Here is a 57,671-nt window from a genome sequence, read left to right on the forward strand (position 1 = left end):
TTAGAAAAAGGAGCGAAAGTGGTTCTTGCTGATATTGATGAGGCTGCAGGAAAAGCATTTATAGAAGAGTTAGAAAATGCAGATCAAGCGATTTTTGTTAAAACAGATGTAAGAAAAGAAGCAGATATTCTCGCTTTATTAAAAAAAACCGTAGATATATATGGCCAAATTGATATTCTTATAAATAATGCCGGCAAGGGGCTTTTTAAGTCTGTATATGATGTTACCATTGAAGAATGGGATGATGTTTTAAATACGAATTTGCGCAGTGCTTTTCTCTGCTCCCGGGAAGCGGCGAAATATATGAGAGAAACAAAGGGCGGGGCAATTGTCAATATTTCATCTACACGCGCCTATATGTCTGAAGCAAATACGGAAAGCTACAGCGCAAGCAAAGGAGGTATTATGGCCATTACTCATGCACTTGCCAATAGTTTAGCAGGAGACCATATTACCGTAAACAGCATTTCCCCTGGCTGGATTGAAACAAAACATTATGAGGAATTAAGAGAAATAGACCATGAGCAGCATTTATCCAAACGGGTTGGAAAACCAGAAGATATTGCCAGAGCCTGCTTGTTTTTAACAAACAAAGAAAATGATTTTATCACAGGCACAAACCTTACCGTTGATGGAGGCATGACGGTAAAGATGATTTATGAAGAATAATAAAATAACAAAAGGCGCTGATTATGTTAAAACCAGCGCCTTTTGTTATTTACCTTGAGATATATGCAAAATTTCAAAAATGCGACCAATCTCTTGATGATTTTGTGGAACTTCTTCGAAAAAATAAAGCTTACTATATTGCCATTTATCTGGATTATAGATGCATGTTTCACCAAGAAGGGCATAGTTAGTTTCTAGTGGCTCTTGCTGTTTGCTGAATGTTTGTAACGTATGCTTTTCCGTAATGGTACCTGTTACTTCCAGCAGATAATTGCTTTTAAAAAAATCCTTAGTAAAGTCAATGTAAAGCGGTATCCCTATATGAATTTGCTGCCATCCAAATGATTTTAAGATATTATCGTAATAGCCATCAAAAAGAAAAGCATTCATGCCGATATGAGAATTCCATATATAGAAGGGGGCATAGGAATTATAGAGATTATTATGTTTATTTTTTTCTGTCATTAAATAGGCTTTACATATCAGATCTTGAAATCCGTCTGTTTGAACGCCATTCTCAGCAACTCTTTTTCTAATAATCTCCATGTTATAATCACTTGGCAACATTACCTTATATTGCATGCCTATCATTTAAATCCCTCATTTCTACTTGATAGATATAACATACTCTCCATTTAGATTTTTGTATAATAACTATGATGAATAGTTATTATCATTTAAAATGATACCAAGAGGTGAAAAAATGGAAATAAATGATTTAAAGATATTCCTGAAAATAGCAGAATTAAAATCTATCTCAAAGGCCGCAGAAGCATTAGGATATGTGCAGCCAAATATTACAGGTCGACTGAAAATACTAGAGGAGGAATTAAATACGCCTCTTTTTAGACGCACCAACAAAGGAGTAATTTTGCTTCCAGCTGGGGAATTATTAGTAGAGTATGCAACTAAAATAATGATAACGATAGAAGAAGCCAAATTAAAGATAAAAGATCAAAGTCCAATACTAAGAGTTGGAGCCACTCAAACAATAAGTAACATTTATCTTTCACCATTGCTAATTACAGCTAATTCAAACTTTTCTTTATATATGCGGACTTCTGAAGAAATGCATTCCTTATTAAAAATGAATCAAACAGATATTGTTCTCATCAATAAAAAATGGCACGATACGAGTATAGAAAATATATATTCCTTTTATGAAAAAATAGGATGGCTTGGATCAAAAGACATCCATTTTGATACTTGCAAAATCATACTAATCAATCAAAATAAAACATGTCCATATAGATCAGCAACATTAGAATTCCTTGAAACATATAAAATAAATAAACAAATTTTTGAAATAGAGTCATTAGATGTTATCCTCGCAATGGTCGAATCAGGAAAAGGTATGGCTGTTCTCCCCGTAGAATTTTGCACAAATCATATCATTGAATATAAACAGTTTGAGTCTTTTTTCAATAAGGTCGAAATAAATATATATGCAGCAAAAAACAATCCATCTGCCCGTATAAAAGCATTTTTAAAGGTTTTTATAGAACATATGGATAACAGGGTGCTGCAATAATATATAATTTTTATCCTTGATAAAAGAAAGTCTATGAAAACATTCACGAAAAACTCCTGTCTTTTCCAAAAGAGTCAGGAGTTTTTCGTGACAAAAGAATTATTTTTTATTAAAAGAAGCTAAATTATATTTTCTTAAAAGCTTTCCGAAAAGTTGCTGTTCCTCCTCTGGCCATTCTTTTAACACTTCTTTTATTGCTGAAAATCTGAGTTTTTGGTGATCGGCAAATTCTTTCCTGCCTAAATCCGTAATCTGCAGGGAATACGCTCTTTTGTCCACTAAGTCAGGAATTCTTATTACATAACCTTTTTGCTCTAGTGCAGCGGTTTGTCTGCTTATAGTAGAAATATCTAAACGCGATTCCTCGGCAAGCGTTTTTACACCGGCAGGTCCTTGTGAAAGAATGCGGTGGAGCAAGAGATAAGCGGAACGATCAAGATGGCCTATTTTCCTGTTTGCAGAAGTAACACGCCGAATGAGTACCGACAATTCAATATCAATCATTTCTACAGATAGATCATTCATATCTTTTTCCTCACTTTTTATGTTCATATATTTATTTATCTTACCATAAGGCTGTAATGCATCAAAACAAGAGACCTCCCACAATGTTCACTGTATTGACAGAATGAAAAATAGTTGTATAATACAATCATATAGTTTCATCATACAACTTTATTTAAATACACATAAAGGTGGTGATAATATGCAAGCATACGAAATGATGATTTCAGAAGTTTATAAAGTAAAAGAAGATGATACAGTTCGAACTGTTATTGAAAAGTTTATTGAACATCAAATCAGCGGACTGCCTGTCGTTAATGACAAAAATGAAATAATAGGTTTTATCAGTGATGGAGATATACTGCGTTACATCGGCAAACATGAAGATTGGATTGTTGACTCTTTCTACTATGCGTTTTCCATAAAAGGCGATAATGAAGGATTTGAGAAAAGACAGGAGCGATTGTTAAACTTAAATGTTTTAGCCATTGCGCAAAAAAAGGTGATTTCTGTTTCTGCTCAGGAAGAAGTGGAAAATATCGCAGCCCTATTAGGGAAAAAACGCATTAAAAAGCTACCAGTTGAACAAAATGGGGTGCTAGTCGGTGTCATTAGCCGGGGAGATGTCATTAGATATACCTTTAAAGAACTGCTTTAACATTATAAAAATATAACCAAAGGAGAATGATATATGTCATCATCTACACAAACGACAGATTCTATATCCTCGCAAAATAATCTTTTAACGAAAGAAAAAAGCAGCTTTTTCAGTCAGCCAAAAGCAGTATGGGCTGTTTTTTTTGCCTGTATTATTGCCTTTATGGGACTCGGTCTTGTTGATCCCATTTTAGTAGCTATTTCTAAGCAGCTTAATGCCACCCCAAGCCAAGTAACCCTTCTTTTCACTAGTTACAATGGAGTAATGGCAGTGGCAATGCTGATTACTGGCATGATTTCTTCAAGACTGGGCATCAAATGGACACTTTTGACTGGTATTGTGATTATCGCTATTTTCGCAGGTCTTGGTGGACTTTCGAATAATATTTGGGCCCTTGTTGGATTTCGTGGAGGCTGGGGGCTAGGCAATGCATTGTTTGTCGCAACAGCCTTGGCAGCTATTGTTTCTCTTTCTACAAGCGGTACCGCAAAAGCAATTATTCTCTATGAAGCAGCCATTGGTCTTGGCATTTCAGTAGGTCCATTGCTTGGAGGCTGGCTTGGAGGAATGTCATGGAGAGGACCATTTTTTGGTGTGTCTTGTTTAATGGTCATTGCATTTATTGGACTAATTACCTTAATGCCAAACACAAAAAACAAACAAAAAGGCGTACAAGTGAAAATTTCCATTAAGGATCCATTTCTGGCTTTAAAGCACCGTTCCTTATTAATTTTTGGGGTAGGAGCAGCTCTATACAATTTTGGATTTTTTACACTGCTCGCTTATGCTCCGTTTGTGATGGGGCTTGATGAACATGGAATCGGTTTTGTATTCCTTGGATGGGGAGTATTGCTTGCCGTCACCTCTGTTTTCACTGCACCAATTCTGCAAAGATGGATGGGAACCATTAAAGCAATGTGCCTTATGTTAACTTTATTTGCGCTTGTATTACTTGCAATGGGAATTTGGACTTCCACACAATGGGTCGTCATTGCTGCCGTTATTATTGCTGGAGCTTTATTGGGGAATAATAATACACTCATTACGACAGCTGTCATGAATTCTGCACCAGTCGAAAGAGCAACAGCTTCTGCTGCCTACAGCTTCCTTCGTTTCATCGGCGGTGCATTAGCGCCATATTTTGCAGGGAAACTGGCAGAATGGTTTAATCAAAGTGTTCCATTTTATGTAGGAGCTGCATTTGTGCTATTATCCGTTATCTTTATTGCATGCAACCACAAGCATGTAAAACATGTGGATGAAGCTTATGCGAGTCATTGATTCATAACGAATAATCTGATAAAAATGAAGTGCACCCTGATTATTAGACATAGTCTAATAATCAGGGTGCTTTTTTTATTAAAAAGGAGAGAAGACAAAATTTTAAGTTTTATGAAAATCTTTATGATGATTAGTATGAAAGTCAAAAACTATTACTTTAAAAAGAAGCTCTCAGGTTTCCTCCAAAATGGTCGACAAATAAAAGAGCATTTCAAAAGAAAAACCATACAACCCCCACCTATTGCAAAAATTGTAATCAACGGCATACTTTTAATTTTACTAGTATTTACTTTCTTGTATAATAGTCTCAATATTGAATAAAAGGAGAGGTGCCATATATGGCTAGAAACATTGAAAAAGATAAACAAATGAGGTGGGAACGAAAGCAGCATATCTTGGAATGTGCATTACATGCCATTGCAAAAAAAGGAGTAGGTTCCGTTGAGATTAAAGATATCGCTCGAGAATCTAAAATCAGTGTAGGAAGTGTTTATACTTACTTTAAATCAAAAGATGATGTATTAAAAGAAGTAGTAAGAAAAGGACAGGAGGAATACCGTATTTTCACAAAAAACATTGCTGAAAATTCTGATATGAATTCTTTGGACAAATTACGAGAGATATGCACAATTTGGCTAGATTTAAAAAGCAACTGGGCATATACCATTTTGCTTCAAAGCGTACGCAGCAATGAAACCGTGCATGGTGAACTAAGAGATACAGTAACAAAGCGCTTTACACGTAACCTAGAACCAATTTCGGCTATTATACGTGAAGGGCAGGCTAATGGAACTATAAAAGATGGTGCTCCATTGGAACTTGCTTTTTATTTTGTAAGTCTCATCCAAGGATTAACACTCCAGCGGGTACCTGGTTATGAAATTCCTGTTAATATTGATGTAGAAGGAATTATTCAACTTTTCGCACAAAAAACTTACTGATTTTCAAAAAAAGTTTGACAATTATAAAAATCGGATGTTAGAATAATGAAAACAAAGTGAATCTAAATTCAACCTGTAAGAATTACATAAATTTTAAGAGAAATTGACCAGACTGCTGGAGATTTGATGATTGATTAATGCAAAGTATGTATTTATGTACTTTATTCAATTCGTTAAGTCTCTTATTTTTTTGTCTAATTCCAACTAAACAGGTAGAGTAAATAAGTTTAATAAGAAAGGTGAAAATTGATGTCTACAGAAACTCTGATCATTGAACAGTTAAATAAAACATTTTCGACACCGAAAGGTAATATAATCGCCTTACATGATGTTCAGTTAAAGGTTAAAAAAGGGGAGTTTTATACAATCATCGGCCCAAGCGGATGTGGAAAAAGCACATTAATAAAAATCATTGCTGGACTCGATACTGAATACGAAGGTCATGTTCTTTTAAACGATAAGCCAATTGATGGACCAAGTATTGAAAAAGGAATTATTTTTCAAGAACCTAGGTTATTTCCTTGGCTGACGGTTGAGAACAATATTGCTGGTGACTTATCTCTAAAACAGCCGGATATACGTAAAAAAGTGGATGAATTAATTGAACTCGTTCGTCTGCAAGGGTTTGAGAAGGCTTATCCCCGGGAGCTTTCCGGCGGCATGGCACAGCGTGTTTCTATAGCACGAGCACTTCTTAGAAATCCAGATGTGTTGCTGCTTGATGAACCATTCGGCGCATTAGATGCATTTACAAGGTCTCATATGCAAGAAGTGTTGCTTGATATTTGGCAAAAAAACAAGACAACCATGTTATTTGTAACACATGACATCGATGAGGCTGTTTTCCTTGGTCAGAAGGTCGTGATCATGCAGCCGAGACCAGGTCATATACAGTCTGTATTGCCAATTGAACTCTCTTTTCCTAGAAAAAGAACTTCAATTGGATTCCAAGAGGTACGCAGAACAGTCTTAAATGAGTTTGAAAAAGTAGAAGAAACAGTTTTTAATTCAGGAGCTGGAATTTAATAGCTAAACGAATGCTAATTAAGTATTGGAGAATAAAAGAGATTAAACTAGATATTTTATATAAACAAATGGGGGAATTTTTATGAAAAATTTTTGGTATTCAATTTTCACTATTTTAATAGCGGGAATATTATTAACGGGATGTGCTAGCTCTGAAACAAACGGTGAGTCAAATGATAATAAAGACGAAGTTGTTGTTACAATTGGAATTCAAGGCAGTGGAGGTGTATTTGGCAAGGCACGTGAAGAAAAGTGGTTTGAAGAAGAATTTGCTAAAAAAGGCGCAAAGGTTGAATGGAAAGAGTTTCAAAGCGGTCCGCCAATGACAGAAGCAATGGCCTCTAATAAATTGGATTTTGCATTGCTTGGCAACATGCCTATTATTGCAGCACAAGCAGCAAACATTCCATTTACTGTCATTTCTCAAACAATTGATGGAAAGAACAATGTAGGTATTATTCTTCCTAAGGATAGCAAGATTACTAGTATTAAAGAGTTGAAAGGAAAAAAAATCGCTGTTGTAAAAGGAAGCAATGCTTTCAACTTTCTGTATCGTGGGCTTGATGAAGCTGGAATTGATGTAGCTGATACAGAAATTATTCAATTGCAGCCAGATGAAGCTCAAGCAGCATTTGAGTCTGGCGGTGTAGATGCCTGGGCAACCTGGGATCCATATATTTCACTTAATGTACTTACAGATAAAGCAAAGGTGCTAGTAGACGGAGAACAGCTTGGCATTCTATCTCCATCCTTCCAAATTGTAAGAACAGAATTCGCCAAAAAACATCCAGATCTCGTTACATTGTATTTAGAAGTATTCAACAAAGCTCTAGACTGGGAACAGCAAAATAAAGACGAAGCAATTGAACGTTATGCGAAAGAACGCAACACACCAACTAATGTCATTGAAGGAACATTAGATCGAGGATTAATCATCAATATACCGGTCAGCGATGAAATTATGGAAGAACAGCAAAAAACAGCAGACTTTCAATATTCGCTTAAAACCATTCGCCAAAAAATTGATGTGAAAGAGGTATTTGACAATCAATATATTGAAGAAGCTTTAAAATAATTTCATATAAACAGTTGAATATGATGTTCTTGGGATCTATATACCTTACAGAAGCACTTTAGGAAGGTATATAGATTCCTGCGAGTTTATTTACTATATTATAAAAAAACAATGAAGAATAAAAAGGAGGGGTATAATGCGCGAAACAGAAGTAGTTGGCAAAAAGTTTATCGGTCAAGCTGATCAAAGGAAAAAACAGCGAACAAAAGGAAATGTACAATCTATTAAACTTAACAATGCTTTATTGGGTTTGACACTTCCTATTGTGCTTCTTGTATCGTGGGAAATAGCTGGAGTAATGGGGTTGTTGAATCCTCTATTGCTACCGACTCCAAGCGATATTTTACAAGAATTTGCCGCACTGACTTATTCAGGTGAATTAGCAAGACATTTAGGAATATCTGCTTGGCGAGCCTTTTTAGGATTTTTATTAGGAGGAAGTCTAGGACTTGCTGCAGGAATTTGGGTTGGGGTTTCATATAAAACAGAGCGTTTGCTCGACCCTTCTTTACAAATGCTAAGAACTCTTCCTCATTTGGCTATTGCACCATTATTTATTTTATGGTTCGGTTTTGGCGAGTCTTCTAAAATATTACTAATTGCAAAAGGTTCGTTTTTCCCATTATACGTGAATACTTTTTTAGGAATTCGTTCTGTTGATAGTAAATTATTTGATGTTGCCCGCGTACTAGAATTTAGCCGTTGGAAAATTATTACGAAGCTTATTGTGCCATCTGCATTGCCAAATATTTTCCTTGGCATCAGGCTGTCAATTGGCGTTGCATGGTTAGGTCTTGTGGTAGCTGAAATGATGGGGTCTACTTCTGGAATTGGTTACCTGATTAATGACGCCCGCGCGTTTTCAATAATAACAGTCGTATTTGTAGGAATTATCGTGTTTGCTCTTCTCGGCAAGCTTTCTGATTCAGCTGTGTTATTTTTAGAAAGAAAATGCTTAAAATGGCAGGACACTTTTAAAGGAGGCCAATAAGAATGAAGACTCCTTCTTTACGTCAGCCTGGAGACAGAACTGCTAGTTCTAAAGACTGGCTTGATTACATTCCAAAGTATTTACATGCATGGATTCTTCCATTTGTTCTGGTAGTAGCTTGGCAGATTGTCGCAGGACTTGGATTAGTGTCCCCAAAGATACTGCCTGCCCCCTCTGTCATTGTGATGCAATTTGTAATGATTGTTGCCAACGGGGAATTGTGGACCCATTTAGAAATTAGTCTTTTTCGTGTAGGAGTCGGTTTTCTTCTCGGGGGGCTAACTGGATTAATGGTGGGCTTACTAACAGGACTTAGTAAATTAGTGGAGAAAACGCTGGATCCTTCGCTCCAGATGTTGCGGACAGTGCCATTACTTTCACTGATCCCATTGTTTATTCTCTGGTTTGGGGTGGGGGAATTTTCCAAAGTATTAATGATCGCATTAGGTGCTTTTTTCCCCATGTATGTTAATACCTTTCTTGGCGTACGCAGTGTGGATGGGAAGTTGTATGAGGTATCACGCATTTTACAATTTTCAGGGTGGAAAAGAGCCACTAGACTGATTATTCCAGCAGCGCTGCCCAATATTTTACTCGGTGTTAGACTTGCTCTTGGTGTTGCATGGTTAGTACTGGTTGTTAGCGAGATGATGGGAACAAGTGCAGGTATTGGATATATGATTCAAGATGCAAGAGCTTATTCTGAAACAGATATTGTATTTATTGGTCTCATTCTATTTGCTGTTATGGGCAAACTTTCTGATTCCATTGTTCGAATTTTAGAGTCAAAGTGGCTTCGATGGAGAGATACATTCAAAGGTTAAGTTTTAATCATATAGTAAGGGAGATTGTTTGACATGGGAAAAAGAAATGGACAACTTCGATTAGGAGCATTTATTTATTATAGCGGCCATCATGCTGCAGGCTGGCGCCATCCACAATCAGGTGTCGAAGACTTATTTAGATTTGATATGTATAAAAAACTAGCACAGACAGCCGAACGCGGCAAGTTTGATATGATGTTTTTTGCTGATTTGCTTTATGCCGTTAATGTTGAGAAAGCTGCATCTGGTATGCTTGATCCACAAACTTTATTAGCTGCTCTTTCTGCTGTTACTGAGAAACTGGGTCTAACTGCTACAGTATCTACAACGTATAACGAACCATATAATGTTGCACGTAAATTTGCTACGCTTGACCATATAAGTGGTGGAAGATCAGCATGGAATATTGTCACATCACAGCTCGATATTGAGGCACATAACTATGGCAAGCCAAAGCATCCTGATCATAGTCTTCGTTATGAAATGGCGAATGAATTTGTAGATTTAACTAAACAACTGTGGAACAGCTGGGAAGATGATGCTCTTGTTTTGGATCGTAAAAAAGGGCAATTTGCCGATGAATCAAAAGTAAAAGAAATTGATTTCCAAGGGCATTATTATGCATCGAAAGGGCGATTGAATGTACCACGTCCTCCTCAAGGTTATCCGGTTCTTGTCGTTGCAGGCTCTTCTGAACCAGGCATTGATTCTGCCGGCCGTTATGGAGAGGTTGTTTTTACGGCACAACAATCCATTGAGTCTGCAAAAGTGTTCTATCAGCGTATCCATGCAAAACTTGAGGAATATGGGCGTTCCCATGATAGTTTAAAAATTATGCCAGGGATTTCTCCAATTATAGGTGCAACAGAGGAGGAAGCTTGGAAGAAGCATCAAACCTTGCAAGATCTAATTTCTCCTGAAGATGCAGTGCAAGCAGTATCACAATTTATCAATTATGATTTATCTAAATATCCCTATGATCAACCTTTACCAGACAATCTTTACCATTTGGCAGATCAGTCAAATGGGATGAAGAGCCGGGTACAACTCCTTTTGGATACTGCCTATAAAGAAAATTTATCCATTCTTGAACTTGGGAGAAAGATGTTGGGAGCCCGTGGTCATATACAGTTTGTTGGAACTCCAGATCAATTAGCTGATTTAATGGAACAATGGTTTGATGAATATGCTTGCGATGGCTTCAACATTATGCCTCCAGTTATTCCAGGAGACCTTGATGATTTTGTTGATGATGTCATACCGGTATTACAAAAACGTGGGTTATTTCGTAAAGAATACACAGGTAATACACTTAGGGAGCATCTGGGTCTTGAACGCCCAAATGTAAGCTATATTCAAAAGGATAAGTTGAGTTCACATTGATAAATGTGTAAAGCAATTGTTATTCTTTCATTATTAGATCCTTAAATCTTGAGGTAATCACTGAATTTTTTTGAAATAGGCAATAATTAAAGAAACTATAAAGTCACTCATCTAGTATCGAGAGTGGCTTTTATTATGTGACTCACTTCTAATTGAACATCTGATTAACTAATAACACTAAAAGTTTATATATAAGTAAATTTGCAAGTTATTTTACGTATATTAACAGAGTGATTAAGAAATAAAGGCAATCTCTATTTTCTTATTGAAGTAAAAACCTAGATAAGTTTAATCCAGTCTTTCTTTCCCTTATGTTACACTTAAACTTCAAGAGGTGGTTTTAGTTATGCAGCACTTACAATTTGAAGTGTCTTGGGACAAAGCGTTAGCGAATCAGGACCGACAAAATATTGAAAGAATCTTTAATGAAACAAAACATCTAAACAGTTCCAACATTATTTGCTCTCCCATACGAGAAGCAATCAACCACAATGAGGCACTACTAGTGTCTGTATTGGTCCATAATTTTACGGACCATCTGCTTACTTTTAATAATACAAGGCTAATTTACAGCATTCAAGGAGAGATCATTGCAGACAAGGCATTCACGCTACCTACGATTGCTATCCCATCCCAAGTGAGTATGCCTTGGACGTTTATTTTTCCAAAGGACAGTTATACATCACAAACTTCTTTTGAAAATGGGCGATTAGAAATACTTTAAAGTTTTTTTGTTCATCAAAAGAAACTATCCTCAGCTATAAAATCTACTTCCAGAAAAAAAATTGTATAAAAAACAAGTTTCATCTGTTAACCATAATTCTGAATTTCAGGGGTTCAGGGAAGTCGATCCATGAAGCAATAGAGAAAGATAGTAAAAAATCAGCCGTTATGAAGGCTGATTTTTTTATCGTTTGGCAAGTTCATATAAATAGAGGAGCTATCTTGGCCGGACATAGGAAAGTAAAATTTCTTTTAATGCTTTTTGTTGAACATGTGGTGAGATATCTTCTTCTGTATATGTAATAGGCGATTTTAATGCAATATTATTCCCAAATGTTCCATACGCATTGATGATTGTAATAATCGTTTCCTTGATTGGTATATCTGTTCGAAAGGATCCGTCCATTTTGCCGTCTTCCATTAGTGGTATGAGTATATTAGCAATTTTTTTTTGCATCTCTATATAGAATTCGATATCAGCAAGCGGCTCTTTGGTAAACGATGCGTAGCTTTCAAAAGCTTCACGAAATTTTGTTGCGTTCATTTTTTGTGCGGTTTGATTTTTCAATAAGTAATTTAACACGTCCTCTAAGCGTTCGTAAGCCGATTTTTTGGATTGTACGATTTGTTCTAATTGGGGTAAGGTTCGTTCTAAATTTTGAACGGCAACTGCCACAATCAGTTTATCTTTTTTAGGAAAGTATCGAAAAAGTGTAGCAATCCCAATCCCTACTGCATCGGCGATATCTTGCATTTGGACGATATCTAGTCCATTTTCGAGAAATAACTGTTCTGCGGTAGAAACAATGTTTTTATAAACTTGATTCAATTATTGAAATCTTCCTATTGCACAATCCGCGAACACATACAGTAAAGCGGCAATCATTACGGTTATAGCTAACGTAATATTTTGCAGCAGGAGAACTAAGGATAATCCAAATAAACCATGCAATGCCATATAGAGTAACCGATTGCTTCAAATATTTTTTTGTAGATATTCTTGCCTAAAGAAACAAGGTTATTATCTAGCAGCACAACACTCCCTATTACATACTCAGTTCATTTGCATTTTTTTCTTGCCATATTATCCAGACAGTGAAAAAGGAACAATTACAATAGTCGTAAAAAATGCCGCCAATAATTATTTTCCTATAAGATCCTCTAGATACACTTTGTGTACCTCTAAGTTTTATTGACCACTTCCGATTATTATACAAGAACCAATACGAAGGAAAAAGAATAAACTGTTTTATCTTATTTATGCATCTATGCTAAAAGAAGATTCCTTGACAATGATAATCATTTTCAATTAAAATAGTAATACACTCTATAAATTAAAATGAGAAAGGGGCTTACTTACGATTATGCTTTTTTGCTCATGCTGTGGTTTTAAGGAAGAACTGGGCCAGGAAATGTTCGCTGCCACTCAAACAGATAGTTGCCAGCTTTGTCCTTGCTGCGGATTAGATGAAATGGAATATGAATGAATAAATAAAAAAAATCAGCATATACTATACATTTAAAGACGGTGAAAACGAAGGGTTCAATATAAGATTTAAAAAAGGAAGTGGTGGAGATGGAAAATTTTTAGTGAATGATCAACATCAACATAAAGAAGAACTAATTGCTCAATTATTGCACATGGATTGCTTTAAGTCATCGGATGACAGGCAATTGTATGAGCTGACAATAGATGAATTAGAGAGGGAATATCAATCGGTGCTGGAATGGCAGATAGAAGAAATAAAATAAGGGAAGAGAGCAAGATTTTTAACATACCGCAATCCATAGGTTGCTGGCCAATTTTATCCAAATCAATCAATATTTCGCTATTTAATCGTAATCATTACGAAAAAGACGAAAGTTTTTCTTCGTCTTTTCCGTTATTTATTATTCTATCTGGGAAGGAATTTTTTCAGGCCATCTTTTTTGTTCACTTCGTAATTTCCCCAATACAACTGACGCAGTATAAATAATGATTGCCGCTATAATTGCATTGACAGGAGGGATGCCTGGTATAAAATTAGCTGCCCCGATTCCAACAATCCAAGCAATAATTGCACTAATATTAATGGTTTTTATGTGGCTGTTTTGATAGCCTATATTTTTTCTAAGCAAAAAGTAATCTGCTAGAATGATTGCTCCAATCGATGGAATAGTCGATCCAAGGATGGTGAGCCAACTAATAAACCTAGAATAATAATCGCAGGGATGATTAAACCTTGGGCAAGCATCACTTCCGAAATATCTGCAAAACCTAATGCCAATGTTCCAACCATGCCAAATGTAAACATTAAAGAGTTTCCTATAAAGTACGCAATAAATGTTGTCAAAAAGCCATCTTTTTTTGCTTTTTGAAAATCTTGTGAAATCTGCAGTCAAGGTTGCCCCGGCAATAAAGGAGCCGATGCAAATTGAAAGAGCTAAAGTGTACGACATATGTTCGGAAGGTTCTAATTGCATTAGTGCTGCAAATCCCCCCACATCATTTGTAGCGTTAAAGATAGAAAGACTTCCTAAAATCGCAATGGCAGGTACTGCAATAATACTTAAAATAGTTAATGCTTTCATTCCCCAGTATGCAGTGGATGTCATTAAGATTCCAGAAATGATAATAAGCAAGGGCAAATAAATGCCAGTAGCTTTGTTTACCATCAAAGCAAACGTTGCAACACCGACCCCAAACTAGCCTACTTGAATGGCGCTTAATAAAAAAGATGTTAAGTAAGAGCCTTTTTGCCAAAAGAATAGCTTGTCAGCATAGGCGTGGTCAATCCTGTTTTTGCTCCAATTAAGCCTAATAATGCTGCGTATAGTCTCAAAATAAGATTGCCGAGTAATACAATCATCATAAACTCTTTTATACCAAGACCTTTTCCTAATGTTCCGCCTACTACCATGCTAGAAGAGAAAAACGTAAATCCTAGCATTACAAAAAAACATGGATAGAAAACCTCTGCGATGGTCTTTTGGAATAGGATGCAGTGCAAAATCTTTGTCCTTTGTTTCCAATCGTCCCCCCCCTTAAAGCTATCAATGGAACGTTATTATTTATTTGCCACTTCTTGAAAGGGAGCAATCACTGGTTCTTCCTCTTTTATCATCGAAACATTGGCCGTTTCTGCTGATTTTATTAAGGCAAATAAGGCAATAACTGCCGCAGCCATTAAGTAAAAAGCGGGAGCAAATCCATTTCCAGTTGAAGCAATTAAGAAAGTTGCTACATAGGAAGCTGTTCCACCAAAAATGGCATTGCCTGTATTAAAGGAAAGTGCAAATCCACTGTATCTGACTTCAGTTGGAAACATTTCCGATAAAAAGGTGGCAAGAACCCCGTCATTGCAGGCTAAAATTGCTCCAAGGAGTATCATGGCCAAAATAGTGAAAGCACCTCCCATGGACATTAGTGCAAAAATTGGATACGTAAACACGATAAATAAAATGCAAGCAGCGATTAAAACAGGTTTTCTGCCCATTTTATCTGTTAACATCCCCACTAAAGGAAGCATGATCACATAGGAAAATAAGGTAAAGATGGTCGTTAATGTGCTGTGCAATGGTGCAAATTTTAAAACGGTGCTTAAATAGGTTGGCATATAACTTAAAATGATGTAAAATCCAACTGCATTTAAGCAAATCACACCAAAAGCAATAAAAATATTTTTTCTGTTTTTGCGAATTCCTTCCATTACCCCTAATTGCGGTACAAGCGATTGTTCTGTTTTGGATTCTAGCTCTTTAAATAATGGTGAGTCTTCCATTTTTAATCGAATCGATAGCCCGATTAACCCTAATGGCAAAGACAAAAGAAAAGGGATTCTCCAGCCCCAACTATGTAAAGCAGAATCTGTCAGCATAGATTCAAGCAGAGAAGTAACAATAGCTCCTAAAAGCATGCCTGCTGCGGTGCTTGCGGGAACCATGCTAACAAGCAGACCACGTTTTTTCTTTGGAGCATGTTCTGCAATCATAAGAGAAGCACCTGCGTATTCCCCAGATGCAGAAAATCCTTGCACCATTCGGCATGACAAAAGTAAAATTGGCGCTAAAATGCCAATACGTTCATAACTCGGGATCAATCCGATTAAAAAAGTCGAAAAGGACATTAAACACATTGTTAAAACTAATATTTTTTTCCGGCCTAATCGATCTCCATAATGGCCCCATACTAAGCCGCCAATTGGGCGCACAAGAAAAGATAAGGCAAAAATGGCGAAGGTGCTGAGTAAAGCTGCTGTTTTATCGCCTGGTGCAAAAAAGACACTTGCGATAATAGTTGCCAAATATCCGTATGATGCATAATCAAACCATTCAATCATATTGCCAAATGCACTGCCGCCGAGAATTTGTTTCATTCCTTTTTTCGTTTTTGCTTCCAATGCTATTGCTGTCATTGAGCCATCTCCTTTATTTTAATTTTCGGAAAATTCTTTCGAAAAAATAGATGCATGCATTTGCGTTTCTGCTGGTTTTGTTTCTACCATTATTTTTCCTTCTCGAACAGAATAAAGAACAGATGGCTGGCATCGAACGGCATCATATTCATTATCTGTATCCAGCACAATAAAATTGGCTTTACTGCCTTCTTTTATTTCATACTGCTGGAGATTTAATGTTTTGGCTCCATTGATCGTAATTAAATCATAGGCAGAGATAATATCCTCATAGCCCGTCATATGACATGCATGCAGCCCAACTTCCACTACTCGCTGCAAATTGCCATCTCCAAGGGGATACCATGGGTCCATGATAGAATCTAAGCCAAAACATACATTAATACCTGCATCCAAAAGTTCTTTGACACGTGTAATTCCTCTGCGTTTTGGGAATGTATCAAATCTTCCTTGCAAATGTAAGTTGGCTTTCGGAAGAGAAACAAAGTGAATGTTTGCTTGTTTTAATAGTTTAAAAAGCTTGTAGGTATATGCATTATTATAGGATCCCATTGCAGTAGTGTGGCTTGCTGTCACAAGTTCACCCATTCCTAGCTTATAGCTTTCTGCTGCAACAACTTCTAAAAATCTTGACTGCTCATCATCGATTTCATCACAATGAATATCGACCATTTTTCCATATCTATAAGCAAGTTCTATCGCTTTTTTGACTGAAGAAACGCTATCTTCTCTTGTAAATTCATAGTGGGGAATTGCCCCAACTACATCTGCGCCCATTTTTAGTGCCTCTTCCAATAATTCATCCCCTTTTGGATACGCATAAATGCCTTCTTGTGGAAAAGCTACAATCTGCAAATCCATCCACGGTTTGATTTCTTCTTTAATCTCAAGCATGGCTTCCAAGCCCATGAAGCTCGGGTCTGTGATATCCACATGTGTTCGGACATGCTGAACGCCATGTTTCATCTGCATTTGTAGTGCCTGTAATGCACGATTTTTGATTTCTTCTTTTGTTTCCTGAACAGCCACTTTTCTTTCTGACCAGCATTGAATACCTTCAAATAGTGTACCAGATTGATTCCATCTTGGTGTGCCTGCTGTCAGTACATAATCTAAATGAATATGGGGTTCAACAAAGGGAGGGAGCACTACTTTCCCCTGTACATCGATCACATTTTCAGCTATTTCATTAGATACTGATGATGAGGAGGTAATAGAAAATATTTTCTCTTCTTTTATAACAATATCCCACAATCCTTTTTTTCCATAAAGCTTGCTATTTTTAATAATCATATTAAACACATCTCCTTAGTTGGTTATTTGTTAGCAGTTGTTGTTGGTTCTGGGAATAAAATAGTAGTATCTAAATTCGGGATATAGGAAAATTCAATATTATGGCTTTTCCATGTATTTGCAAGTTCATCTCCTGTTGTAAACCAAACATCTGGTTTTGTTTTGATATAGGAAATCAGTTTATCCAACAAGGCAATTCGTGAAGAGCGGCCAATTAATTGAGGATGCATGGTTAAATTAAAGCAGCGTCCTTCTTCATATAATCCATCAAATTCGGCTTTCCATAATCGAAATACTTTATCTGGTTCTTCAATTAAAAAGGGCATCGACCAGTCACCAGAAAAGGCAAATTGTTCCCAATCGTCTAGCAGCCATGTCCCTGGAATTTCAAGCAGTGTATCTCCATTTCCAGCATCAATCACATAGGGAACATCATCTGCCTGAAGACTAGAATCGTAAAGAAATCCATATTTTTTTAAAAGGGCAGGAGTTCTTGTATGCATTTCCCATAATGGAGCCCGAAAGCCAATTGGTTTTTTGCCGGTATATTTTTGTAATACGTCCAAACCTTTTACCAATTCTTTTTCTTCTTCTTCTTCCGTCAGCAAATCTGATCGTTTATGCAAATAGCCATGATGGCCAATAGCATGATTCTCTGCCATAATCCGTTCTAATACCGTTGAATCGAGTTCTGCTGTTGCGCCTGGCACAAAAAACGTTGCCGGAACTTCATGTTTTTTTAAAATTTGTAAAATCCTATTTAATCCAATTCTTCTTCCATATGTGCCCATGGATAAAGTGGAGGGACGATTAATATTATGGGGATCTGCTACATGCGCTGTTTCCGCATCTACATCAAAGGTAAGCAATACCGCCATTTTTTTATTATTTGGCCAGTTGATACAATGGTTATTCATTTTGCATTTCTCCTTTTAAAGTAAAAATTATCTTTCTTATAGGAGTAATAATAAGGCAAAAAAATAAATAACGCTACAAAGTTGTCAGAAAATCTAACCTATTATTTTATAAAAAATAAAAATTTTTTTTAATTTTTATAAAATAAAACTATTGTTTTTAATTTTTGTAAAACAAAAAAAAGAAGAGTCATCGCTTCTGAAGTAAATATGATATAATTTTTAATAGTCTAATTTAGGAAACGGCAAATGAGAGGAGTAAGGTATGAACGATATACAGAAAGAGTTTCATCCCATTTTAGAAAGATATATTCCCATTGCAGATATGATTGTCGCAACTTTCGGTAAATTCTGTGAAGTTACCATACATGATTTGCGGAATTATCAATCATCGCTAATTTACTTAAATGGGAATGTAACAGGGAGAAAACCAGGGGCGCCTATTACAGATGTCATGCTGAAAGAGCTTTATCAATATGGAGATAATATAAAAGACATGCCTGGATTTACGACAAGAGCGAAAGACGGAAAAATTTTAAAAGCTTCCATTTCTTTTATACGAAATGAAGAAGGAAAAGTCATCGGCTGTATTGGCATTAATTTTGATATTACCTCTATTTTAACAGCGACTCAAATTTTAAATGATTTATCCATGACTCCAGATATCGAAAGCATGGAAACAACACCAGAAGTGTACGCAAAAGATATCGGCGAAGTTTTCCAGCATTTCATCAGAACTACTCTTGATGAAATAGGAATCCCTATTGATAAAATGAAAAGAGAAGACAAAGTATCTTTTGTCAAACAGCTCGATAAACAAGGAGTTTTTTTAATAAACGGAGCTATTGAGCAAATAAGCGAGACATTAAAAGTAACAAAACAAACGATTTATAATTATTTGGATGAAATTAGATAGATGTTAAAAAGCATAAAAAGCTTCCTCAAATTCGGGAAGTTTTTTATGCTTTTTTGTTTATTAGCAATACATCAAATGGTACACTACAAATCTTTTCGCATGATCACATATATTCTGCCACCTTTTGCAAAAGTGCCATCAGATGCTTCTAAGTCAAATTTTTGATAGAACGCCACTTTATTTCCTCTGGCATTGCAGCAAATCTTTTTTACGCCTTGTTTTTTTGCATAATCCATTACATATGTCAGCAGCATGCTTCCATATCCTTTGCCTTGTTCTTCTTGAAGGGTGGCGAATTTGCGGAATTGAGCGGTATCTTCTTTAATAAAAAGGGAAAGAACAGCTGATAATTGCTTGTTTTTAAATAAACCAAAATGAATCCCTGCATCATCGTCTTTTAATTGTATATCTGCAGATCTTTTTCCGGCCACATCACTACATGCCTTACCTGCCAAACTTGTTCTTTGTTTATCTTTTTTATCTCTATTTTCTCTACCATTATTTCTCCTCCATGCCTGTCATTGCATGTCTTTATTATATACATGGAGAAATGCTTTTTAAAAATATAAGATGCCTTTATCAAAAGCTAGAATTCTATTTTTATTCATTTAGTTAGAAATCTAAAAATAAAAAGAAGGAAAAGGAAAAGCATATTCCGGCAGTTTAACTTATCTATCACTATTTAATATGCTTTTGATCCTAACCTCAAGATCGTCAGAAATCTAGATGGGCAGAAACTTGTCCATAAAAGTCTGATTATTAGTAAAAGATACAAAACGGATGTTTGACATCATAGTTGTTTATCCTAAAAATCCAAAAACGTTTATGGAAGTGTACCCTGATTCTTTTTTCAAACCATCCTGTTGAACGAATATTTAAAGTTATGGAATGGCTAATTGTTAAGATAGGTGATAAAAATCAAAGAAACTACAAAAACTACACGGGAAGATCTTTTAATCATAGAAAATAAATATGTAAGAACGAAAACAACAGCTTTTTAATAAGTGTAACCTATTTACATTATTGCTGGGAGGATATTATGGGTGATAGATTAATCAAGATTGTAAGCTCCGTCGTCTTTGCTATTTTTCTTATGAGGGGAGAGGGAGTTGCCGCACATGAAAATAATAAAACTTTGAAATTAGTGAACGAAGCATCCATTGATAACATAATAAAAGCTATGACCTTGGATGAAAAAGCACGTTTAGTTATTGGATCAGACTATCCTGGTCCAAATGGTACAGCAGGAGCAACACATCCTATTCCTCGTTTAGGCATACCATCCATTATTTTTTCAGATGGTCCTGCTGGTGTCAGAATAGGTGGTTTCTTTGCTGGTGCTGCTCCAAGATTTGCCACGGCTTTTCCTATTCCAACATTGCTTGCAGCTACATGGGATGTTAATCAAATCGCAAAAGTGGCAAAAGCAATGGGCCATGAATCAAGAGAATATGGAGTGGATGTTTTATTAGCACCTGGTGTTAATATTCAGCGCAATCCTTTAGGTGGAAGAAATTTTGAATACTACTCTGAAGACCCTTTTCTTTCAGGCACTATGGCTACTGCTTTTATTAAGGGAGTTCAAGCCATCGGAGTAGGTACCTCTTTAAAACATTTTGCTGTAAATAATCAGGAAACCAATAGAACAACTTATAATGCAGTGATAGATGAAAAAGCACTAAGAGAAATTTATCTTCCTGCTTTTGAAATGACCGTAAAACAAGCAAAGCCATGGACAGTGATGAGTGCCTATAATGCCGTGAATGGTACGTTCGCTACTCAGAATTCCTATCTCTTAACCAATATTTTAAGGAATGAGTGGAGATTTGACGGGCTTGTTCTATCAGACTGGTGGGCCGTAAAAGATCCTTTTGCTGCTTTGAAAGCAGGAAATGATCTAATCATGCCGGGTGTATACAGAGGACCTCTTCCTATGCCTGACTTAATAAAACAAGTTTACATGAAGGAATCGGCTCCGACGGCGGATTTAATAAAAATGGCCACTCAGAATGGTACACTTAGTGAAAATACTCTTGATTTAAGAGTTCGCAATATTTTAAAGCTGATTGTTAAGACACCAACATTCAAAGGGGAATATAAAAATGTAAATTATAAACAAAAAATTGCTCTTACTAAGCAAACTGCAGATGAAAGTTTGAGAATAAGCCGCAAAGCAGCTGCAGAAGGAATGGTTCTTTTGAAAAATAACGATAATACCTTGCCCTTCAATCGAATTACTTCCATTGCGGTAGCTGGAAAAAATGCAGTTGTGGACCTAGCTAATAATAAACTAGGAATAATCATTGGTGGAGGCGGAAGTTCTCAAGTAAATGTAGAACCTAAAAATATTATTTCCCTTATTCAAGGCTTAAAAAATGCAAATTATACGGTAGTTGATTTTGCCAATGGAGACAAGCTGATGGAAGGCTTAAATACCCGGACTGCTGCTTATTTGGCAAAAAATACAGATATTGGTTTAGTTTCTATAGGGCGAGAGTCAACAGAAGGTGCGGATATCTCCCATATGAATATGAAACCCGAAGAAGTTCAGCTTATTAAAGAACTTTCCAATGCTTATCATGCTGAAGGAAAAAAATTAGTGGTTGTACTGAATATTGGTGCACCTATAGAAGTTGCAAGCTGGCGAGATTTTGCTGATGCGATACTGCTCGCTTGGCAACCTGGACAAGAAGGAGGCAATGCAATTGCCGATATCCTTTCTGGAAAGATCAATCCTTCTGGAAAGCTTCCTGAAACTTTCCCAGTTAAATACAGTGATGTTCCAACATCTAGAAACTTCGGAGATCCCACTATCCATACAATAAATTATACAGAAGGAATCTATGTCGGTTATCGTTACTATGACACCAAAAACATAAAAGCAGCTTATCCATTTGGCTACGGTCTCTCTTATACGAACTTTACATACAAAAATCTTCAATTGAGTTCAGATAAAATAGACTTGGATAAGAATAAACCACTCATTGTATCAGTAGACGTTTCTAATACAGGGAACACAGAGGGAAAGGAAGTCGTTCAACTATATATTGGCGATAAGCATTCAACCATTCAAAGACCCTATAAGGAACTGAAGGGTTTTAAAAAAATTCTTCTAAAGCCGGGCCAGACCAAAACAGTAAAATTCTCAGTCAGCAAAAGAGCCCTGTCAGTTTATAATCTTAAGTACACAACATGGGTGGTCAAACCGGGTTTGTTTACAATTTCCATCGGAAGTTCCTCTCAAGATATTAGACAACAAGGGGAATTAAGAGTGATAGAAAATGATGTTTGATAGGAATTTTCTATAGTAAAAAGAGGGAAAAGAAAAACAGTATTTCCGCAGTTTAACCTATTTCATTAGCAATAAATAAAAAAGAACTTGGACATTTTGATTCTAAGTTCTTTTTTATAGTTAGGTTTAAATTAAAGAAATACATTTGCAATCATGAAAAAAAGAAATATTGCGATAAGAAAGGCTATCAATGAATAGCCAATGAATCTAATCGGTTTTGGAAATGATTTATTGGAAAAAGGCTGTATTCCTTTATCTCCAGTTGTCCTACCTAACGCTTCTATTTCTTCAGAAACATAGATGCTAGTATCCTGTTTATTTATAATCTCTTCTTTTTTTGGGGTTTCATGTAGATTAGTCATTTATATTTACCCTTTCGGATAGGTTAAATATAAATAGCAATACTCCTGCCACTATGAAACACCTTGTTTTTGTTTGAACTGAAAAGCAATAAAATTTACAGCCGACAAGCCGACAATGCCTTCCCACATATAAAAAGTTGCAGCATCGCCACCTAATCCATAAGCATCGACAATATAGCCTTCGCATACAAGGGTAAGAGAGGATACTGCTATCATGCCAATTAATATGCTGTAAATAGAAAAAGAATTCATTAGCTTATTGCCTTTTTGTATAAGTATAATAACCAATAATAGGGAAAGAAACAGAAGCAAGGCAATAAAAATCGGTCGTAAATATACAAATTCTAAAGACGAGTATTCCATTTATACCTCCTCATTAAGATATAATTTATATTTTAACATAATTATCCAAAAAACAGATAAGGAAAGGGCAATAGTGAAAATGAAAGGGTGATTTTTATCTAGCGGTCTACACCCAGTTTATTTATCTAAGAATAGCCTGCTTTTTTACAGGAAGCATTAACTTCATATTGCGATAGGCGAAAACTAGGAGTATAATAATCTAAATATTAACATCTTAACAAATATTGGGGGCTTTCCTAGTGGGATTTTTACATGAAGTTTTTGCGACATATGCATCTTTTTTTGACTTTGAGATGTGGGCAGAGGTTTTAACAGATCCTGTTTCTTGGGGATTAATCGGCACATTGATTATATTAGAAGGACTTCTTTCCGCAGATAATGCGCTAGTTCTTGCCATTATGGTCAAACATTTGCCGCCAGATAAACAAAAAAAGGCACTAACCTATGGATTGTTTGGAGCCTATTTCTTCCGTTTTATATTCATCGGAATTGGTGTCTATTTAATTAAATTTATGTGGATTAAAGTATTGGGCGCTGCCTATCTTGCGTGGATTGTGATTAAGCATTTTTGGAAAGGGGAAGAGGACGAAGAAGCAACTGGCGTTAAAAAGAAGGGTTTGCTTGTGCGCACATTCGGCATTTTTTGGGCAACGGTTATTTCTGTTGAATTAATGGATTTGGCTTTTTCAGTTGACAGCATTTTAGCTTCCTTTGCCGTTTCCGAAGAGGTTTGGATTCTCCTTCTTGGAGGAATGATTGGCATCTTAATGATGAGAACTGTTGCAAAGTTATTTTTAGTATTAATTGAAAAAGTGCCAGAGCTTGAAACAACAGCTTATGTTCTGATCGGCATTATTGCCTTAAAAATGTTCGCAAGCGTTTTTGGTTATGAACTAAATCATTATGTATTTTTTGCGATTCTAATCATTACCTTTATTATTACGTTTATTCTCCACTTTATTAATAAAAACAAAAAATTCTCAGAAGAAATTGCTTCTACAAAAGAATAACATGATACTTGCCTGTTCATCTATTGGACAGGCTTTTTATTTTGTATATTTATTTGCATAAGAAGAGGCAACAAAAGATTCCGGTTTAATTTTAGGCTCAATGCCAATCGATTCTATTCTGGCGACCATTTCATTAACAAATTCTCTCGTTTTATTCCGAGCACCTGATCCAATATCTATATGGCCTTCAATGGCAAACGTCGAGCCTTGATAAATATAGGGAAGGACGATATCAATTAATTGATTTTTCTTTTCTTCTGTAAATAAGCTGACCACTTCTTCTGTCAACGTCGTTTCATAAGAAATTTTTTCGTGGAGGCGAAGCACTTTACGGGGAACAATAACTTTTCGGATACAAGCCCAAGCACCTTTTCTTTTATTTTGTATCACAATTCCTGTAATAAAAGTCGTATGTTTTGCATGCACTTGTGAGTCTGTGCCAATCATGAGACGATATTCACCAATTGGATTCCGGTTCATAAAGGAAACAATGCGTGTAAATACTGTATCAAAGGACATATTCCTTTCCTGCAAGTTTCGAAAAGTAATCGATGTTTTTTCCTCGATATTCATAGACAATTCCTCCTTTTTTCTAAATAAGGCTGAAAAACGCATGAATTCAATGAATCATCACAACTATTACTATATTGTATGAAAGGGTTAGTGATTTAGCACCATATGATGGATAGGCGTATATTTAGATTTTATTTAAACAGTGTAAAGAAAATAATCGCTTTTGCTATTCCTTTTTTATTTGGTTTACTATCTTCCAAGGCTCCTAAAGATCTGCCAACACACATATCAGGCTCAACTTTTGATTTATTCCGTTCTTTCGATTCCGTCATTTGTTGTCTCCTCTTTCTCCTTATAGAATTAGACGCATTAGGGATAAATTCCTTTTATACAGATGGAAATATAAAGGGGGAAAATCATTGGAAAATTTGACTCTCCACTTAAGGTAAACTTTATTATAGGGGAGAATCAGGAAAATGCAGATTGCCAACGCTAAGTAAATCCCCCTGACAATTCCCCCGATTTTAACAATATGAAGGAAGTTCTAAAGTTCTTAAATAAGCTAGCGAGACCATTTTCTTTGCATTAAAATGATATGTTTTCCAAGTAAATGGATATGATCCCGACTCAGATGATACAACAATTCCTCGTTAAAATTATCGAATCCTTTTGATGTTCCATCGTTTTTGTCTAATGAAAAATCAACTTTATCTAAAAGAAAACCATTCTGAATAATAGCCAACAGTATTTGATGGAGGAAGATCACCACATATCTAACCCAATCAGTATTTTAGCTAAAAAAATGATGCACTAGATATTATTAAGTAAACGCTGATTAAAGAGTTATTTAAAAAAGAATGGATATCATAATAAAAAACGACACACTATCATATAAATGGAGGTTTTACATAAATGAAAGATAAAACAATACTAAATATCATCACTTTAATAGGGGTAGGTGGTTGGGCTATATTTTTTCGAAAAGGACCGGTAAAAGACTGGCTGCTTGTTTATTTATTTAAGGCAACCATTACTACTTTGATTGATATACCTATAGCAAAGAAAAAACTGGTTCAATACCCAAAGAGATACTTTCCTGGATCTTATGATACAAACATTATATTCGATTATGTAATATTTCCTCTGGTATGTGTACTTTACAGCCAATTAACAAATAAAATGAAAGGCATTAAAACATTATTATTCGTTTTTATACTTAGCGTGCCAATGACAATAATTGAGGAGCTGCTTGAAAGAAAAACTGGATTGGTAAAGTACAGCAATAAGTGGAGTTGGCTTCATACTTTAATATATCTTACTATAACGTTCTGGTCTTCACGAATATTTATTTCATTAATTAGATTGTTAGATCAAATAAAAAGTAAAGAAGGAAATAATCACTTTTTGGTTAACGACTCTCGAAACGGAAGCAACCTAGAAGATACACAAACGATTTTACATATAAAATATTAGTAAAATTCAATTTAAAGTGAACAATATCTTAAAGTATCAAGTGAAGGGTCCCATACCAGAATGATAATACAAGGATGGAATAAGGTTACTTAACAAGTATTAAATAAAAAAACATCTTCCTGGCTACTAAAAGTGCTCTTTATGAACAGAGATATTTGTCGAGGATAATTCCCTAGTTTTATGGATTGCAGCAACCTTCTCGTAAAGAATTTTAGAACCAGCATAGGCGGATACATTGGGAAGAATAATAGAAGTATTTTATGAAGGAACATCTATTTATAAAAGTGAAAAAGAAAAATTACAGACCAATTGAAAGATGTACATTTATTTAGGTCCTAAAAATCGTTTTAAAGTCAGCTGTATTTATGCTGAATAAGATTATCAATTAGTATTTTCCGCTTCTTTATTCTGGCTAATTAAATGCAATGTTTTATGATATAAAATAGTTGTGGTTGCTTTTTCTTCCATCACAGTATGTAACATAAAAATAAAAAACAACCACTATAAAAGAATTATTTGCATGTCTAATCGTTCCATACTCCTTAGTATATTTCTAATTAGCATGGAAATATCATTTTTTTCTTATCCGCATTAGGCGCTTTCTAAATTATCCTATATATTAATCGTTACTAAATTATTTTTGAAGCTGTTTTCTATCGTTTATGATCAAATGATAACACTAAGAAAAAACTTTTCTTTAGCACCTTTCTTTTTCGCAACTGCTTCTTTGCCCTTTTTTTAGAATGTTTATTCAAAGAGTTCGAGCAGCTGGCTAAAATTTTCTATAACATGATGAAACTCTGTTGCTTCTCCAAATCCATATTGTGCATAGATAAATGGAATCTCTGCGATTTTTGCTGCATTCCCATCACCTATCGTATCACCAACATACACAGGATTTAATAACTGGTTCCGTTTCATAATCAATAAAATATTTTCTGCTTTTGAAAGTCCTGTTCTTCCTGGATTTTCATAATCTAAAAAATACTTTTCTAACTGGTGATATTTATAAAATGCCTCTATATATCCATCTTGGCAATTACTCACAATATATAGCTTATATTTTTTTGATAACTGTTTTAATGCATCCTCAACATATTCATATAATTTCCCACCATACTGTTCCATATATTTATTTTCAACAGCACCACAAGTCGTCATCAGCTGTTCTCTAGTGTATGCATCCAATTCAGGAAAAAGCTTTTTTCCTATCTCTGGTGTTTGTAGCCCCATAACATTTTGCACATCTTTTTTTGTCACTTCTTTATTAATATGTTTATTTTGTTTCAAGACACTATTCCAAGCAAGTGCAACCGTATCGCATGAATCCCATATTGTTCCGTCTAAATCAAATATAATACTATCCATTTTTCTACCCCTCCCTAAGCCTATCATACGTCAGATGAAGAATGAAGACACGTTTTTTGTACAATCTTTTTCTTCCTAAGAACATACATAACTGCTGTTTATGATTTATGCTAGAAGAGTTTTTCTTGTAAGGAGAGAGCGATTCATTTCTTTAGTTGTTTTTCACCTGACCATTACTTATATAAATTAGAATGGAAGGTTAAACATGAGTGCTGTTATGTCATTTGAAGCAAAAGAAACATGATATCCTTCGAGGGAGGAGGGAGAAGAATCGTTATATGTAGAAATGAAAATAGTATAATTCTTCGATGAAAAAATACCGAGCCCTTTGTAAAAAATATAGCTAGCTGCTTGATTTCATCTTTAATAAAAAGAACCCAGCAGAAGTGTCTCAGCACTTTTAATAGAGTGCAGCGGCTGATAACAAACATAGCTAAAATCAACTTATCCTAAATATGTAGAAATAAAAGGCTAAATTTCATTTTGAAATTTAGCCTTTTATTTAGAAACCATTTATTTTAATGTTTTTGCATATTCCTGCACCATTTCTTTTGTGACCATTTTTCTTGTTGGTACCACACCTTGTTTGGCAAGTTCATTCATTTCTTCTGTAATAGCATTAATTTGGGCTACTGCAAATTCTTCACCATTTAAGCATTTTTGCAAGGCTTCCTCAATATATGCTTCGCGTTTGGCATCCAATTGCTGAAAGTAGACAACGCGGCTATTTATTTTTTCCACATGTTTGGTTAAGGCTTTATGTACGCTCATTTTTGTTTTAGCTCCTTTTTTATGTATCTTTTCCTATTTTAATATTGAAAACAGAAAAATGAAAGTATTTTTATTAATAAGAATACATAATATGATTATGGTAAACTAATAGCATTTTTATTGATCAATAAGAGTATTCATATAAATTAGTTTACATAATATAGTTATAGTGAATTAAAAAGAAATTAACGCAATTACCCAGCTAATATGGAGAATTAACGTAACGAAATACAAACATACAGGAATGGATAAAATAATACACCAGCTTTTTCTATTTTTTGCCGTAAAAAAGAAAAAGAAAAAAATCAATAGCAAAGATAATAAAATTTTTAAAAAAAGAAACAAAAAAGGAGAGACCATCCATAAAGTATTCATCAATGGGTTAGACTCTAAGATGAGGTTGTAACGCAATCCAATATATGTAAAAAAAGCATCCAGCATATTCAATACGCTAAGAAACAAAAAGAAAAATTTCACCACTTCACCTCCATGTATAGTCTTTCCTGAAACATCCTTATTTTTACTTATTATCCTAAAAATAGGTATAAATTTAGATGGATCAATGCTAGTGAAGTAAAAAGTAATTCCTTTGTATCGCTTTTCACTGCATTACCGCGCATAATATCTCTTATGTGCGGTTTTTTATGATTTGTAGTATACTAAAGGTAATGAAAAAAGAGGCAGGGGAAATGCAGAATGATAGAAAAAGAGAGATTGTTAGATTGGTATAACGAGGAGATGATGATTTTCCAAACAGAGATGGATAATAAAGATTATAGTAAATTTACCATTGATAATTATGTACGCGATATTTTCTTTTTCTTAGAATACATAACAAGAAAAAAACAAGAAAAAGTAGAATTATCAGAAGTGAAAAAAATCACCTTAACACTATTTATGAATGAATTAAAAACAAAAAGAGGCAATAGTGCAGCATCGAGAAACCGACGCTTAACAGCAATCCGATCCTTTTATAAATGCCTGGTGGATTATGAACTTGTCAGCAACAATCCTGCGAGCGAATATGAAAGTGCCAAAGAACAAAAAGGGAAGCTGCCGAGTTATTTGGAAAAAGAGGAATTGCGGGATTTTTTTGCGATGGTCGAAAAGGTTTCCCAAAAGCAGCATATCAAACGAAATAAGGTGATTCTTGGTCTGATGGCGTTCGCAGGCCTTCGAGTGACAGAAATCCATACGTTAAATATTTCTTCCATTCACTCCTTAAAAAAGGGCATCCTCGTGACAGGAAAAGGAAATAAGTCCCGCTATATCCCACTTCCTGCAAAACTTTATGAGGAAATGATGGAGTATATTAAAGAGGAACGAATTTTTCCGATGAAGGGTTATGAAGATGCTGTCTTTATTTCTAGAAGAGGCAAAAGAATTTCCCGGCGGCGCATTCAAGAAATCACAGAAAAAATTTGCGAAACCGTAGAAGAAGCATTTCCAGACTATAATTGGAAATCAAAGGGCATATCTAGCCATAAATTGCGTCATACATTTGCTACCCATTTAGTAAGAGATGGACGAGATATCCGGACTGTTCAAGAGCTGTTGGGTCATAGCAACTTAAATACAACACAAAAATACACCCATGTATCGGATGCTCAAAAAGAAAAAGCAATGGATATGGAAGTATCCGACTATTTTAGAAATAACGATAATAATATTATGTAAACTAGTTGTTTTTACAGCAATAGAGGCAGCCATTATGCTTAAAAGTGTTGGAAACCTTCCTATTCATCAGCATATTTATAAAAGAACGAGCATATGCATAATATTATAGTGCCAACATAAGGGAAGTGTTGCAATGCCACAAAAAAAACATAATATCATTGTAAAAGCAAAAGTACCGCAAGTTTGGAATTTTGTGTGTTCAATGGATAACTGGGCTCCCCTTGTACCTGGATATATTGATCATCAGATTCTTTGTGATAAGGTTTCGACATGGGAATTCAAAACAGATTTTGGGCTAATCAAAAAAAAAATTCAGTTGCGAGTCGATATTTTAACCTGGCAAGAACCTTCAAAAATAACGTTTCAATTAACAGACATAAATGAAAAATTTATTGGGAATGGCTATTTTTTGGTGGAAAAAGCAGAGGAGTCAGCTACAAAAATGACTGGTTTTTTAAAAATAGAGGCACTAGGAACATTTGCCGCGATGATGAACAGCATACTGGAGCCAAAGTTAGAAGAACTAACCGAAGAATTCACCAAAAATGTTTGTCAAAAAATTGAAAGTTTACAATACGATAATAATATTATGTAAACTAAAAAGACTCAATAGAGGGGGATCACCAGCAAAACGCAGATTTATAATATTAAAGATAGTTCACTATTAAAAATCCCAATCGCTCAGTGATATAAATGAGAAATTGGGATTTAAGTATTCCACAATTGCGCTCGATTGTGGAATATCATTGCTAAAATCTTAATTAAGATAAGCACGGTTTAGTGTAGGTACATTATTTCACAAGTTCATGTATTTTTTTCAATTTTTCTCAAATATCGATCTAATAAGGTAATAATTAGAATAAAACAAATTACTAAACTGAATATCGCTAGATAGTGAAGCCCGTTTGTAATAGCTTCGGATTTTAAAAACAATCCGTTGGCAGAAGAAGCAAGCATAGCTCCCATGTACATAAAGATTCTTAATAAACCAGCTGAAGCACCCATTTGTTTGGAAGAAGCCTGAAAATAGACAGCATTTTGGTTAGCTAAATTTAATATACCTTGGGGGATTCCGAATAGTATAGCAATGACAATAAGATAAATAAGACTGCTTGAATGATTTGTAAATAGCAGCAGTGACATAGCAATAAACTGAACGATACTCCCTGCAATCAATTTCATATGGATTGCAGGATTTTTCCCAGTTGCTTTAGAAAGGATGATCGACGTTAAAAACATCGGCAATAGCAACAGACCAGAATGTGAAGGGGACAGCCCCCTACCTGTTTCTAACCATTGGGGATATCCATAAAGGAAACTGTATGATACAGTAGCTGAAAGCAAACCTCTGGTATACGTTAATAACAAAGGGGTATTCCCAGCTAATAAGCGTAAATCCATAAAAGGATTTTTTATTTTCAACTCAAATCCAGTAAAAATGACACCGAAGATGATTGCAATTATTAATAGATATACACTATGCCAATTCGGACTCATTAAGAAAAGGAGAGCAGAAATTAAAGTGATTCCAAAAAAAAGGATACCAATAAAATCAATGGAAGTAATGTTATCCTCTTTTCTAAGGAAATCTTCAGAAACCCTTGGAAACCGGAAGTAGCCTAAGAACACACAAGCTAATGACAAAGGAATATTTACGATAAATGTACTTTGCCAACCACCAAATTCAGTGAGTAGCCCCCCTAAGGCAGGTCCAACAACGGCAATCGTTTGGCTAGAAATCGCTAATTAATGTAAGAATACTCGTTGAACTTTCCTCACCGGTTCGCTCTGCTTCCCTACGGATAAGATACATAGAGGCGGGATAACCAGCGCAGGTTCCAAAACCAAGTAAAACTCTGGCAATCACTAACCACCAAATATTAGGGGAAAAGATCGCGATTAAACTAGAGATACCTACTAGTGATGCTGCGATTAAAAAAAGAAGTCTTGGACCAAAAATATCAATTAACTTCCCTACGACTGGCTGTCCAATTGCCGTAGCAAGATATAACGCAGAAACAAGCCATGCTGTTTGAGAAGATAGTACATCAAACGCTTGCCCAATTGGAATTAAAGCAACTGAAATAATGGAAGAGTTAATAGGATTTAGAATGGAACCTAAAACCATTGGAGCAATCAATTTTTGATTAAAATGATTTTTATTTGTAGCCTTCCTGTTGTTACTAAATATAGACAAATTTATTCCTTCCTTCATATAATCTTGAAAGGTTTCAGGAACTATAAAAAATAGTTGTATAAATCATAAAAAAACGGAAAGGCAAACGTGTCGGGGCTATTTCACCATAACGGAAACAGCTCCTCTTTGTTTAGTTTAATGTATCAATCCAGGATTGGACCGTCAACACATCAGCTTGACGTGGAAATATTTTCTCCGTGAGAACCCGGTGAGCCTCTGGATCTGGATCAAGACAAGCGTCTTCTAGCACTTTAATTTTAAAGTCTTTGTCCGCTGCCTCTCTTAAAACTACCCCACCCGTAGCAATTCCGCTCTTATTGAACTAAACTGCTAATTACTTCAATTGCCTTCCTTCGCAATCTATTTTTTTCATGAATATCCAAATCTCCCACCGAGAGCCATTTCATAATCTGGCTCTTCGTATTAAATAACCTGACAGTGTGTAGCGTATTTTTCTTGTATGGTACTGTCAAAAATTATACTTTGTGACACAGTATAGAACGGAAGGAATTTGATGTGTTATAAAGTATATTTTTCTATTTTGAAATATGTCAGAAAAATGATATGCTTTTTGAAATAGAATCATAGTTTTAGAGAAGGAAGAAAGCTTAAAATTAGGATATGCTTGTGTTTCAGCTAAGAATCAAAATCCAGAGCGGCAGCTTAAGAAGTTTTGGGAACTGGGGAAAATCGAGAAGACCATTTTTCTCTTAGACTATATCTCAAATGATCCCATGTGACGCTGAATCCAACGCGGTTTAAAGAAGGAAGAAGCGATGAATGCACTCGCTCGAGCCATCGACGGGGAGTTGCGTAAGCGTGCCTTACAGAAGTTACAGCATGCCAGTGCCAGTAGACGCTCTTCATCCATTACATCAACTATAGTACAAAGCCGAAGTGCCTTAACGTTGTAAATTAGCATTTTGTTGGTGGGACCCCAATAGAGGTTTTTTTCTTTTTTAATCATATATTTTGATTTCGAGATATATGTCTTTTATAATAGCTTTATTCACATAGATAAAAAGTACTAGGGGGAATAGATATGGTTGCATTTGAAGCATTAATTAAAGAAAGACGATCTGCCAATAATTTTATAGAGGGAGTACCTATTAGCAGAAAGGAACTAAATGACATATTCGAAGAAGTAAAACTTGCGCCAAGTGCGTTTAATTTGCAGCATACTCATTATATGGTCATTCAAGATAAAGAAATAAAAACAAAAATGCAAGAAGCAGCATTTGGACAATATAAAGTTCATTCTGCATCGGCCGTAATTTTGGTAACAGGAGATAAAAAAGCATATGAAAAAGCTGGCTCGATTTATGAAGGATTAAAAATGCTTGGAATTTTAGATGAATGCCAATATGATTCGATGGTAAAGGAAACAGTCGAAACTTACTTGACAAGAGGTCCTATTTTTCAGCGGGATGAAGCAATCCGCAATGCTTCGTTATCGGCAATGCTTTTTATGCTTGCGGCTAAAAATAAAGGATGGGATACTTGTCCGATGATAGGATTTGATGCAAATAAAGTAAAGGAAATCTTACATTTAGAGGAACAGATCGAACCGGTTATGATGATTACTATTGGGAAAGAAAAAAGGGAAAGCAGACAGCCTAGAGGTTATCGTAAACCAGTTTCAGAATTTGTTCAATACCTTTAAAATCAATTATTTAGAGAGAACTTCGCCACAATTGGATAGGCTGTTTTTCCCTGATTACCAATGGGTACAAAGCTAGCTGGATGGACGATGCTAGTCACTTTTCTCCTTTTTATGAAAAAGCTACAAGCAGTGATGCTCTACTGTTTGTAGCTTTTTCCTTTTTAAAAAACGTTTTTAAGGGAAAACATCGTGCAAAACGCTTTATCGAACAATTGTTTCATGATAGGATAAACCTTTAGAAAACAGATTACGGCTAAGGAGTTTACAATAAATGAAAATAGTTACATGGAATGTGAACGGCATTAGAGCATGTGTAAAAAAAGGGTTTTTAGACTTTTTTGAAAGTATAGATGCAGATATATTTTGTATTCAAGAATCGAAATTGCAAGAAGGCCAAATTCAATTGGAATTAGACGGCTATCATCAGTTTTGGAATTATGCAGAAAAAAAGGGGTATTCAGGAACAGCTGTTTTTTCCAAACAAAAGCCTCTTTCTGTTGTATATGGCATCGGAGAGGATTTTCCGGAAAACGAAGGCCGTGCGATTACATTAGAATTTGAGCAGTTTTATTTAGTAAATGTGTATACACCTAATTCAAAACGCGATTTAAGCAGATTAACTTATCGAATCGAATGGGAAAAGCAACTGAAGCAATACTTAGCAGGACTTGATGCACAAAAGCCTGTGATATACTGCGGCGATTTAAATGTGGCTCACCAAGAAATTGATTTGAAAAATGCAAAATCAAATATCGGCAATTCTGGCTTTACAGAAGAAGAACGCGGAGAAATGAGTCGATTATTGTCCAATGGTTTTATTGACACATTCCGTTATTTTTATCCAGAAAAAACAGATGTATATACATGGTGGTCCTATATGGCCAAAGTGCGGGAGCGAAATATTGGCTGGAGAATTGACTATTTTATTGTCTCGGAACGACTAAAAGACAAGTTAGTTGATACAGACATCCATTGTAGCGTTATGGGAAGCGATCATTGCCCTGTACAATTGTCCATCAATCTATAAGATAGAAGATGCTCAATCAAAAGGGGGATTAGCAGATGGCGATTATAGTAGGAAAAATGGCAGAAAAAGATTTTCCCCTCTATCAAAAAACACTTGTTAAAGAGTATGCCAAAGATAAAATAAAAGCAGGAACTTGGGCAGAAGAAGGAGCCCTCCAAAAAGCGGAAGAACAGCTGCAAACTCTTTTGCCTAAAGGGGTCCACTCTCCGTGCCACTATTTTTTAAGCATTACAAAAGAGCCCACGAAGGAAATAGTCGGTTATCTTTGGTACCATTTAGATCTTAATAATCGATTTAAGGAAGCTTTTATTTATGATTTTGTCATCAACGAAAAAGAACAAGGAAAAGGGTATGGTACAAAGGCTCTAGAAATACTTGATGACCATATAAAACAGCAAGGGGGCAAAAAAATAACCCTTCATGTGTTTGCCCATAACGAAAAAGCGATTCATTTATATAAAAAAATGCAGTTTCAAACAAGAGATCTAGTAATGAGCAAAGATTTATAAAAAGAAGCAGATGGAACATCCATCTGCTTTCTCTTTATTTTTTATACAAATATTCTTTCGATGGGATAATTTCATTTTCGGTTAAAATATATTCATGACATTCCATCAAAGATTTATCCAACGAAGTCGGCACTCTCTCTTTATTATAGGCACATACTAGCATTAGTTTATTTTCATTCACTAATCTATCTGCTTCGTGTTCAAATTCTTTTAGAATATGCAAAACTTCTTCTTCCTTATTCCACTCTACATGCGCCCATATTCGAAACGATAGGTTTTGTTCGAGATATGGTTTTAGCACACGGTCCAAATAGGAAAATATATAAGGGGGATTAAAGCCTCCGCTAGAAAAATAATAGTCAAAATTATTGATAGGATAAATTTTTTTCCAATCTTCCTGTGACAAAGAAGCTGATAGCTTTTGCTGTAGCAAGGAATAAATTCGATCATTTTCGATTAAAATAATATGATCTCCTTGTTCTAGTCCTGCTACTATGTAGGCTGCAAGGTTTTCCAAATAGTTTTCCTGCTTTTGTGTAGCATAATAAACATGTGCCGTTTGTGTGGAGCTGCTTAATTCTTTAAATTGATTCTTCATTAATATTCCAACTCCTTTTATTACTTCAGTTTTAAATTTTACTATATAAATAGAATGTCTGTCGAGAGCAATCGTTCTTCCATTATGTTAATCAAGCTTTTCTTCTATTTTCCCATAATCAACTCTCCCATGACTGCATTATGCCTAATCGGCAGAAGCAATGCTCTTTTTTTGCAAAACGATGCATTTACCATTATGCTAAAACTATTATTAGACTAGATTCGAAATAAAAAAGGAGAAGAAATATATGAATTTTAAGGGGATTCACCATGTATCTGCCATGACTGCCAATGCAGCAAAAAACTATCATTTTTATACAAAAGTATTAGGGCTGCGCCTTATCAAAAAAACAGTGAACCAAGATGATCCATCTGTTTACCATCTGTTTTATGGAGATGAAGAAGGAAATCCGGGGACAGAATTAACTTTTTTTGAAATTCCAAACCTTGCACAGCACAGAGAAGGTGTAAGCAGCATTTCTGCTTTAAGCCTTCGGGTTCCGACAGATAAAGCATTAGATTATTGGTCCGACCGATTTGAAAAATTAGCAGTAAAACATCGAAAAACCCAAACACGCGCCGAAAGACAATCGCTCGAATTTTTTGATTTTGAAGGCCAGCGCTTTTTCCTCATTTCTGATGAACAAAATATAGGGGTTAAAGGAGGCGTGCCTTGGGAGAAAGGACCCATTCCAAAAGAATTTGCGATCATTGGATTAGGACCTGTTCAGTTGACTGTTCGCAAACCTGATTCTACTATTCGTTTATTAACAGAAGTGATGGGTTTTCGGTTTAAAAAAGACTTTCCTTCGACTATTGCAGGGCAACCTGTCATTCATGTGTTTGAAACAGGGGAAGGAGGGAGTGGAGCTGAAATACATCTAGAAGAAAGAAACGATTTGCCTATGCAGCGATTAGGAAGAGGCGGTGTTCATCACGTAGCCTTTCGAGTAGAAGATGAAGATCAATTATACGACTGGATAGAAAAAATCAATGAAGCAAGATTTCAGCATTCCGGATATATTGACCGTTACTATTTTAAATCTCTCTATTTTAGAGAACCTAATGGAATTTTATTTGAACTAGCAACAGATGGTCCAGGTTTTGCGACAGATGAGCCACTCGAACATTTAGGAGAAACCTTAGCTCTTCCTCCGTTTTTAGAGCCAAAACGAAACGAAATTGAAAAGAAGCTAAAACCATTGGATACAGCGATAAATCATGATTAGAGAGCAAAAGCGGAGCCAATTATGGTTTTCGCTTTTTTTACATTGACATCATACAGACAAGAAGTGTAGCATTTTATTAGTGAAGATGTACTTAAAATATAGAAGCAATTGTACTTAGGGGGAGAAATGAATGAAATGTGTATCGATTGATTTAGATGGCACGCTATTAAATGACTTGCATCAAATATCTGATGGCAATAAAAACATCATCGAAAAATTAAAAAAACATAAGATTGAAGTAATATTAAATACAGGCAGACAATACCCAGATGTCGTAAAAGTTGCAGGCGTTTCCGAATTAGAGGTACCAATTTTCTGCTTAAATGGCAGTATGATGTATGCGCCAAATGGAGAACTGCTGTATGAGACGACTTTATCCATTGAATTATATAAAGAGTTATTGGCAGTGCTGCAACCGTTGAATGTCGGCATTCTTGTCTATACAAATCAAGGAGGATTTCCAGCGACATTGCCTCAATTAAGAGGAAAAGCATGGGAAGAGATTCAGGCAATGTTTGATAACCAAAATTATGAAAGCATCCTACATTTAGAAAATGTAAAAATTTATAAATTAATCGCTGTTGTCGACGAAACAAATATCGCAAAAATTGCTGATGTCAAAAAAACATTGAGTAAACTCGATTCTATTTCCTTTTCTTCTTCTTTTCCAAATAACTGCGAAATTACTTCTAATGAAGCACAAAAAGGGAAAGCGATTAGACGATATGAAAACTTAAAGAACTTAAGTTTTGATGAAATTTATTCATTTGGTGATGGGGGCAATGATGTGACTCAATTTGAAGTATCCACACGTTCCTTTGCGATGGAAAATGCCCCAGATGAAATCAAAAAAAGAGCAAGTGATTTAACCAAAAGCAATAATGAAGACGGCGTAGCGTATGCGATCGAACATATTTTAAAATTAGTATAAATTTTCAGATGGCAACTTCGCTTATTTTTACAAAACAAAGACGTTTCTCTAACAAAATAGAAACGTTTTTTGTTTTTTTCCACATCCATACAGCTTTTTTGCTGAAAATAATTTATAATGATTAATTGATTGTATACATAAAATAAGGAATAGATGCCTTTAATAGAAGGAATTTACGATAGGAGTTTGATTTATTTTGAAAAAAATCGTATTTACAGGCGGCGGTACGGCAGGGCATGTGACGCCAAACATCGCTATTATAAATGAGCTGAATAAAAAAGACTGGGAAATCCATTATATTGGTTCAAAAGCGGGAATTGAAAAAGAATTAATCGAAAAAATCCAGATCCCCTATCATTCTATCTCAAGTGGGAAGCTAAGACGTTATCTATCAGTGGAAAATGCGAAAGATGTCTTTAAAGTGCTAAAAGGCTGTTTAGATGCACGGAAAGTCTTAAAAAAAATAAAACCAGCTGTTGTTTTTTCAAAAGGTGGATTTGTGTCTGTGCCCGTTGTAATTGCTGCAAACATGATGAAAATCCCAGTCATTATTCATGAAAGTGATTTAACGCCAGGACTTGCCAATAAAATTGCACTCCGTTTTTCATCGAAAATTTTTACATCATTTGATGAAACCATCAACTATTTGCCTAAGGAAAAAAGCACAGTCATTGGTTCCCCCATTAGAAAAGATATCTTAACAGGTTCTGCTGTGAAAGGAAGAGTTTTTTTAGATTTTACTAGCACTAAGCCAATCATTACCGTGATGGGCGGAAGCTTAGGGGCAAGGAAAATAAATGAAGTTATTCGGGAAAATTTAGAGGAATTAACCAAAACTTATCAAATTGTCCATTTATGCGGAAAAGGAAATATTGCAACAGAATATACAAACAATAAAAACTATAATCAGCTTGAGTATGTCCATGAAGAATTGGCAGATATCCTTGCTGCGACAAATCTTGTGATTACACGCGGCGGTTCTAATGCCATCTTTGAATTCCTCGCTCTAAAATTGCCGATGTTAATCATTCCATTAAGCAAGCTGCAAAGCCGAGGAGACCAAATATTAAATGCTAAATCTTTTACCAAAAAAGGATTTTCTTTAACATTGGAAGAAGAAGAGCTTACTTCTCAAACTTTTTTAGCGAAACTAGCGGAGTTGGAGGAAAAACAAGAAACCATGAAGCAAGCAATGCAACAATACAATAAACACGATGCGTTAACAGCAATCTTAGAGGAATTAAAAAAATATTAAAGAAAATTAGCTGATTTCATTTAAAACGAGCCTCAGAGTGTAGACAAAAAAGATGCACATTTTCAGGCTGATTGAAAGTGTCTGTCTTTCGATAAGCAGCGTTACTAGGTTTAAATAATGAGCAGCTAAACAAGGTAAGCAACAAAAAAAACGGGCGTTTGTCAACAGTCTGGGGCTGACTCTATTTGGAGTCGGCCTTTTTTTCTCGTTTCCTCCACCTTTTCCTTGCTATTTATGCTAAGAAAAGCCACAATAAGGAATGTTACATTGTTTTATATAGAAGAAAGTAGGGATTTAGTTGCAAGATTTTCAACGTTTAGGTATTTCCTCCAGATTAGAAGGAGAATTGAATAAATACGGGATTACTAGCCCGACACCCATACAAACAAAAGTGATTCCTTCCTTATTAAAAGGACAAGATATAATTGCACAGGCACAGACAGGTACAGGAAAAACCTTTGCTTTTGCTTTGCCTATACTGGAAAAAATCCAAAAGGATGCTCCTTATACACAGGCGCTTATTCTTAGTCCAACACGAGAATTGGCCTTACAGATAACAGACGAAATCAATAAAATAAAAGAAGAAGATGTAACCGTCCTTGCTGCATATGGCGGACAAGATGTGGAAAAACAGCTCCATCGTTTAAAACAGCAGATTTCCATCATTGTCGCAACACCAGGACGTCTAATCGATCATCTCAGAAGAGGAACGATTGATTTAAGCAAGCTTTCTTTCCTTGTGTTAGATGAAGCAGATCAAATGCTTCATATTGGCTTTTTGGATGAAATTGCATTTATTATGAAACAAACACCAAATGATCGCCAAACGATGCTGTTTAGCGCCACTATTTCATCGGATATAAAAAAATTGGCCAAAAAATATACAAAAAATGCAGCATATATAACGGTCGAAAAGAAACAAGGCCCTGCTTTAACCGTAAAACAAATCAGCATGCACACACCGCCACGGGCAAAACAAGGTGCGTTAATGTCCCTAATTAACGAAGAGCAGCCATTTATGGCCGTTATTTTTTGCCGCACTAAACGTCGGGTATCCAAATTATATGAAGTGCTTCGCGCTAATCGTTTTTCCTGCCGGGAACTTCACGGCGATCTTTCCCAAGCAAAAAGAGAACAAGTAATGAAAGAGTTCCGCGAAGCGAAATTCCAGCTGTTGATTGCAACAGATGTAGCAGCAAGAGGATTGGATATTGACGGCATTACCCATGTATTTAACTATGATATGCCGATGGATGCAGAAAGCTATGTCCACCGAATTGGTCGAACAGGCAGAGCGAAGGCAGAAGGATTTGCGGTGACGTTTTATTCATCCGATGACCGCCCTTTATTAGATGCTATTGAAAAAGAATTAAACATTACCATCGAAAAAAAACCATTGCTGAAAAAAGACGGAAATGACACCGAACAGCCTAAAGATCATACCCATACAAAGGTCAGCAAATACTCTAAAAATAAGCATGCAAAAAAAGGAACCTTTAAAGGTGAAAGGAAAAGCAAGCCGGCGAAAAAAGACGCTACTTCTTCAAAACAAGAAAAAGGCAATGCTTCTAATAAAAAACAAGAAACCAAACAAAAAGAAACGAGTCCTGCTTTTGAGCGCTTTAAAGAAGCACGCAAGAAAAAAACGACTGGCAGTGCCATCTTTAAGCCGAAAAAATCAAAAAAACGCTAATCAACTATTTTTATCACGCATTAACGGGCTTTTGACCCTCACCTAAGGGATGGTAAGGGAAAACGAGAAATCTAGGTGGGGGATAACTGCCCATAAAGGCCTGATTGAAGTTTCACTTTATCCGGTAGATTCCCTTTTTCTACTGGATGTCTTACATAGTATACGAAAATGAATAGGAGACCAAAACATGTTAAAAAAACAGATGCAAATATATATAGAACAACAGACAAAAACAAATGGATCGCTTTTTTTCTTTTCAGAAGAAAAAAAATATCTACTTGGACACTCTTTTGTTGTAGAGAAGGAGCTAGAGGAAAAAAACACTGCAGAAAGATTTCCTAATATATATTTAGAATTAGCGAGTAAAGAAACAGATGAAACGATCGAAGAGAATGTCGATTCCACTTTTTTAGCAACAGAAATTCACTATTTCGAGAAAAAGATAGAAGAATATTTATACGTAGAATCAGATGCTTTTGTCATTGTTGGAGTAGAATCCCTCTCTTTAGAAGTAGATTCTGTTTTTCGTACATATGAAGGAATATTCGGTTTAAAAATTCCCAAAAAAGCAGAAGGAGCGATCCGTAGCTTTTTCGAAAAAACATTAGAAGGGAACCATACTACCTATAATTTAATGTTTAATGCACAAGATGGAATGTGGGATGTCAACTTACCGATTGAAGCCATTCCAGGTTTCTCCAATCAAATGAACATAGGGGACGTATTGCAGCTTATTTATTTATTTTTATTCCAATTAGGTGAAGAGCTGGAAAAAAAGCAGTAAAATAGTGGAAAACAATGGAAAAAATTTGGATGAATAAACTATTTACCTATGTAAATGCAAGAAATGAGGGAAACGTATGTCAGACTCCATCGTGCGTGTAAAAGTAAATAAAAACGAATTTACTTGGGATAAAGAGAACGGATTATTTAGTTTTGATGGTGCACCTGCTCTTCTCTTTTGGGATACTGCCATTGAGTTATTTATTGAGACAATTATGGAAGTTTCTGGCCCTGATGTATCAACCACTGTATTTGAAGCGACTGGATTCCGTATGGGGAAGCTTGTCAGCAGCTATTATAAAGACAAGTTTGACATTGAAGAAGTCTTTACTCAATATAGCGATATTTATCGAAATGCTGGCTGGGGCAATATAGAAGTTGCCTACTTTTCATTAGAAGAGAAAAAAATAATTGTCCGTTTAAAAAACAGCTGGGAGCACCGTATTTTCAAATTATTAGATAAGGATCAAGCGTCTGTGCTTTTGCCAAGTCATTGGGCAGGAGTATTCTCTAGTCTTCTTGAAGAAAATATGTGGTATAAGCTGACGAAAAATCAATTAGCCGGGGATGAATATGATGAAGTAGAAATTTTTCTGTCTACTATCACCCCAAATCAAAATATTCATGCTCTGACAAGACAAAAAGAACAAAAATATATCCAGGAGCTAGAAGAGCAAGTGGATAATCGTACAAAAGAATTAACTAGCCTTGTAAAAACATTATCTACCCCTGTTTTACCAGTACTGCAAGGGGTGTTGGTGATTCCGCTTGTTGGAAAATTTAATGATGAACGCATGGAAGATCTTATGCAAAAAGCATTGTTTGAGTTTACGAAACAACGGGCCAATTATTTGCTTTTAGATCTAACGGCCATTAATGGGTTTGATGAATACGTCGTTGACCGTTTGCAAAAACTGGTGAAAGCAGTGGAATTAGTAGGGGGAAAATGTATTTTGGTTGGCATTTCCGCTTCTTTCAGTCTGCAGATCATTCAATCGGGAGTCAACTTAAAAGATATTCCATCTTTTTCTACATTAGAACAAGGAGTCGAATTTGCCTTAGAACAAACAGGCTTTGAACTAATCAAAGCAAAATAATGCTTTTCCATTTTATAATAAAAGCTGCTAGAAAAAAGAGGTGCTTTGTCTTTTTTCTAGCAGCTTATTTTTTGTTAAGCCCATACAAACGCCAGTCTTGCAAAAGAATGAGCGAATACGGTGATTCAAATGAAAAGTTCTACTAAAAAATTCTATCGCTGCCTAGATTGGCAATTTTAAAAAGCTTGGTTTAATGCCACTTGATTGTGTCAACACTGATTTAAAAAGAAGCTCAATCAGGGGAGAGTGCATGGAAAAAATGAAACAGATTTTATTAGCAGGTATGGTTACAGTACTTATATTGACGCAAAATTGGAGCAATAGCCAAGCAGAGGCAGACACTATTTCATTTGCCCTTAACAACGAAATACAATCCATTGTTTTAAATGAACCGGCATTAAAAGGAAGTCTTGCAGGCATTAGCATCAGAGACCAGCAAAGCGGCAATATAGTGTATGAGCACATTGGAAATATCAGACTTGCCCCTGCCTCGAATATGAAATTGTTGACAGCAGCTGTTGCTTTATCTGTTTTAGGAGAAGATTATCGTTTTTCTACAGAAGTAGCCACAGATGGAAAAATCAAAAATAATATTTTGCATGGCAATCTTTATTTAAAAGGAAAAGGAGATACGACCTTAATGGCAGATGATTTGGATCAGCTTGCCCGTACATTGAAAAACAAAGGCATTCAAAAAGTGACTGGCAGCCTTATCTATGATACGAGTTGGTATGATTCTATCCCCTTATCGGTTGATCTTGCCTGGAGCGATGAAGCGACCTATTACGGGGCAAAAATTTCTCCGTTAACTGTTTCGCCGACTAAAGAATATGATGCAGGAACGGTTTTGATTAAAACAGCACCTGCCAAAAAAATGGGCGCTTCGGCCATCCTAACAGCAAAACCAGCAACAAATGCAATAACTATCATAAATAAAACCAAAACGGTTGAAAAACAAGGAAAAAAGAAACTACGCTACACGAGAGAGCATGATGGGAAAAAAATTATCGTTTCAGGCACTATTCCTATCGATGCTTCCGCTGACTCAGAATGGATATCTGTTTTCGATCCAAGCAAAGTGGCAGCTGATTTATTTCAACAATCCTTAACAAAACAGGGAATCCAAACATATGGCATCCATAAAGGCGTTACACCAGAGCTTTCTACTCTTATGGCCTCACAAGAATCTATTCCCTTATCCAAGCTCCTGATTCCGTTTATGAAATTAAGCAATAACACCATTGCCGAGACATTGCTGAAAGAAATAGGAAAAGTCAAAAGGGGCAAAGGAAGTTTTGAAGCAGGCATTGCTGTTGTCAAAGAGGAGTTGAAAAAGTTTGGATTAAATCCTGATCATATGCTGATTCGTGATGGCTCTGGCATTTCACCGATTGATTTTGTGACTGCAAATGATCTGTCGCTTTTATTGTTTCATATCCAAAAAAAGCCGTGGTTTCCCGTGTATCTAACTTCCTTGCCAGTGTCAGGAAATACAGAACGGCTCGTTGGCGGAACATTGCGCTATCGCCTTCATTCTGAAAATACCAAAGGCAAAGTGCGGGCTAAAACAGGATCTTTATCTGCTGTGAGCACATTATCTGGTTATGTGGAAAGCAGAAGCGGTAAAAAGTATATCTTTTCAATCCTTCTGAATCATTTAGTAGACGATGATAAAGGAAAACAAATTCAAGATAAAATCGTGGAAACATTGGCAGCCTATTGATACGCTTATCTATAGCTTATTTGCGCCGTCAAAAGGGCTATTCTATATGATTCAACCGTTTTTTTATAAATGGTAAAATCTTTTTCCTCTCTTACATCTTTTTTCCAAAATTGGACAAGATAAGATCAAGTTGAACACCTAGGAGGAAAATTAATGAAAAAAGAATTGCTTTTTGCGTTTGCTGCCTTCTTTTTTATGTCCTTAAGTGCGATTACAGGTGTATATGCATTAGAAAAAGAAGAGATGGAAAAAATAGTGCAGGAGAAATCCATTGATTTTGCAAAAGATGGTTCCAATGAAACGGTTCAATTAAAAGGAATCACAATAAAAGAGGAATCTAATTTTTTTAAAGAACTTTCTTTAGAAGTGAAAAATGAAGCAGACAAAACCAATACTATCCCCTTAGAAGGCGGCTATAAACCGACTCTCGAAACGGTGGATATTAATGGTGATCAAATAAAAGAAATATTTATTACCGTTTTTACTAATAAAAAATTGAGCAAAGCCACTTATTATTTATATTCCGTATCAAAGGGCAATGTAGAAGAGATTGCATTGCCAGAAACCCCTAGTATTTCTAGTCAGTTCAAACCGGATTATAAAGCTGAATTATCCATTTCAGGGCAAAAAACCTATCTTTTTAATTTATACAGCAAAAAAGATACATATGAGAAGTTAGGTTTGTATCATAATGGCCAATTAAATGAGCCGACGGAGTTAATTGTCCAGCCATTTTCGCCTCTTACTGTTATCACTTATCACGAAAAACCAGCTTTAAAAGGAAAACAAAAAATAAGTGGGATTGCGCCTGTTGATACGATTGCTTTTTTAGAAACGATATGGACGAAAACAAAAAAAGGCTGGAAATTAGAAAAAATGACCATGAAAGAAATCAGCCATCATGGACAATAACTGAGAAAAAGCTTAAAAGTACTAGATATATGTAGTATTTTTAAGCTTTTTTATTGGGGAGATTTATTAGAAACTTTGAACAAGAAAAGCATTTATATCCACCTTTTCTTCGTTTTGTCCCTTTTTCTAATCTATAAAGTAGTATAATGAAACAGAAGGGAACTAGACTCGTAGGCAAGAAGGGAATGGAATGATGCTATGTCTTATTTAAAATTACTTGTTTCTGCCTGTATTGGCGGATTGCTTTTTTACTTTTTTCATTTGCCGTTGGCGTGGATTCTTGGTCCAATGATTGGCACCATTTTTTATACGAAACTCACCAAACAATTGATAAAAATGCCTGTCCTTTTTCGTGATCTTGGCTTCATCTCCATTGGCTATACGATCGGCCTTACCTTCTCTAAAGAAGCTTTAGTCGAAATGTTTACCCATTTGCCCTCCATGTTAGCGATGACTTTATCCATGATTGCATTTAGTCTGATTCTTGCATTTTTCACCACAAAAATTACACATACAAACTATAAGTCTACAATAGCTGGAAGCATTCCAGGAGGTCTCACACAAATGGTGGCCTTATGTGGAGAAATGAAAGGCATTGATCTTGCGGCAGTGACTATTATCCAAGTGACTAGAATTGTGTCCGTTGTAATGCTTGTTCCATTTCTTGTATATAGTCCTTTGCTTCATGGAAACGAACAAGCAGGCGAAGTGATGACACATATGAGCACTTCTTACCAATGGTCTATCCTTCCGTTTATCCTTTTAGCTGCAAGCGCTGCGTTTCTTAGTAAAAAAGGCAAGTTTCCTACTCCATTCCTAATTGGTCCGATTATAATCATCGCGATTCTTGTTATAGCAGGGATTCATGCGCCGGCACTGCCAGTCAGTCTTATCAGCATTTCCCAGCTTTTTATCGGCATTGATTTAGGATTGCGTGTAAAACTTGGAGAAATAGAGAAAAAAGCAATGTTTTCCACTGTCGCTATTATTTCTTCGTTTTTATTAGTCGTTTTTTCCTTTGTTTTAAGCAGTATCCTCCTTCATTTGGAAAACGGCATCACACTGATGACCGCATTTATTGCCCTTGCTCCAGGAGGCATGGCAGAAATGGCGATACTCGGCCAATCTGTAGGCGGTGATTTAACCGTGATTACAACCTATCAACTATTTAGGCTATTGTTTATTCTTTTTTGTGTACCATCTATACTAAAATGGATTTTTCTTTTATTGGATTGGAATGAAAAGCGAAAATTGGTAGTAAAGAGTGAGGGGAAATAACATTTTAGTTGGAGAATCTTTTGATTCCGTATCATGTAATCAAAAGATTTTTTTTAACAGAATCATCAGCATCGTAATTTAAAGTCAACTTTTATCTTGAATAGGAGAGAAGACCTCACTTCATTAAAATATACAGACAATTAAAAAAGGAATACACAAATGATGGGAAGATTTAATAAGGGATTTCATTCTAAAAAATAGAAAGGATACGTGGATAAACAAAAAGTACCGTGCTTTTCCTTGCCGTCGTCGAATAAGCCAGTATTCGTTTCAACAGAAAGCATCCTTTTTTAGCTAGGGCTTTCTTATCATATGTTATGTATTTACCTTTATTCTAGAAATATCTATGCTATAATTTTTTCGATATCATAAGCAATATCGTTTTTTACATACAATATGGGGAGAGGATAATATGTCAGAAAGAAGACCAAAGGTTTTTATTGGCTCTTCAAGAGAAGCAATTGACTATGTAAATGCACTACAAGGACATTTAAGCTATCATGCAGAGGTTACACCATGGTCGGCTGGAGCTTTCCAGGGAATGAAATACACCATGGAGTCGCTTGAAATGCATTTAGAACAAAATGATTTTGCTGTTTTTATATTTTCTAATGATGATATTACAAAAATACGCGAACATACATACCATACTACAAGAGACAATACTTTGTTTGAAATGGGTTTATTTTGGGGCAGGCTAAAAAGGGAAAGAGTATTTTTTATTATTCCAGATACAGTTGCAAAAGAAGTGAATGGAGAGAAGGTAGAAGGATACCATCTTCTTTCTGATTTAGTCGGATTAACCGCTTTAACTTATGAATCATCCCGTGGTGATGGAAATCATTCTTCCGCAGTAAATACTGCTGCAGGAGAAATAATCGGCATTATAAAAAAATTGGGCCGCTTTGAAGATGCTAAATTATTATTAGAAGAAGCAAGGATGGTTCAAAAAATTAAGAGAAGATCGACTATCTTCACAAGAAAACTTTCAAAAGCACTTATAAAGTTGAATCATAAAAATATTTATGATCACTTAGAAGCTTCGTTTCGTTCTGCATATCTGCTGCCTAGCAGTGCTTATATGGAAGGTGTAGGTATCTGGAGAAGTGATGGAACAGATGGTTTAAAACATGTATCGGGGCATATTGGACAAAAAGATTTTTATCCATTTAATATCAATGCCGATAAAGAAGAAGGAGATTTAGAGCGTATCCACATAATTGATTGTTTTCAAGATAAAGTGGAGATTATGGAATTAAACAAGGATATTGGTGATAAAATTTATCTAATATGTTATCCTATAAGGGAAGAGTTAGTTATAACTGTTACGATAGGCAACGATAGTTTTTTAACGGAAGAAGAAATGATTTCCATATTTGCGGGGAATCATGAACTGATTCGAATTGTTGATGATATTTTTGGAGGTGTTACGGTATGAGCAATATCATTGATTTTAAAGTAGTAAAGAAAATGCTTTCGGATCAAGAATTGGAAGATTTTAAGAAATCCATTGTTCATCCAAAAACGCCAGTAGATGGAAAACAAAAAGCAGGAACTGTTGTATTCCGAAGAAAAGCGAATTATAGTGAATCATTTGGAAAAGAACAGTATTGATAAGTGTTATTGCAAAGAATTTTTCCGTTTTAAAGGAGATTCTACATGCATGAAAAATAAATGTGCACGTTACCGCAGAAAAACCAGCAAAAAGGAAGAACAACAAAAAAATAAACAAAAGACATTCTGACCATTGTTAGAGTGTCTTTTTGTCGCCTAGTTCCTTTGTTATAATAATTGGATAATTGCACTTATTATACTTCAGAAAAATATTTATCTAATGCTCATATTGAAAAATTGCAGATTTTCAATGTAAGGTTAAAATACAAGTAGAGCGTGATAAACCATTTTGAATCCCCGTTCCTAAGAAAAAAGCGAATGGGGATTTTTTCTTAGAACAATACTGTATGTTTATCTATAGAAAAGCCGTTTTTAGCATTTTATAATAGTTCGTGTTTAAAAGAAATCTAAAAGTGTCCGGCCTGTGAAAGAATGGCATTTTCACAAATAAATACCGAACAATACAAACTTTACACCTTATTAATATTCGTTTATACTCTTTTCTTTTATTTGAACTCATGTCTTCACCTTAAATTTTTTCTATATACTCCTTATATAGCATTCCAATATCGTTAGTTTGTGTAAAATAACATCATTTTTGATAAATAGTTTTGCCTGACTCCATTTTTTCTATATTCCACTGTAATTTTTTATAAAAATTTTCCTTTTTCAACCTATCTTTTTCCTTTTAATAGTAAAATAAAAATAGTTCATCAGATAGACAGAATGCTAAAAAGGAGCGTTGGTTATGGGGATTATTCGGGGACTTGGGAAAGTAGTCAATACAGTGGTTGGAGATACAGCAAAAAGCGGTGTAAACATACTAAGCAAAGCCGTTTCCAGCAAAAATGGGAAGCTGGGAGAATATATTGGTGAAGTAGGAAATAGCGTTATTGAGGCGTCCAAAACGGCGGTCGATTCAGTTGGGCAATTTGCAGATGGAGCGGTTCAAGGAACATATGGGATGTTAAAACAAAATGACTACCATAAACAACAAGGCTGGGCGGATATAAAAGATTCAACCGGACGCACAGTAAAAGGGATTGGTTCCGGAATCATCTACACCGTGAAAAGTGGAGCCATTACCATAAATGGGGTAAAAAATAAGGATAAAGAGCAAATCATCTGTGGCTTAAAAAATATCGGAAAAGTTGCAGCGGTCACAACTTTTGCAGTAGGCGTTGTTGATATTATCGATGGAACAGATATGGTAGAAGCAGAAGAAATCGACACAAGAAATGATCAGTTAAATGGAGTGGAACATGTAGAAACCGGTGTGTCTTTTGTAGAAAAAACGGTGGAGCTGCCAAATGGAGCGGAAGTGACGGGAACATTTCCTGAATTTGAATCCAAATTTAGTGTGGTGCTGGTAGAAGAGGTTTATTTAGAAAGTGATTCGACGCAATTTCATATAGCCAATGAAACTTTTTATCAATCGATTCAAGAAAATCCAGATTTAGCAGCAGAGCTGAATTTATCACCCGCTGATATACAATCTTTAGAAAATGGAATAACGCTTGACGGATATGTGTGGCATCATTCGGAAGAGCCAGGTGTTCTGCAGCTAGTGGATGAAGACATTCACGAGAATACAGGACATACAGGAGGCCGGGAGCTGTGGGGCGGTGGAAGTGAGAACCGATAGAAATTTAAATGAAGATAATAATTTATAGGATAGTTTGGTTCATGATGAGGGCTAATTATCCTTTTTTATTTGCAGAATGGACTAAATAAATTATCCTTTGCCAGCTGTTTCTCTCAAAAGAAGAAGGAAACGATTACGTGAAAAAGAAATATCATGAAACTAATAGCTTATGACAAACGTAAATAAGGTTAAGGAGAATTAAATAAAGGAAGGTGTTACTACTGAAAATAGAGAAATATAAAATGGAAACATCAAAAGGGAAGTTACAATATAATATTAGCGGAAATGGGAAGCCAAAAATAGTTCTGATTAACGGCGGTTCGGGACCGATAGAAGGTTGGATGAAAATAATTACAGAAATCTCGGAATTCTCATCCGTGTTTTCCTACAATCGTTTTGGTATTACTGGTAGCGATAAGCCAAAAGAAGCTCAAGATGGCATGACGATTGTTAGAACTCTACGTGAAGCTTTAACAATAGTGGAATTTGAACCTCCATTCTTATTAGTTGGACATTCATTAGGTGGTCTGTATGCAAATCTATATGCCCGACTCTACCCAAATGAAGTAGAAGGAGTTGTCTTTTTAGAATCCAGCCATCCGAAAGATTTAAGCCTTAATGAATATCAAGGTAAGACTATAAAAGCAATTAATAAGGTGTTCACCATGTTTGATTCATTGTCTTCTCATAAACAATTCAATGAAGTTAATTTTGTGAAAGAAACTGTGAATCAAATTCATCAAATAGACTCTTTTCCCGAGATACCAGTATATGTAATTACAGGTGGGAAAGAAAATCGAATGATGCCAGAGGAAGTTCGAAAAAAACGACTAGATAATCAATTAGAATTACTTTTGTTATCAAGAAACAGCAAACATATTGTTGCTGAAAAAAGCGGTCATTTCCCGCAATTGTCAGAACCTGATGTAGTCATTGATAGTATCAAGAATTGTATAAAACAAATAACTAACACAACCGATATCTAATTAACATAAAGTTTTTTGTGTCGAATTGTACACTGTATAAGCAAAAATAAGCTATTCCATAGATGTGAAAAAAGAGAAGGAGGAATTCCAAAATGAAACTGGATATGGTTGGTCTTAAGGTACAAAATATGGCACAATCTTTAGCTTTTTATGAGGCATTGGGATTTGGTGTTTTATCAGGAGGTCCTAATGAAACTTATGCAGAATTGAACAATAATGGTGTGCGTGTTTCATTAAATTTGTTCACTATGCTCTCAGAGGTTTATCAAATACCATTAGAAGATGTTCTGAATCAGAACGAAGCAGCCATTCCTAAAGTAGAACTGGCCTTTCTTGTAGATGAACCAAAACAAGTAGACGATAAATACCAAGAATTAAAAGATAAAGGCTATGAAATCTACCGGGAGCCATGGGATGCCTTTTGGGGGCAGCGTTATGCGATTATTAAAGATCCCGATAACAATCTGTTAAGCCTTTTTGCCCATTTAGAAGGCTAGAACACTTCTTTTACATATAAACAAAAAAAGCGATCAACTGAGATTTATCAGCTAGTCGCTTTTTTCGTGTCATAACAGGCATAAATGATTGAATGCTATTTATCCGTTAGAAATATGTTTTGTTAGTGCTGCTGTTTTTCTAATATAGCCTTTGTCTCGATGATAAAGGATTAGCGCAATAACTAGCACGCCTGCTGCAATCCAGATCGAAGTGTTTCCTATAAAGGTAGTAGTAAAGGTTCCTAATAATGCACCAAATAAAAAAGAAATAATAATAACAAAAAATTGTTTAAACTGTTTTTTTGCTTCTGCATTATGATAAATAAATGCTGCATAAGCCGCTTGAGTTGCCGTCCGAAGGCTTCCTGTCGTCATCGTCGAATTATAGGCCCACTTATCTAATTTATTAAAAGTAGAAATCTGCAAAGAAGAAACAAAAGCAAGACTTGTTGTGACAATAATGTTTGGCACACTTGACGGCAAAAAACCGACTATGATTAATACAAGGCATTCTAAAATCAAAATAGAACGTCGATAGCTGTACAATAATTCCCGCAAAAAGGGAATCTTAACTATTTCTGAAACTAAAACTCCTATAATAAAAGCAAGGATGGGCGGAATAAAAACGAGGGCACTTTTCCACTCTCCAGTTGCTAGATTAACGGCAAATAAAACGATATTTCCTGTTTGTGCATTTGCAAACACCCCGTCCCTTGAAATAAATGTATAGGCATCTAAAAAACCGCCAACAATTCCTAATAAAACCGCTAAATGAACGGAATTGGAAGCTAAGGATGGAATCGTTTTTTGTATAGGCTTCATTTGTGAATCTCCTTTATGATGTGAAACAATTTCACTTATGGGTTTCGCTATTTTACATGTATCTTCTGCTAAAACTTTAACATAATACTCTCATAAATTCTGTAAGGAAAATGTGAACTTTTATTTTCAGAAAAAAATTCTCTCTATAAAGAGGGACAATGAAATGGATACGAAAGGGAAAAGAACGTCACAAAAGTTGAAAATAAAGAAAATTTTCAATTATAGAAATAAAATTAAATGGAAACATAATTCTTTATTTTTCAATATAACGTGTTATACTTTTATTGAAAAATAAAGAATTAGTATAACACATAAAAAGGAGCGGATGTTAATGAGTGTTACAATTGCGATAAATGGGTTTGGCCGAATTGGAAGAATGGTCTTTAGACAAGCTATCCTGAAGGAAACTATTCATATTGCAGCAATTAATGCTAGTTACTCTGCAGAAGCGTTAGCACATTTAATTAAATATGACACAACACATGGCAAGTTTGATGGAGAAATAGAGTGGGAGGAAGAGGTTTTAATTGTAAATGGAAAACGCATTTTGTTAATAAATGAGCGGAATCCATCATTGTTACCGTGGAAACAATTACATATAGATATTGTGGTAGAAGCAACAGGCAAATTCAATAGCCGGGAAAAAGCGGCTCTTCATTTAGAAGCAGGAGCAAAAAAAGTAGTATTAACAGCACCTGGAGACAATGTAGATGCAACGATTGTAATGGGTGTAAATGAAGAAACATTAGATATACACGAACATACCGTTATCTCCAACGCATCATGTACAACTAATTGTTTAGGACCCGTTGTAAAAGTGATTGACGATTCATTTGGCATTGAAAATGGCTTGATGACAACTATCCATGCGTATACAAACGATCAAAACAATATCGACAATCCTCATAAAGATTTAAGACGAGCAAGATCTTGCGGGCAAAATATTATCCCAACAACAACAGGTGCCGCTAAAGCTTTAAAACTGATTTTGCCTCATTTAGACGGCAAACTTCATGGCATGGCCTTAAGAGTGCCTACTCAAAATGTTTCTCTTGTGGATTTAGTGGTTGATTTAAAGAAAAACACAACAGTAGAAGAGGTAAATAATTGTTTTGCTAAAGCACAAAAAGAAGAGTTAAAAGGCATTTTGGAAATTACCGATGAACCTTTAGTATCGAGCGATTTTAATACCACAACGGTTTCAGCAACAATCGATGGCTTATCGACCATGATGATTGGAGAAAAAAAATTAAAGATACTTGCATGGTATGATAATGAATGGGGTTATTCTTCAAGAGTGGTAGATTTGGTTGCTTATGTTGGAGAGCAGCTTAATCAAAAAAATACAGCATTGGTTGGGTGAAAAGTCGAATAACAGAAGAAAAAGGCTTGCTGATGTTCGATTGGCAAGCTTTTTTCTTGGAAAAAATAGTCTTATATTTTGAAAAGGCTAATCAGAATAAGATAGCATATACATACAAAAATACGTAATAGCAGAGCGTAATAATAATGGAGAGATATGTAGCTATAATCATTGCGATACTATGTATAAATAGTTTGGCGGCCTGCTCTAAATCAGAATCAATCGCTCCTCATCATTTCTATTCATCTGAGGAAGCAATCAAAAATGGCGATATTGTTATACATGGGGAAATAAACAATAATAATAATATAGAGAGATGGGATCAGTTTTTAAAGAAAGTAGCCGAAAAACAAACAGATACCATTCGTATCACAAGCTACACAAATGAAGGAGACTGATTTTTCAGAATTTTAATTATAATGAAGATAAGCAGAAAATTATCTATCATTTGGATAACTCACAGGATAGCTATGCTGGAGAAGATAGGGGCATAGAAAAAGCCGAATGTTCCCATATAGAGAAGAAATCGAATAACGAAGAACAGATAATAGCATATTATATTTCTGGATGTTCCAACAACGAAGAAACGCTGCTTATGCAAGTCGATAAATAGTACCTGAAAATGCAGGAACTCGATAATAGTTTTGAGTGTGCATAAACGAACAAATAAAAAATGAATTGAAACACCCGCAAAAAAAATCTTATAAAATGTTTGTGTGATCAATAAAAATATTGCTGTGAACGTATCGTATTAAATTAAGTGGATTAAATGATAGACGTACTCGTAATTTTTTATTTCGTCTCACTATCATAAGTATACTTAATAATGAGACAGAATATTTCCTTTTTTATATGACTTCCTATAATATATATTATGTCGGGGGCGTTATTTGAAACAAAAAAAGAGCAAGCAGCACTTACTCCACTCTATATCGATAATCCTTTGATTTTATATGTTCTAAATCAATGTATTTTGTACTGTATTCAATGACATCATTGATAAATAATTGATGTTTTTGGGCAAATTCTTTTACATAATTTAATAATTCTTTATCATATGTTGTTTTATATTGAATTCGATCTTTTGGTCTTGTTTTTTTATCAAACGTGATGCTTCCATCCGCCAACACATGCTGCAATCCATTTTCAATTAAATAATTGGCGTGCGTATCATGTTCATCAGCAAGCTCATTTAATTGTGCAATAATGCTTTTGCTGATATTTGTGCGAAACTTTACTCTTGTTTCATCGATTTCTTGAATCAATCTCCCATTAACCTTTTTCCACATGTTTATTTCACCTTTTTTTATTTAGTATATTTTTCCATTCTTTCTTTTTTATAAGCTATGTAATTAATTGTAGCATTATTATAAATGATTTTTGCGGGTTTTGGCAGTTCATATTTTCCTTTTACCTATAAACAAGAGATGTGATTTCTAGATTCACTAATTTAAGTAGTTTTATCTAATAAAATTTCTTCACTTATTTTATTTCGCTGTTTTCTACTCCATAAATATAAACAAATAGTGGATATAGCCATAAACTCCCCTTATCAAGCTAAAAATCCTATACTACTTAATTGCAGTATAGGATTTTTTATGATGTTATATTGTATGAAACAACGAGGTTAGGTTTTAACCTACATGATTGCCTTTAAAAATACAAAACAATTCCTCGTTATTTTTTTGAGGATATATACTCCTTTTCAACAGGAACTAAGTTCGCTATCATATTGTTAACGGCACTAAACAGAGCTTTTATAGATGAGGACATAATATCTACGTCAATCCCACAGCCCCAATATACGTTACCATCTAAAGTAGTAATCCCTACATAAGATACAGCTTTTGATCCTGAACCTATTTCCAACGCATGCTCTGTATAGACTAAATCCTTATACTGAATATCCAATTGAGTTTGAAGAGCATTGCTGATAGCGTCTAGTCTGCCATTTCCGCTGCCTGTCAACTCATGTTCTTCATTATTCATCCGGATTGATACAATCGTTTCATACTGTTCATTTGGAGCAAAATTGTAATGGATAAACTCAACAGGTGTCTTGATATTGACATACTCATTCATGAATATGTCATAAATGTCATTCGGCAGCAGTTCTTTATGCTTGTGATCGGAAACATTTTTTACACTATACCCAAAACTTTCGCGCATTTTGGTAGGCAAGTCAAATCCATATTTTTGTTGAAGTATATAACCGATTCCCCCTTTTCCGGATTGGCTGTTAATTCGGATAATATCTCCTTCATATTCTCTGCCAATATCCATCGGATCAATCAATAGATAAGGTACACTCCAATACTGGCATTCTTTTTCTTCGCGCCATTTCATTCCTTTGGCAATGGCATCTTGATGGGAACCTGAAAATGCAGTAAAAACGAGTTCCCCTCCATATGGATGTCTTTCATGAACTGTCATTTTTGTCAATTTTTCATAAACAGAAATGATTTTAGGGACCTGTTCAAAATTCAGCTTGGCGTCTACTCCATGGGAAAACATATTTAATGCAAGTGTGACAATGTCTACATTGCCTGTTCTTTCTCCATTGCCAAATAATGTTCCCTCCACTCTCTGCGCTCCGGCAAGCATTGCAAGCTCTGCATCTGCGACGCCAGTGCCCCTGTCATTGTGCGGATGGATAGAAAGAATGACATTGTTCCGGAAGTTCAAATGATCGCTCATATACTCAATTTGGCTTGCATAAATGTGAGGCATGGACATGGATACGGTAGCTGGCAAGTTGATAATTACCTTGTTATCCGCTGTAGGCTGCCATATATCAAGTACCGAGTTGCAAATGTCAAGCGCGTACTCCATTTCTGTACCTGTGAAGCTTTCTGGAGAATACTGAAACTGGAAGTTTCCTTCGGTTTCAGCAGCATATTTCTTAAGCATTTTTGCTCCAGTTACAGCAATGTCAATAATCTGTTCTTTAGATTTCTTGAATACTTGCTCCCGCTGTGCCACAGATGTGGAATTGTAAAGATGCACCACCGCTTTGTTTACACCTCGCAGCGCTTCAAACGTTTTCTTTATAATATGTTCTCTTGACTGTGTCAACACTTGAATGGTCACATCATCTGGAATCAAATCTTGTTCAATCAATGTGCGTAAAAAAGCATATTCTGTTTCTGATGCAGCAGGAAAACCTACTTCTATTTCCTTAAAGCCAACCTCCAAAAGCAATTGAAAATATTCTAACTTTTCTTCCAGGCTCATCGGAACGACCAAAGCCTGATTTCCATCTCGAAGATCCACACTACACCAAGCAGGAGCTTCTTCAATATACTCCTTCTCCATCCACTTCAAGCTTTTTACTGGGGGCATAAAGTAACCCCTAGCATACTTTTCAATACTTTTCATTTTGTATTTCCCCTTTTTCTTTAATAGTTGGTTTAAATTAAAATAAAAAAAGCCTATCATCTCATAAGAGACGACAGGCTTTGCCTACGTGGTACCACTCTTTTTGATTCATTTAAAAAACTAAATGAACCCGCTTAAAGACTTTATTACGGCAGTCAACCGTTAAGACCTACATATCAGTCTTACCACTCCTGGGTGAGTTGGGGAGTTCATCGACTGTCTTTCACCAACCGACAGCTCTCTAAACGATGAATATTCCTTAATAATCCCAATCATTGCGTTTGAATTATCTGATTTTCATAATTTTATAATTTGTTGAGTAAATAGTCAACTCCTAATTTAGCTGACTAATTTTATTTCCATTTCTGCTATTAAACAATTTATCTGGTAACTATCGATGATATAACAGTAAATGCCAGTAATTTTACAAGATTTCAAAAAATCTATATACATTTTAATCTATTCATTCTTACAGCTCTATTTATCTATCATAACTCCTTTCGGTTAGGAATCCTCGATT

At 35.4% G+C, this 57,671-nt stretch carries 59 protein-coding genes, 3 pseudogenes and 1 other annotated feature (2 of these 63 running past the window's edge); of the genes and pseudogenes, 38 read left to right on the top strand and 24 right to left on the bottom strand.

Features of this window, described 5'->3' with window-relative positions; genetic code table 11:
• Positions 1–669 carry the 3' portion of a glucose 1-dehydrogenase gene (locus tag CWS01_RS14680; RefSeq protein WP_101177940.1) on the top strand. The gene continues 75 nt to the left of window position 1, outside the view, so only the last 669 of its 744 coding nucleotides appear in the window; its start codon lies off the left edge, out of view; its stop codon occupies positions 667–669.
• A 45-nt stretch (positions 670–714) separates the two neighbouring features.
• Here CWS01_RS14680 and CWS01_RS14685 read toward each other — a convergent pair whose 3' ends face one another.
• Positions 715–1,260 carry a DUF4865 family protein gene (locus CWS01_RS14685; protein WP_101177941.1) on the bottom strand — a complete coding sequence of 182 codons (546 nt, stop codon included), beginning with the start codon at positions 1,258–1,260 and terminating at the stop codon, positions 715–717.
• Between the two features lie 112 nt (positions 1,261–1,372).
• Here CWS01_RS14685 and CWS01_RS14690 point away from each other — a divergent pair, with 112 nt between their 5' ends.
• On the top strand, positions 1,373–2,200 hold the full coding sequence (locus CWS01_RS14690) for a LysR family transcriptional regulator (RefSeq protein WP_168714406.1): 828 nt from the start codon (positions 1,373–1,375) through the stop codon (positions 2,198–2,200).
• A 99-nt stretch (positions 2,201–2,299) separates the two neighbouring features.
• Here the strand turns inward: CWS01_RS14690 and CWS01_RS14695 are convergent, their stop codons facing one another.
• The gene (locus CWS01_RS14695; RefSeq protein ID WP_101177943.1) at positions 2,300–2,725 is read right to left on the bottom strand and encodes a MarR family winged helix-turn-helix transcriptional regulator; all 426 of its coding nucleotides are present in this window, start codon (positions 2,723–2,725) and stop codon (positions 2,300–2,302) included.
• Positions 2,726–2,906: 181 nt separating this feature from the next.
• Here CWS01_RS14695 and CWS01_RS14700 point away from each other — a divergent pair, with 181 nt between their 5' ends.
• From CWS01_RS14700 to CWS01_RS14745, 9 genes are all read left to right on the top strand, one after another.
• Complete coding sequence (locus CWS01_RS14700; RefSeq protein WP_101177944.1) at positions 2,907–3,362, top strand: CBS domain-containing protein; 456 nt, start codon at positions 2,907–2,909, stop codon at positions 3,360–3,362.
• A 33-nt stretch (positions 3,363–3,395) separates the two neighbouring features.
• Positions 3,396–4,643: an MFS transporter gene (locus tag CWS01_RS14705; RefSeq protein WP_101177945.1), complete on the top strand. Its 1,248-nt coding sequence runs from the start codon at positions 3,396–3,398 to the stop codon at positions 4,641–4,643.
• A gap of 338 nt (positions 4,644–4,981) precedes the next feature.
• Entirely contained in the window at positions 4,982–5,584 is a 603-nt protein-coding gene (locus tag CWS01_RS14715) for a TetR/AcrR family transcriptional regulator (RefSeq protein ID WP_101177947.1), read from the top strand.
• A 249-nt stretch (positions 5,585–5,833) separates the two neighbouring features.
• The gene (locus CWS01_RS14720; protein WP_101177948.1) at positions 5,834–6,610 is read left to right on the top strand and encodes an ABC transporter ATP-binding protein; all 777 of its coding nucleotides are present in this window, start codon (positions 5,834–5,836) and stop codon (positions 6,608–6,610) included.
• A gap of 82 nt (positions 6,611–6,692) precedes the next feature.
• Positions 6,693–7,685: an aliphatic sulfonate ABC transporter substrate-binding protein gene (locus CWS01_RS14725; RefSeq protein WP_101177949.1), complete on the top strand. Its 993-nt coding sequence runs from the start codon at positions 6,693–6,695 to the stop codon at positions 7,683–7,685.
• 136 nt (positions 7,686–7,821) lie between these two features.
• Positions 7,822–8,676: an ABC transporter permease gene (locus CWS01_RS14730; protein ID WP_101177950.1), complete on the top strand. Its 855-nt coding sequence runs from the start codon at positions 7,822–7,824 to the stop codon at positions 8,674–8,676.
• Positions 8,677–8,678: 2 nt separating this feature from the next.
• A complete protein-coding gene (locus CWS01_RS14735) occupies positions 8,679–9,500 on the top strand; it encodes an ABC transporter permease (RefSeq protein ID WP_101177951.1) in 822 nt (273 codons plus the stop codon).
• Between the two features lie 33 nt (positions 9,501–9,533).
• A complete protein-coding gene (locus CWS01_RS14740) occupies positions 9,534–10,883 on the top strand; it encodes an LLM class flavin-dependent oxidoreductase (RefSeq protein WP_101177952.1) in 1,350 nt (449 codons plus the stop codon).
• Between the two features lie 346 nt (positions 10,884–11,229).
• Entirely contained in the window at positions 11,230–11,607 is a 378-nt protein-coding gene (locus CWS01_RS14745) for an SLAP domain-containing protein (RefSeq protein ID WP_101177953.1), read from the top strand.
• A gap of 216 nt (positions 11,608–11,823) precedes the next feature.
• On the opposite strand, the gene CWS01_RS14750 is transcribed toward CWS01_RS14745, so the two are convergent.
• On the bottom strand, positions 11,824–12,435 hold the full coding sequence (locus tag CWS01_RS14750) for a TetR/AcrR family transcriptional regulator (protein ID WP_101177954.1): 612 nt from the start codon (positions 12,433–12,435) through the stop codon (positions 11,824–11,826).
• Between the two features lie 761 nt (positions 12,436–13,196).
• Between CWS01_RS14750 and CWS01_RS14755 the strand changes: the two genes are divergently transcribed.
• Positions 13,197–13,358, top strand: a complete 162-nt coding sequence (locus tag CWS01_RS14755) for a Fur-regulated basic protein FbpA (RefSeq protein WP_235852079.1) — start codon at positions 13,197–13,199, stop codon at positions 13,356–13,358.
• A gap of 138 nt (positions 13,359–13,496) precedes the next feature.
• Here CWS01_RS14755 and CWS01_RS14760 read toward each other — a convergent pair.
• The 5 genes and pseudogenes from CWS01_RS14760 to CWS01_RS14775 form a co-directional block, all read right to left on the bottom strand.
• Positions 13,497–14,267 (bottom strand): annotated as a pseudogene (locus tag CWS01_RS14760) (cytosine permease); the annotation flags it as partial.
• 59 nt (positions 14,268–14,326) lie between these two features.
• A complete protein-coding gene (locus CWS01_RS23200) occupies positions 14,327–14,536 on the bottom strand; it encodes a cytosine permease (RefSeq protein WP_268877077.1) in 210 nt (69 codons plus the stop codon).
• Positions 14,537–14,653: 117 nt separating this feature from the next.
• The gene (locus tag CWS01_RS14765; RefSeq protein WP_101177955.1) at positions 14,654–16,000 is read right to left on the bottom strand and encodes an MFS transporter; all 1,347 of its coding nucleotides are present in this window, start codon (positions 15,998–16,000) and stop codon (positions 14,654–14,656) included.
• An 18-nt stretch (positions 16,001–16,018) separates the two neighbouring features.
• Positions 16,019–17,293, bottom strand: coding sequence for a cytosine deaminase (codA, locus tag CWS01_RS14770; protein ID WP_101177956.1), 1,275 nt, complete (start codon positions 17,291–17,293; stop codon positions 16,019–16,021).
• Between the two features lie 23 nt (positions 17,294–17,316).
• Positions 17,317–18,210 (bottom strand): polysaccharide deacetylase family protein, encoded by an 894-nt coding sequence (locus tag CWS01_RS14775; RefSeq protein ID WP_101177957.1) that lies wholly within the window; start codon positions 18,208–18,210, stop codon positions 17,317–17,319.
• A 262-nt stretch (positions 18,211–18,472) separates the two neighbouring features.
• Here CWS01_RS14775 and CWS01_RS14780 point away from each other — a divergent pair, with 262 nt between their 5' ends.
• On the top strand, positions 18,473–19,123 hold the full coding sequence (locus CWS01_RS14780; RefSeq protein ID WP_101177958.1) for a helix-turn-helix transcriptional regulator: 651 nt from the start codon (positions 18,473–18,475) through the stop codon (positions 19,121–19,123).
• An 83-nt stretch (positions 19,124–19,206) separates the two neighbouring features.
• On the opposite strand, the gene CWS01_RS14785 is transcribed toward CWS01_RS14780, so the two are convergent.
• Positions 19,207–19,554, bottom strand: a complete 348-nt coding sequence (locus CWS01_RS14785) for a GNAT family N-acetyltransferase (protein ID WP_328588923.1) — start codon at positions 19,552–19,554, stop codon at positions 19,207–19,209.
• A 608-nt stretch (positions 19,555–20,162) separates the two neighbouring features.
• On the opposite strand from CWS01_RS14785, the gene CWS01_RS14790 reads away from it, so the two are divergent.
• Positions 20,163–22,415 carry a glycoside hydrolase family 3 C-terminal domain-containing protein gene (locus CWS01_RS14790; RefSeq protein ID WP_101177959.1) on the top strand — a complete coding sequence of 751 codons (2,253 nt, stop codon included), beginning with the start codon at positions 20,163–20,165 and terminating at the stop codon, positions 22,413–22,415.
• 131 nt (positions 22,416–22,546) lie between these two features.
• On the opposite strand, the gene CWS01_RS14795 is transcribed toward CWS01_RS14790, so the two are convergent.
• The gene (locus CWS01_RS14795) at positions 22,547–22,777 is read right to left on the bottom strand and encodes a hypothetical protein (protein WP_101177960.1); all 231 of its coding nucleotides are present in this window, start codon (positions 22,775–22,777) and stop codon (positions 22,547–22,549) included.
• A gap of 51 nt (positions 22,778–22,828) precedes the next feature.
• Entirely contained in the window at positions 22,829–23,140 is a 312-nt protein-coding gene (locus CWS01_RS14800; RefSeq protein ID WP_101177961.1) for a hypothetical protein, read from the bottom strand.
• Positions 23,141–23,379: 239 nt separating this feature from the next.
• On the opposite strand from CWS01_RS14800, the gene CWS01_RS14805 reads away from it, so the two are divergent.
• Complete coding sequence (locus tag CWS01_RS14805) at positions 23,380–24,150, top strand: TerC family protein (protein WP_101177962.1); 771 nt, start codon at positions 23,380–23,382, stop codon at positions 24,148–24,150.
• A 36-nt stretch (positions 24,151–24,186) separates the two neighbouring features.
• Here the strand turns inward: CWS01_RS14805 and CWS01_RS14810 are convergent, their stop codons facing one another.
• Positions 24,187–24,723 carry a ribonuclease H-like YkuK family protein gene (locus CWS01_RS14810; RefSeq protein ID WP_101177963.1) on the bottom strand — a complete coding sequence of 179 codons (537 nt, stop codon included), beginning with the start codon at positions 24,721–24,723 and terminating at the stop codon, positions 24,187–24,189.
• Positions 24,724–24,854: 131 nt separating this feature from the next.
• A complete protein-coding gene (locus tag CWS01_RS22445; RefSeq protein WP_157827666.1) occupies positions 24,855–24,995 on the bottom strand; it encodes a hypothetical protein in 141 nt (46 codons plus the stop codon).
• A gap of 580 nt (positions 24,996–25,575) precedes the next feature.
• Here CWS01_RS22445 and CWS01_RS14820 point away from each other — a divergent pair.
• Positions 25,576–26,136: a CBO0543 family protein gene (locus CWS01_RS14820; RefSeq protein ID WP_101177965.1), complete on the top strand. Its 561-nt coding sequence runs from the start codon at positions 25,576–25,578 to the stop codon at positions 26,134–26,136.
• Between the two features lie 747 nt (positions 26,137–26,883).
• Here CWS01_RS14820 and CWS01_RS14825 read toward each other — a convergent pair.
• The 3 genes from CWS01_RS14825 to CWS01_RS23505 form a co-directional block, all read right to left on the bottom strand.
• Positions 26,884–27,504: an HAD family hydrolase gene (locus CWS01_RS14825; protein ID WP_101177966.1), complete on the bottom strand. Its 621-nt coding sequence runs from the start codon at positions 27,502–27,504 to the stop codon at positions 26,884–26,886.
• Between the two features lie 513 nt (positions 27,505–28,017).
• The gene (locus CWS01_RS14830; protein ID WP_101177967.1) at positions 28,018–28,275 is read right to left on the bottom strand and encodes a DUF2533 family protein; all 258 of its coding nucleotides are present in this window, start codon (positions 28,273–28,275) and stop codon (positions 28,018–28,020) included.
• Positions 28,276–28,449: 174 nt separating this feature from the next.
• Positions 28,450–28,716 (bottom strand): DUF5658 family protein, encoded by a 267-nt coding sequence (locus CWS01_RS23505; RefSeq protein WP_407938571.1) that lies wholly within the window; start codon positions 28,714–28,716, stop codon positions 28,450–28,452.
• 255 nt (positions 28,717–28,971) lie between these two features.
• Between CWS01_RS23505 and CWS01_RS14840 the strand changes: the two genes are divergently transcribed.
• Together CWS01_RS14840 and CWS01_RS14845 are read left to right on the top strand one after the other, a co-directional pair.
• Positions 28,972–29,952: a tyrosine-type recombinase/integrase gene (locus tag CWS01_RS14840; protein WP_101177969.1), complete on the top strand. Its 981-nt coding sequence runs from the start codon at positions 28,972–28,974 to the stop codon at positions 29,950–29,952.
• A 133-nt stretch (positions 29,953–30,085) separates the two neighbouring features.
• On the top strand, positions 30,086–30,547 hold the full coding sequence (locus CWS01_RS14845; protein WP_101177970.1) for a CoxG family protein: 462 nt from the start codon (positions 30,086–30,088) through the stop codon (positions 30,545–30,547).
• Between the two features lie 209 nt (positions 30,548–30,756).
• On the opposite strand, the gene CWS01_RS14850 is transcribed toward CWS01_RS14845, so the two are convergent.
• From CWS01_RS14850 to CWS01_RS23510, 3 genes and pseudogenes are all read right to left on the bottom strand, one after another.
• The gene (locus CWS01_RS14850) at positions 30,757–31,692 is read right to left on the bottom strand and encodes an MFS transporter (RefSeq protein ID WP_328588924.1); all 936 of its coding nucleotides are present in this window, start codon (positions 31,690–31,692) and stop codon (positions 30,757–30,759) included.
• Positions 31,685–32,149: an MFS transporter gene (locus CWS01_RS23205; protein WP_268877078.1), complete on the bottom strand. Its 465-nt coding sequence runs from the start codon at positions 32,147–32,149 to the stop codon at positions 31,685–31,687. Before CWS01_RS23205 ends, CWS01_RS14850 begins: the two co-directional genes overlap by 8 nt.
• A gap of 130 nt (positions 32,150–32,279) precedes the next feature.
• A pseudogene (locus CWS01_RS23510) lies at positions 32,280–32,459 on the bottom strand (isochorismatase family protein); the annotation flags it as partial.
• Between the two features lie 367 nt (positions 32,460–32,826).
• Between CWS01_RS23510 and CWS01_RS23030 the strand changes: the two are divergent.
• The 4 genes and pseudogenes from CWS01_RS23030 to CWS01_RS14870 all read left to right on the top strand — a co-directional run.
• Positions 32,827–33,000: pseudogene (locus tag CWS01_RS23030) on the top strand (Tn3 family transposase); the annotation flags it as partial.
• 191 nt (positions 33,001–33,191) lie between these two features.
• Positions 33,192–33,812, top strand: coding sequence for a nitroreductase family protein (locus tag CWS01_RS14860; protein ID WP_101177971.1), 621 nt, complete (start codon positions 33,192–33,194; stop codon positions 33,810–33,812).
• Positions 33,813–34,083: 271 nt separating this feature from the next.
• Positions 34,084–34,839, top strand: a complete 756-nt coding sequence (locus CWS01_RS14865) for an exodeoxyribonuclease III (protein WP_101177972.1) — start codon at positions 34,084–34,086, stop codon at positions 34,837–34,839.
• Between the two features lie 35 nt (positions 34,840–34,874).
• Positions 34,875–35,348, top strand: coding sequence for a GNAT family N-acetyltransferase (locus CWS01_RS14870; protein ID WP_235852080.1), 474 nt, complete (start codon positions 34,875–34,877; stop codon positions 35,346–35,348).
• Between the two features lie 34 nt (positions 35,349–35,382).
• On the opposite strand, the gene CWS01_RS14875 is transcribed toward CWS01_RS14870, so the two are convergent.
• The gene (locus tag CWS01_RS14875) at positions 35,383–35,946 is read right to left on the bottom strand and encodes an MEDS domain-containing protein (protein ID WP_101177973.1); all 564 of its coding nucleotides are present in this window, start codon (positions 35,944–35,946) and stop codon (positions 35,383–35,385) included.
• Positions 35,947–36,193: 247 nt separating this feature from the next.
• On the opposite strand from CWS01_RS14875, the gene CWS01_RS14880 reads away from it, so the two are divergent.
• The 14 genes from CWS01_RS14880 (at position 36,194) to CWS01_RS14945 (ending at position 51,588) form a co-directional block, all read left to right on the top strand.
• Positions 36,194–37,174, top strand: a complete 981-nt coding sequence (locus tag CWS01_RS14880; protein WP_101177974.1) for a ring-cleaving dioxygenase — start codon at positions 36,194–36,196, stop codon at positions 37,172–37,174.
• Positions 37,175–37,304: 130 nt separating this feature from the next.
• Entirely contained in the window at positions 37,305–38,105 is an 801-nt protein-coding gene (locus CWS01_RS14885) for an HAD family hydrolase (protein WP_101177975.1), read from the top strand.
• Positions 38,106–38,301: 196 nt separating this feature from the next.
• Positions 38,302–39,360, top strand: coding sequence for an undecaprenyldiphospho-muramoylpentapeptide beta-N-acetylglucosaminyltransferase (locus CWS01_RS14890; protein ID WP_101177976.1), 1,059 nt, complete (start codon positions 38,302–38,304; stop codon positions 39,358–39,360).
• Positions 39,361–39,658: 298 nt separating this feature from the next.
• The gene (locus tag CWS01_RS14895) at positions 39,659–41,053 is read left to right on the top strand and encodes a DEAD/DEAH box helicase (protein WP_101177977.1); all 1,395 of its coding nucleotides are present in this window, start codon (positions 39,659–39,661) and stop codon (positions 41,051–41,053) included.
• Between the two features lie 187 nt (positions 41,054–41,240).
• On the top strand, positions 41,241–41,837 hold the full coding sequence (locus CWS01_RS14900; protein ID WP_101177978.1) for a branched-chain amino acid aminotransferase: 597 nt from the start codon (positions 41,241–41,243) through the stop codon (positions 41,835–41,837).
• A 76-nt stretch (positions 41,838–41,913) separates the two neighbouring features.
• Positions 41,914–42,933, top strand: a complete 1,020-nt coding sequence (locus tag CWS01_RS14905) for an STAS domain-containing protein (protein ID WP_101177979.1) — start codon at positions 41,914–41,916, stop codon at positions 42,931–42,933.
• Positions 42,934–43,183: 250 nt separating this feature from the next.
• A complete protein-coding gene (dacB, locus tag CWS01_RS14910; RefSeq protein ID WP_101177980.1) occupies positions 43,184–44,656 on the top strand; it encodes a D-alanyl-D-alanine carboxypeptidase/D-alanyl-D-alanine endopeptidase in 1,473 nt (490 codons plus the stop codon).
• Positions 44,657–44,809: 153 nt separating this feature from the next.
• The gene (locus tag CWS01_RS14915; RefSeq protein ID WP_101177981.1) at positions 44,810–45,568 is read left to right on the top strand and encodes a hypothetical protein; all 759 of its coding nucleotides are present in this window, start codon (positions 44,810–44,812) and stop codon (positions 45,566–45,568) included.
• Between the two features lie 198 nt (positions 45,569–45,766).
• Positions 45,767–46,846, top strand: coding sequence for an AbrB family transcriptional regulator (locus CWS01_RS14920; RefSeq protein WP_101177982.1), 1,080 nt, complete (start codon positions 45,767–45,769; stop codon positions 46,844–46,846).
• A gap of 412 nt (positions 46,847–47,258) precedes the next feature.
• Positions 47,259–48,284, top strand: a complete 1,026-nt coding sequence (locus CWS01_RS14925; protein WP_101177983.1) for a TIR domain-containing protein — start codon at positions 47,259–47,261, stop codon at positions 48,282–48,284.
• Positions 48,281–48,460, top strand: coding sequence for a hypothetical protein (locus CWS01_RS14930; RefSeq protein WP_101177984.1), 180 nt, complete (start codon positions 48,281–48,283; stop codon positions 48,458–48,460). Before CWS01_RS14925 ends, CWS01_RS14930 begins: the two co-directional genes overlap by 4 nt.
• A 748-nt stretch (positions 48,461–49,208) precedes the next feature.
• Positions 49,209–50,105 (top strand): HNH endonuclease, encoded by an 897-nt coding sequence (locus tag CWS01_RS14935; protein WP_101177985.1) that lies wholly within the window; start codon positions 49,209–49,211, stop codon positions 50,103–50,105.
• Between the two features lie 242 nt (positions 50,106–50,347).
• Entirely contained in the window at positions 50,348–51,091 is a 744-nt protein-coding gene (locus CWS01_RS14940; protein ID WP_235852081.1) for an alpha/beta fold hydrolase, read from the top strand.
• A gap of 92 nt (positions 51,092–51,183) precedes the next feature.
• Positions 51,184–51,588 carry a VOC family protein gene (locus CWS01_RS14945; RefSeq protein ID WP_101177986.1) on the top strand — a complete coding sequence of 135 codons (405 nt, stop codon included), beginning with the start codon at positions 51,184–51,186 and terminating at the stop codon, positions 51,586–51,588.
• Between the two features lie 99 nt (positions 51,589–51,687).
• Here the strand turns inward: CWS01_RS14945 and CWS01_RS14950 are convergent, their stop codons facing one another.
• Positions 51,688–52,410, bottom strand: coding sequence for a YoaK family protein (locus tag CWS01_RS14950; protein ID WP_101177987.1), 723 nt, complete (start codon positions 52,408–52,410; stop codon positions 51,688–51,690).
• Between the two features lie 331 nt (positions 52,411–52,741).
• Here CWS01_RS14950 and CWS01_RS14955 point away from each other — a divergent pair, with 331 nt between their 5' ends.
• Positions 52,742–53,773 (top strand): glyceraldehyde-3-phosphate dehydrogenase, encoded by a 1,032-nt coding sequence (locus CWS01_RS14955; protein ID WP_101177988.1) that lies wholly within the window; start codon positions 52,742–52,744, stop codon positions 53,771–53,773.
• Between the two features lie 146 nt (positions 53,774–53,919).
• Entirely contained in the window at positions 53,920–54,171 is a 252-nt protein-coding gene (locus CWS01_RS23210; RefSeq protein WP_101177989.1) for a DUF4362 domain-containing protein, read from the top strand.
• A gap of 519 nt (positions 54,172–54,690) precedes the next feature.
• On the opposite strand, the gene CWS01_RS14970 is transcribed toward CWS01_RS23210, so the two are convergent.
• The 3 genes from CWS01_RS14970 to CWS01_RS14980 form a co-directional block, all read right to left on the bottom strand.
• The gene (locus tag CWS01_RS14970; RefSeq protein WP_101177991.1) at positions 54,691–55,062 is read right to left on the bottom strand and encodes an rRNA methyltransferase; all 372 of its coding nucleotides are present in this window, start codon (positions 55,060–55,062) and stop codon (positions 54,691–54,693) included.
• A 388-nt stretch (positions 55,063–55,450) separates the two neighbouring features.
• Complete coding sequence (locus CWS01_RS14975; RefSeq protein ID WP_101177992.1) at positions 55,451–57,151, bottom strand: 2-isopropylmalate synthase; 1,701 nt, start codon at positions 57,149–57,151, stop codon at positions 55,451–55,453.
• Between the two features lie 63 nt (positions 57,152–57,214).
• Positions 57,215–57,436, bottom strand: a binding site (T-box leader).
• 203 nt (positions 57,437–57,639) lie between these two features.
• Positions 57,640–57,671, bottom strand: partial view of a hypothetical protein gene (locus tag CWS01_RS14980; protein ID WP_101177993.1) — the final stretch only. 982 nt of this gene lie beyond the right edge of the window; only the last 32 of its 1,014 coding nucleotides appear in the window; the start codon falls outside the window, past its right edge; its stop codon occupies positions 57,640–57,642.

The organism is Niallia nealsonii (assembly GCF_002835805.1).
Classification (GTDB): Bacteria; Bacillota; Bacilli; order Bacillales; family Cytobacillaceae; genus Niallia; species Niallia nealsonii.

Coding starts and splice junctions, on each gene's coding strand:
- CWS01_RS14795 (WP_101177960.1), bottom strand. CDS start 22,777: ATGACTAATCTACATGAAACCCCAAAAAAAGAAGAGATTATAAATAAA.
- CWS01_RS14905 (WP_101177979.1), top strand. CDS start 41,914: ATGTCAGACTCCATCGTGCGTGTAAAAGTAAATAAAAACGAATTTACT.
- CWS01_RS14725 (WP_101177949.1), top strand. CDS start 6,693: ATGAAAAATTTTTGGTATTCAATTTTCACTATTTTAATAGCGGGAATA.
- CWS01_RS14745 (WP_101177953.1), top strand. CDS start 11,230: ATGCAGCACTTACAATTTGAAGTGTCTTGGGACAAAGCGTTAGCGAAT.
- CWS01_RS14880 (WP_101177974.1), top strand. CDS start 36,194: ATGAATTTTAAGGGGATTCACCATGTATCTGCCATGACTGCCAATGCA.
- CWS01_RS14840 (WP_101177969.1), top strand. CDS start 28,972: ATGATAGAAAAAGAGAGATTGTTAGATTGGTATAACGAGGAGATGATG.
- CWS01_RS14875 (WP_101177973.1), bottom strand. CDS start 35,946: ATGAAGAATCAATTTAAAGAATTAAGCAGCTCCACACAAACGGCACAT.
- CWS01_RS14860 (WP_101177971.1), top strand. CDS start 33,192: ATGGTTGCATTTGAAGCATTAATTAAAGAAAGACGATCTGCCAATAAT.
- CWS01_RS14705 (WP_101177945.1), top strand. CDS start 3,396: ATGTCATCATCTACACAAACGACAGATTCTATATCCTCGCAAAATAAT.
- CWS01_RS14930 (WP_101177984.1), top strand. CDS start 48,281: ATGAGCAATATCATTGATTTTAAAGTAGTAAAGAAAATGCTTTCGGAT.
- CWS01_RS14970 (WP_101177991.1), bottom strand. CDS start 55,062: ATGTGGAAAAAGGTTAATGGGAGATTGATTCAAGAAATCGATGAAACA.
- CWS01_RS14765 (WP_101177955.1), bottom strand. CDS start 16,000: ATGACAGCAATAGCATTGGAAGCAAAAACGAAAAAAGGAATGAAACAA.
- CWS01_RS14885 (WP_101177975.1), top strand. CDS start 37,305: ATGAAATGTGTATCGATTGATTTAGATGGCACGCTATTAAATGACTTG.
- CWS01_RS14825 (WP_101177966.1), bottom strand. CDS start 27,504: ATGGATAGTATTATATTTGATTTAGACGGAACAATATGGGATTCATGC.
- CWS01_RS14830 (WP_101177967.1), bottom strand. CDS start 28,275: ATGAGCGTACATAAAGCCTTAACCAAACATGTGGAAAAAATAAATAGC.
- dacB (WP_101177980.1), top strand. CDS start 43,184: ATGGAAAAAATGAAACAGATTTTATTAGCAGGTATGGTTACAGTACTT.
- CWS01_RS22445 (WP_157827666.1), bottom strand. CDS start 24,995: ATGACGGAATCGAAAGAACGGAATAAATCAAAAGTTGAGCCTGATATG.
- CWS01_RS14845 (WP_101177970.1), top strand. CDS start 30,086: ATGCCACAAAAAAAACATAATATCATTGTAAAAGCAAAAGTACCGCAA.
- CWS01_RS14900 (WP_101177978.1), top strand. CDS start 41,241: ATGTTAAAAAAACAGATGCAAATATATATAGAACAACAGACAAAAACA.
- CWS01_RS14720 (WP_101177948.1), top strand. CDS start 5,834: ATGTCTACAGAAACTCTGATCATTGAACAGTTAAATAAAACATTTTCG.
- CWS01_RS14780 (WP_101177958.1), top strand. CDS start 18,473: ATGAACGATATACAGAAAGAGTTTCATCCCATTTTAGAAAGATATATT.
- CWS01_RS14775 (WP_101177957.1), bottom strand. CDS start 18,210: ATGAATAACCATTGTATCAACTGGCCAAATAATAAAAAAATGGCGGTA.
- CWS01_RS14955 (WP_101177988.1), top strand. CDS start 52,742: ATGAGTGTTACAATTGCGATAAATGGGTTTGGCCGAATTGGAAGAATG.
- CWS01_RS14865 (WP_101177972.1), top strand. CDS start 34,084: ATGAAAATAGTTACATGGAATGTGAACGGCATTAGAGCATGTGTAAAA.
- CWS01_RS14730 (WP_101177950.1), top strand. CDS start 7,822: ATGCGCGAAACAGAAGTAGTTGGCAAAAAGTTTATCGGTCAAGCTGAT.
- CWS01_RS14690 (WP_168714406.1), top strand. CDS start 1,373: ATGGAAATAAATGATTTAAAGATATTCCTGAAAATAGCAGAATTAAAA.
- CWS01_RS14740 (WP_101177952.1), top strand. CDS start 9,534: ATGGGAAAAAGAAATGGACAACTTCGATTAGGAGCATTTATTTATTAT.
- CWS01_RS14925 (WP_101177983.1), top strand. CDS start 47,259: ATGTCAGAAAGAAGACCAAAGGTTTTTATTGGCTCTTCAAGAGAAGCA.
- CWS01_RS14735 (WP_101177951.1), top strand. CDS start 8,679: ATGAAGACTCCTTCTTTACGTCAGCCTGGAGACAGAACTGCTAGTTCT.
- CWS01_RS14975 (WP_101177992.1), bottom strand. CDS start 57,151: ATGAAAAGTATTGAAAAGTATGCTAGGGGTTACTTTATGCCCCCAGTA.
- CWS01_RS14950 (WP_101177987.1), bottom strand. CDS start 52,410: ATGAAGCCTATACAAAAAACGATTCCATCCTTAGCTTCCAATTCCGTT.
- CWS01_RS14715 (WP_101177947.1), top strand. CDS start 4,982: ATGGCTAGAAACATTGAAAAAGATAAACAAATGAGGTGGGAACGAAAG.
- CWS01_RS14870 (WP_235852080.1), top strand. CDS start 34,875: ATGGCGATTATAGTAGGAAAAATGGCAGAAAAAGATTTTCCCCTCTAT.
- CWS01_RS14790 (WP_101177959.1), top strand. CDS start 20,163: ATGGGTGATAGATTAATCAAGATTGTAAGCTCCGTCGTCTTTGCTATT.
- CWS01_RS23210 (WP_101177989.1), top strand. CDS start 53,920: ATGGAGAGATATGTAGCTATAATCATTGCGATACTATGTATAAATAGT.
- CWS01_RS14920 (WP_101177982.1), top strand. CDS start 45,767: ATGTCTTATTTAAAATTACTTGTTTCTGCCTGTATTGGCGGATTGCTT.
- CWS01_RS14915 (WP_101177981.1), top strand. CDS start 44,810: ATGAAAAAAGAATTGCTTTTTGCGTTTGCTGCCTTCTTTTTTATGTCC.
- CWS01_RS14800 (WP_101177961.1), bottom strand. CDS start 23,140: ATGGAATACTCGTCTTTAGAATTTGTATATTTACGACCGATTTTTATT.
- CWS01_RS14700 (WP_101177944.1), top strand. CDS start 2,907: ATGCAAGCATACGAAATGATGATTTCAGAAGTTTATAAAGTAAAAGAA.
- CWS01_RS14935 (WP_101177985.1), top strand. CDS start 49,209: ATGGGGATTATTCGGGGACTTGGGAAAGTAGTCAATACAGTGGTTGGA.
- CWS01_RS14820 (WP_101177965.1), top strand. CDS start 25,576: ATGAAAGATAAAACAATACTAAATATCATCACTTTAATAGGGGTAGGT.
- codA (WP_101177956.1), bottom strand. CDS start 17,293: ATGATTATTAAAAATAGCAAGCTTTATGGAAAAAAAGGATTGTGGGAT.
- CWS01_RS14685 (WP_101177941.1), bottom strand. CDS start 1,260: ATGATAGGCATGCAATATAAGGTAATGTTGCCAAGTGATTATAACATG.
- CWS01_RS14695 (WP_101177943.1), bottom strand. CDS start 2,725: ATGAATGATCTATCTGTAGAAATGATTGATATTGAATTGTCGGTACTC.
- CWS01_RS14810 (WP_101177963.1), bottom strand. CDS start 24,723: ATGAATATCGAGGAAAAAACATCGATTACTTTTCGAAACTTGCAGGAA.
- CWS01_RS14945 (WP_101177986.1), top strand. CDS start 51,184: ATGAAACTGGATATGGTTGGTCTTAAGGTACAAAATATGGCACAATCT.
- CWS01_RS23505 (WP_407938571.1), bottom strand. CDS start 28,716: ATGCTGGATGCTTTTTTTACATATATTGGATTGCGTTACAACCTCATC.
- CWS01_RS14940 (WP_235852081.1), top strand. CDS start 50,348: ATGGAAACATCAAAAGGGAAGTTACAATATAATATTAGCGGAAATGGG.
- CWS01_RS23200 (WP_268877077.1), bottom strand. CDS start 14,536: ATGCTAGGATTTACGTTTTTCTCTTCTAGCATGGTAGTAGGCGGAACA.